Annotated in this window: 34 protein-coding genes, 11 pseudogenes and 1 riboswitch; of the genes and pseudogenes, 12 read left to right on the plus strand and 33 right to left on the minus strand. The window is 52.7% G+C overall.

All coding sequences use genetic code 11. The features are described from left to right. Nucleotides 1-222: 222 nt before the first annotated feature. From DO97_RS10775 to DO97_RS20985, 9 genes and pseudogenes are all read right to left on the minus strand, one after another. On the minus strand, nt 223-3,561 hold the full coding sequence (locus tag DO97_RS10775; RefSeq protein ID WP_052128629.1) for an efflux RND transporter permease subunit: 3,339 nt from the start codon (nt 3,559-3,561) through the stop codon (nt 223-225). Between the two features lie 12 nt (nt 3,562-3,573). Next, a complete protein-coding gene (locus DO97_RS10780) occupies nt 3,574-4,893 on the minus strand; it encodes an efflux RND transporter periplasmic adaptor subunit (protein ID WP_036533282.1) in 1,320 nt (439 codons plus the stop codon). Between the two features lie 100 nt (nt 4,894-4,993). After that, nucleotides 4,994-5,329: a rhodanese-like domain-containing protein gene (locus DO97_RS10785; RefSeq protein ID WP_036533284.1), complete on the minus strand. Its 336-nt coding sequence runs from the start codon at nt 5,327-5,329 to the stop codon at nt 4,994-4,996. 18 nt (nt 5,330-5,347) lie between these two features. Next, nucleotides 5,348-5,743 (minus strand): hypothetical protein, encoded by a 396-nt coding sequence (locus DO97_RS10790; protein ID WP_036533286.1) that lies wholly within the window; start codon nt 5,741-5,743, stop codon nt 5,348-5,350. A gap of 26 nt (nt 5,744-5,769) precedes the next feature. Beyond that, nucleotides 5,770-6,306 (minus strand): DUF3122 domain-containing protein, encoded by a 537-nt coding sequence (locus DO97_RS10795; RefSeq protein WP_036533288.1) that lies wholly within the window; start codon nt 6,304-6,306, stop codon nt 5,770-5,772. A 15-nt stretch (nt 6,307-6,321) separates the two neighbouring features. Continuing rightward, entirely contained in the window at nt 6,322-6,615 is a 294-nt protein-coding gene (locus tag DO97_RS10800; protein ID WP_036533291.1) for an ArsR/SmtB family transcription factor, read from the minus strand. Nucleotide 6,616: 1 nt separating this feature from the next. After that, the gene (locus tag DO97_RS27615) at nt 6,617-6,739 is read right to left on the minus strand and encodes a hypothetical protein (protein ID WP_275574996.1); all 123 of its coding nucleotides are present in this window, start codon (nt 6,737-6,739) and stop codon (nt 6,617-6,619) included. After that, nucleotides 6,736-8,031 carry an NAD(P)/FAD-dependent oxidoreductase gene (locus DO97_RS10805; protein WP_036533293.1) on the minus strand — a complete coding sequence of 432 codons (1,296 nt, stop codon included), beginning with the start codon at nt 8,029-8,031 and terminating at the stop codon, nt 6,736-6,738. The genes DO97_RS27615 and DO97_RS10805 overlap by 4 nt, the downstream gene beginning before the upstream one ends. 249 nt (nt 8,032-8,280) lie before the next feature. Beyond that, nucleotides 8,281-8,634: pseudogene (locus tag DO97_RS20985) on the minus strand (transposase); the annotation flags it as partial. A 173-nt stretch (nt 8,635-8,807) separates the two neighbouring features. On the opposite strand from DO97_RS20985, the gene DO97_RS10815 reads away from it, so the two are divergent. Next, a complete protein-coding gene (locus DO97_RS10815) occupies nt 8,808-9,377 on the plus strand; it encodes a Uma2 family endonuclease (protein ID WP_036533295.1) in 570 nt (189 codons plus the stop codon). An 82-nt stretch (nt 9,378-9,459) separates the two neighbouring features. Here the strand turns inward: DO97_RS10815 and DO97_RS10820 are convergent, their stop codons facing one another. After that, the gene (locus tag DO97_RS10820; protein ID WP_036533297.1) at nt 9,460-10,209 is read right to left on the minus strand and encodes a metal ABC transporter ATP-binding protein; all 750 of its coding nucleotides are present in this window, start codon (nt 10,207-10,209) and stop codon (nt 9,460-9,462) included. Nucleotides 10,210-10,288: 79 nt separating this feature from the next. Between DO97_RS10820 and DO97_RS10825 the strand changes: the two genes are divergently transcribed. Together DO97_RS10825 and DO97_RS26400 are read left to right on the plus strand one after the other, a co-directional pair. After that, complete coding sequence (locus DO97_RS10825) at nt 10,289-10,969, plus strand: metal ABC transporter solute-binding protein, Zn/Mn family (RefSeq protein WP_239651644.1); 681 nt, start codon at nt 10,289-10,291, stop codon at nt 10,967-10,969. Then, nucleotides 10,932-11,252 (plus strand): metal ABC transporter substrate-binding protein, encoded by a 321-nt coding sequence (locus DO97_RS26400; RefSeq protein WP_239651645.1) that lies wholly within the window; start codon nt 10,932-10,934, stop codon nt 11,250-11,252. Before DO97_RS10825 ends, DO97_RS26400 begins: the two co-directional genes overlap by 38 nt. Here DO97_RS26400 and DO97_RS10830 read toward each other — a convergent pair. Continuing rightward, nucleotides 11,249-11,932: a HupE/UreJ family protein gene (locus DO97_RS10830; RefSeq protein WP_036533299.1), complete on the minus strand. Its 684-nt coding sequence runs from the start codon at nt 11,930-11,932 to the stop codon at nt 11,249-11,251. The genes DO97_RS26400 and DO97_RS10830 overlap by 4 nt on opposite strands. A gap of 30 nt (nt 11,933-11,962) precedes the next feature. Next, nucleotides 11,963-12,103, minus strand: a riboswitch (cobalamin riboswitch). A 745-nt stretch (nt 12,104-12,848) separates the two neighbouring features. On the opposite strand from DO97_RS10830, the pseudogene DO97_RS27620 reads away from it, so the two are divergent. After that, nucleotides 12,849-12,905: pseudogene (locus DO97_RS27620) on the plus strand (hypothetical protein); the annotation flags it as partial. A 65-nt stretch (nt 12,906-12,970) separates the two neighbouring features. Then, complete coding sequence (locus DO97_RS27625) at nt 12,971-13,798, plus strand: LCP family protein (RefSeq protein ID WP_275574997.1); 828 nt, start codon at nt 12,971-12,973, stop codon at nt 13,796-13,798. Nucleotides 13,799-14,004: 206 nt separating this feature from the next. Here the strand turns inward: DO97_RS27625 and DO97_RS10840 are convergent. From DO97_RS10840 to purH, 7 genes and pseudogenes are all read right to left on the minus strand, one after another. Then, nucleotides 14,005-14,491: pseudogene (locus DO97_RS10840) on the minus strand (allophycocyanin). A 172-nt stretch (nt 14,492-14,663) separates the two neighbouring features. Then, the gene (locus tag DO97_RS10845) at nt 14,664-15,005 is read right to left on the minus strand and encodes a slr1659 superfamily regulator (protein WP_036533301.1); all 342 of its coding nucleotides are present in this window, start codon (nt 15,003-15,005) and stop codon (nt 14,664-14,666) included. A gap of 50 nt (nt 15,006-15,055) precedes the next feature. After that, the gene (locus tag DO97_RS26415; RefSeq protein WP_239651646.1) at nt 15,056-15,418 is read right to left on the minus strand and encodes a slr1658 superfamily regulator; all 363 of its coding nucleotides are present in this window, start codon (nt 15,416-15,418) and stop codon (nt 15,056-15,058) included. Next, on the minus strand, nt 15,415-15,645 hold the full coding sequence (locus DO97_RS26420) for a hypothetical protein (RefSeq protein WP_239651647.1): 231 nt from the start codon (nt 15,643-15,645) through the stop codon (nt 15,415-15,417). The genes DO97_RS26415 and DO97_RS26420 overlap by 4 nt, the downstream gene beginning before the upstream one ends. Nucleotides 15,646-15,734: 89 nt before the next feature. Beyond that, on the minus strand, nt 15,735-16,037 hold the full coding sequence (locus DO97_RS26425) for a diguanylate cyclase domain-containing protein (protein WP_338038566.1): 303 nt from the start codon (nt 16,035-16,037) through the stop codon (nt 15,735-15,737). Continuing rightward, complete coding sequence (locus DO97_RS10855; protein WP_239651649.1) at nt 15,940-16,614, minus strand: diguanylate cyclase domain-containing protein; 675 nt, start codon at nt 16,612-16,614, stop codon at nt 15,940-15,942. Before DO97_RS10855 ends, DO97_RS26425 begins: the two co-directional genes overlap by 98 nt. Before the next feature lie 329 nt (nt 16,615-16,943). Then, nucleotides 16,944-18,489 (minus strand): annotated as a pseudogene (gene purH / locus DO97_RS31090) (bifunctional phosphoribosylaminoimidazolecarboxamide formyltransferase/IMP cyclohydrolase). Between the two features lie 417 nt (nt 18,490-18,906). On the opposite strand from purH, the gene DO97_RS10865 reads away from it, so the two are divergent. Next, nucleotides 18,907-19,431 carry a hypothetical protein gene (locus DO97_RS10865; RefSeq protein WP_052128631.1) on the plus strand — a complete coding sequence of 175 codons (525 nt, stop codon included), beginning with the start codon at nt 18,907-18,909 and terminating at the stop codon, nt 19,429-19,431. Nucleotides 19,432-19,435: 4 nt separating this feature from the next. Here DO97_RS10865 and devC read toward each other — a convergent pair whose 3' ends face one another. The 3 genes and pseudogenes from devC to DO97_RS24395 all read right to left on the minus strand — a co-directional run bounded on the left by devC (nt 19,436) and on the right by DO97_RS24395 (nt 21,657). Continuing rightward, a complete protein-coding gene (gene devC, locus DO97_RS31095) occupies nt 19,436-20,593 on the minus strand; it encodes an ABC transporter permease DevC (protein ID WP_036533323.1) in 1,158 nt (385 codons plus the stop codon). A gap of 75 nt (nt 20,594-20,668) precedes the next feature. Next, nucleotides 20,669-21,508: pseudogene (locus DO97_RS31100) on the minus strand (ABC exporter membrane fusion protein); the annotation flags it as partial. Next, on the minus strand, nt 21,460-21,657 hold the full coding sequence (locus DO97_RS24395) for a hypothetical protein (protein ID WP_162182982.1): 198 nt from the start codon (nt 21,655-21,657) through the stop codon (nt 21,460-21,462). The pseudogene DO97_RS31100 and the gene DO97_RS24395, both read right to left, overlap by 49 nt. A 106-nt stretch (nt 21,658-21,763) precedes the next feature. On the opposite strand from DO97_RS24395, the pseudogene DO97_RS10875 reads away from it, so the two are divergent. Then, nucleotides 21,764-24,371: pseudogene (locus tag DO97_RS10875) on the plus strand (M1 family aminopeptidase). A gap of 232 nt (nt 24,372-24,603) precedes the next feature. Here the strand turns inward: DO97_RS10875 and DO97_RS10885 are convergent. The 4 genes and pseudogenes from DO97_RS10885 to DO97_RS10900 all read right to left on the minus strand — a co-directional run bounded on the left by DO97_RS10885 (nt 24,604) and on the right by DO97_RS10900 (nt 31,095). Further along, nucleotides 24,604-25,800: a WG repeat-containing protein gene (locus DO97_RS10885; RefSeq protein WP_052128632.1), complete on the minus strand. Its 1,197-nt coding sequence runs from the start codon at nt 25,798-25,800 to the stop codon at nt 24,604-24,606. 55 nt (nt 25,801-25,855) lie between these two features. After that, a pseudogene (locus DO97_RS31105) lies at nt 25,856-28,842 on the minus strand (FHA domain-containing protein). A 197-nt stretch (nt 28,843-29,039) separates the two neighbouring features. Next, nucleotides 29,040-29,417 (minus strand): hypothetical protein, encoded by a 378-nt coding sequence (locus DO97_RS25065; RefSeq protein WP_036533305.1) that lies wholly within the window; start codon nt 29,415-29,417, stop codon nt 29,040-29,042. A 369-nt stretch (nt 29,418-29,786) separates the two neighbouring features. Next, a pseudogene (locus DO97_RS10900) lies at nt 29,787-31,095 on the minus strand (Nramp family divalent metal transporter). Between the two features lie 183 nt (nt 31,096-31,278). Here DO97_RS10900 and DO97_RS10905 point away from each other — a divergent pair. Together DO97_RS10905 and fghA are read left to right on the plus strand one after the other, a co-directional pair. Then, nucleotides 31,279-32,389: pseudogene (locus DO97_RS10905) on the plus strand (S-(hydroxymethyl)glutathione dehydrogenase/class III alcohol dehydrogenase). 74 nt (nt 32,390-32,463) lie between these two features. Further along, complete coding sequence (gene fghA, locus DO97_RS10910) at nt 32,464-33,312, plus strand: S-formylglutathione hydrolase (RefSeq protein ID WP_036533307.1); 849 nt, start codon at nt 32,464-32,466, stop codon at nt 33,310-33,312. An 18-nt stretch (nt 33,313-33,330) separates the two neighbouring features. Here the strand turns inward: fghA and DO97_RS23150 are convergent, their stop codons facing one another. The 8 genes and pseudogenes from DO97_RS23150 to DO97_RS10945 form a co-directional block, all read right to left on the minus strand. After that, on the minus strand, nt 33,331-33,789 hold the full coding sequence (locus tag DO97_RS23150) for a hypothetical protein (protein WP_036533310.1): 459 nt from the start codon (nt 33,787-33,789) through the stop codon (nt 33,331-33,333). Further along, complete coding sequence (locus tag DO97_RS23155) at nt 33,780-34,619, minus strand: S-layer homology domain-containing protein (RefSeq protein WP_052128633.1); 840 nt, start codon at nt 34,617-34,619, stop codon at nt 33,780-33,782. The genes DO97_RS23150 and DO97_RS23155 overlap by 10 nt, the downstream gene beginning before the upstream one ends. A gap of 266 nt (nt 34,620-34,885) precedes the next feature. Further along, nucleotides 34,886-35,137 carry a hypothetical protein gene (locus tag DO97_RS10925; RefSeq protein ID WP_036533312.1) on the minus strand — a complete coding sequence of 84 codons (252 nt, stop codon included), beginning with the start codon at nt 35,135-35,137 and terminating at the stop codon, nt 34,886-34,888. 17 nt (nt 35,138-35,154) lie between these two features. Then, nucleotides 35,155-36,117 (minus strand): MFS transporter, encoded by a 963-nt coding sequence (locus tag DO97_RS10930; protein WP_036533314.1) that lies wholly within the window; start codon nt 36,115-36,117, stop codon nt 35,155-35,157. Between the two features lie 3 nt (nt 36,118-36,120). Next, nucleotides 36,121-37,539 (minus strand): 8-oxoguanine deaminase, encoded by a 1,419-nt coding sequence (locus tag DO97_RS10935; RefSeq protein WP_036533316.1) that lies wholly within the window; start codon nt 37,537-37,539, stop codon nt 36,121-36,123. Between the two features lie 162 nt (nt 37,540-37,701). After that, nucleotides 37,702-38,766, minus strand: a pseudogene (locus DO97_RS31110) (hypothetical protein). A 37-nt stretch (nt 38,767-38,803) separates the two neighbouring features. After that, nucleotides 38,804-38,977 (minus strand): hypothetical protein, encoded by a 174-nt coding sequence (locus tag DO97_RS23905; RefSeq protein WP_156120533.1) that lies wholly within the window; start codon nt 38,975-38,977, stop codon nt 38,804-38,806. Beyond that, nucleotides 38,944-39,510 carry a helix-turn-helix domain-containing protein gene (locus tag DO97_RS10945; RefSeq protein WP_052128634.1) on the minus strand — a complete coding sequence of 189 codons (567 nt, stop codon included), beginning with the start codon at nt 39,508-39,510 and terminating at the stop codon, nt 38,944-38,946. Before DO97_RS10945 ends, DO97_RS23905 begins: the two co-directional genes overlap by 34 nt. A gap of 108 nt (nt 39,511-39,618) precedes the next feature. On the opposite strand from DO97_RS10945, the gene DO97_RS10950 reads away from it, so the two are divergent. From DO97_RS10950 to DO97_RS10960, 3 genes and pseudogenes are all read left to right on the plus strand, one after another. After that, nucleotides 39,619-41,715 (plus strand): NAD(P)H-quinone oxidoreductase subunit 5, encoded by a 2,097-nt coding sequence (locus tag DO97_RS10950; protein ID WP_036533317.1) that lies wholly within the window; start codon nt 39,619-39,621, stop codon nt 41,713-41,715. Nucleotides 41,716-41,813: 98 nt separating this feature from the next. Then, a pseudogene (ndhD1, locus tag DO97_RS10955) lies at nt 41,814-43,372 on the plus strand (photosynthetic/respiratory NAD(P)H-quinone oxidoreductase subunit D1). Between the two features lie 296 nt (nt 43,373-43,668). Then, the coding region (locus DO97_RS10960; RefSeq protein WP_052128635.1) for an Rpn family recombination-promoting nuclease/putative transposase at nt 43,669-44,423 on the plus strand (755 nt) is incomplete at its 3' end.

Consider the following 44,423-nt stretch of genomic DNA (forward strand, 5'->3'; position numbering starts at 1 on the left):
TTCCGCTTTGCTCAGGCGTGGCGAACTGCTAAACCTCTGATGCCGTAAGGCGTTGAGCACCCAGAACACCTGGTTAATCTCTTGTTTCAGGCTGCTGCTAAACCTCTGATGCCGTAAGGCGTTGAGCACTCAGGATTTTTTGTTTTGCCAAAAGAGCCATGTCCAATTGTCCCCACACACGTGGGGGTGAACCGAAGGGCATGTGTAGCCACCCCACTGCCACTACCTCATTCGGTCACTCGTGATCTCGACAATTGGATGATCTCCACCAGCATTGGCATCCTTCTGAATTCCTTTGCGATCGCGCCAAAGTTTGTAATACAGAATCGGTACTGCCGATCGCGACAGTAACAAGGAGGCCACTTCACCAGCCATGAGCGAGATTGCTAATCCTTGGAAGATGGGGTCAGCGAGGATAATTGCCGATCCGACAAATACAGCGGCAGCAGTTAAAAGCATGGGACGGAACCGCACTGCTCCTGCATCGATGACCGCTTCCTCTAAGGGCATTCCTTCCTTGAGGCGTAACTCGATGAAATCCACCAAGATGATGGAGTTCCGCACCACAATTCCAGCTCCAGCAATGAATCCAATCATGGAAGTCGCAGTAAAAAATGATCCCATTAACCAGTGGGCTGGCATAATACCGATCAGCGAAAAGGGAATGGCGGCCATGATCACCAATGGCGTTGTAAATGACTGAAACCAACCAACAACCAGCGCATAAATCAGCAACAGTACCACCGCAAAGGCAATCCCAAGATCGCGGAAAACCTCATAGGTGACTTGCCATTCACCATCCCATTTGATCCCATAGGTTTCGGTGGTTGGGGGTTGTTCAGTCAGATAAGTCTGAATCTTTGTACCAGTGGTTGGAACAAGTTTGTCGATCTGAGGTTGCAGGTTGAGCATGGCATAGACGGCACTCTCAACTTTGCCAGACACATCGCCCAAGACATAGACAACAGGCTGTAGATTCTTGTGATAAATGCTGGTGTCTGCTGTCGTTGTTGTTGTATTTACCAGGGCACTCAGAGGTACCAAATTTCCATGAATCCCCTTAAGGCTAAGGGATGTTAGATCCTCTAAACTGCTGCGACTTGACTGACTGAACCGCAGATTGATTGACACATCCTCACGGGCATTTTCATCATGTAACAGCCCTACATTTTGACCAGACAGCGCCATTTGCAAGACTTCTGAAATTTGAGCCGGACTGATGCCATTCAACGCGGCTTTTTCGCGATCGATCACCAATCGATAATCCGTTTGAGGCGCTTCCACATACCAGTCCACATCGACGACACCATCAGTTGACTGATACAACTGGCGAATTTTAGTCGCTAGGTCAATTTGGCCATTGTAATCAGGGCCATAAATCTCAGTCACCAGAGTTTGTAAAACTGGAGGGCCAGGAGGAATTTCGGCAACCTGAATTCGGGCATGGTAGCGATCGCTAATTTCCTTGAGCTTGGGACGAATGGCTTTGGCAATCTCATGGCTCTGTCGGTTGCGTTCCCCCTTCGGCAAAAAGTTCACCTGAATATCCGCAACATTGGTTCCTGATCGCAGAAAGTAGTGCCGCACCAAACCATTAAAGTTATAGGGTGAAGAGGTACCCACATAACTTTGATAGTGAAGAACTTCAGGAACCGTAGCGAGATATTGTCCCATTTCCTTCGTCGCTCTGGCGGTCTGCTCCAGGGTCGTGCCCTCTGGCATATTCACTACCACCTGCAACTCACTCTTATTGTCAAAGGGCAGCATTTTCAGAATCACCAGCCGGGAACCGGCCAGTCCACCTACGATTAAGACCAGCGCCATCACCGTCGCCACCAGAAACGTCGTTCCTCGACGGGGGTAATGCACCAAGGGATACATAAAGCGACGATAAAGCTGGCTCAGGGCATCTTCCCCATGATCGTGGGCAGCATGACTAGAGCCGCTGAAAACTTGCACGGTTGCCCAAGGGACAACGATGAAGGCCACCATCGCTGAAAAGATCATGGCAGCAGAGGCACCGAGGGGAATTGGCAGCATATAAGGCCCCATCAATCCCCCGACAAATGCCATGGGGAGAATGGCAGCGATGACCGCCAAGGTTGCCAATATCGTGGGATTACCCACTTCATCCACCGCTTCCAGCACAATCTGTTGCAGGGTGCGACGGCGATTCGTGGATAATTGCAACCGGGTTTTATTGTCTGGCAATTGTAGATGCCGTCCGACGTTTTCCACCACCACGATCGCATCATCCACTAGGATTCCGATGGAGAAGATCAGGGCAAAGAAGGTGACTCGATTCAGCGTGAAGTGATAAAAGACAAAGCTAGCAAGGGTTAATGACAAGGTGACGGGAATTGAGATGGCAACGACCATTGCCTCCTTTTTACCCATCACAAACCACATCAGCAACGTCACAGAACCGACTGCGATCAGCATATGAAACAGTAGTTCGTTAGAACGTTCAGCCGCTATTTCACCGTAGTCTCGGGTCACGGTTAGATGAACATTTTGGGGAAGATAATGGTGTTGAATTTGCTCTAGCTTATGCAGAACCCGATGAGATACCTGAATTGCATTAGCTCCAGCACGTTTGGCGATCGCGATCGTCACCGCTTCGGTTTCCCCTTGCAGGGGTATAGCCTGCCGCGCCCCTTGATCGACGTTCCCTTGTCCAAAAAATACATAACTTGCAGGTTCCTCCGAGCCATCCGTAACGGTTGCGACATCTCGCAAATAAACAGGTTGATTGTTGGCAACTGCAACGACAAGTCCTTTAGCATCTTTCGCAGATCCAATGAAACTCTGGGTTCTCACTAAAAACGAGTGATTATTTTGACTGAAGGCACCACTGGCAAGTTCAGCATTTTGAGCCTGAATTGCTGTTGCTATCTCTAGGGGCGTTAAGCCAAAGGCATTTAATCGAACTGGATCAAGATCGACTCGCAGTTGTCGCTTCTGTCCACCGATCAGGGTCGTTTCGGAAACATCGGGAACTTGCTTAATTTGTTCGTCTAATTGAGCCGCAATCTGCCGTAATTCGGCTCCACTACTCTGCTCTCCCCACAATGTCAGGGTCAGAATCGGTACATCATCAATTGACCTTGACTTAATGAGTGGTTGGGAGACACCGGAAGGAATCTTGTCAAAGTTGGCGTAGAGTTTATTGTAAAGTTTAACCACAGAATCTTCTGTATTCTGCCCAACCAGAAATCGCACAATTACTAGCGATGAGCCGGGACGTGATGTGGAGTAAATATATTCCACGCCGGGCAGTTCTTTAATCAACTTCTCCAGAGGTGCCGTGACCCGCTGTTCCACATCCTTGGCAGAGGCTCCCGGCATTTGCACAAACACATCTGCCATTGGTACCGTGATTTGTGGTTCTTCTTCCCTTGGCAGGATTAGGATGGCACCAATCCCTAATAGCAGTGCCACCAGAATGATCAGTGGCGTTAGTTTTGAGTCAATGAATTTCTTGGCTAAGTTACCTACAAATCCCAATCTGGGGGCATTAGAAGATAGAGATGGATGTTCATGCGGTTGCTTCTGAATCATTTCTTGATCACCCTATTCCTGAATGGTGATCGGTTGTCCGTCGCTGAGTTGCCCAATGTTGGTGCGAATGATGCGATCGCCCGTGATCAATCCTGAAACAATTTCTACCTGTCCATGCTGTTGATGCCCTGTTTTCACCCACCGCAAAACAGCGATCGATTGAGAATTGTTTGTCTTGACGACATAAACCCCTTGTAACTGCCCTCGTTGAATCAGGGCATTCCTAGGAATGAGAATGGTTTCTTGTTGTTCACCTAAAGGCAGAGCAATGCGTCCAAACATTCCTGAAATCAGGTTCTCAGAATCATGGAGCGGAATCTTGATCAGAAAACTACGAGAATTGGGATTGGCTGCTGGAACAATTTGTTGAATGGTGGCGTTGAAAGTTTGACGGACGGCATCCACCCGTACCTTGACCTGTTGACCGACACGGACGAAGCGCAAGTCTGCTTCTGGGACTGAGATTTCTATCTGGAGTCGGTTGGGATTTTCAACTTTCAGCAGTGCCGTTCCAAGCGCTGCCATCTCTCCTTCATAGGCAAGTTTCTCCACTACAACCCCATCAAAGGGTGCGATCACTGTGCCGTAGCTCTCACTCACGGATGCCGAGGCCACCCCAGATTCTGCCCGCTGGACGGCAGCGCGGGACTGGGCGATCGCCGCCTGTGCCTGCCGAATGCCTGCTTCTGTTTGGGCAACTCTTGCCTTGGCTTCCTCCAGGGTGGTATTTGCCTCATCTAGTCGAGATTGGGCAACCGCTCCTTCGCCTTGCAGTTGAGCCATTCGAGACTGGTTGATCGTTGCCAATCGCAGGGCAGCTTGAGCCTCAATTTTTTGGGACTCTAATTGATTTAGGATTGCCTGGGAACGGATGACTTCTGATTGTGCTTGAGCCACCCCTGATTGTGCCTGACTGGTTTGAGCCGTCATATCCATGACATCAATGCGAACCAGACTCTCGCCTTTACGGAAGCGATCGCCAGATTCCAGCGCCAAGTGTGTGATCCGTCCCATCACCCGGGTTGACAGAGTGGCCTGATCAATGGGGCGAATCGTCCCAGAGAGTTCTAGGGTATTGGCAATGAACTGGGAGCGCAGCGTCAGGGTTTCAACCGCAATTGCTGGGGCTAATGGGGCTTCTGGTGCCTGGGGAGAACGGGTAAGTTGCAGCATTCCCCAGGTTCCTCCAGCCAGGATCAATGTTCCTCCCAGCAATAGTCCCCAACGCTTCAAAGAAAATGGTAGTGAGGGAGACTGCTTTTGTTCACCTAATCCATTAATTGTTTGATCGAAGGCTTCATGAAGCGGTTTATCTGAGGTGGTGTGAGTCATAGGATCAAGCCTTCCTTCCTAGAAATTGGAGGGGGATGAAGCGATGGGGGTATGATTGAGTAATAGGAAAAATAGGGTAGAGTTTTTAATCCCAAATCTCCTAAGGATGATTGCCCCGCTGCACAGAATAACCTGTGCTTTGCCATGCCAATAAGCCACCTTTCAGGTTGTAGACCTGACGGTAGCCCTGAGTTACTAACCATTGAGCTGCGATCGCGCTCCGATGACCTGAGAGACAGGTGAGGGCAATTTCCTGATCTTTGGAGATCTCCTTCAGAATGCGGTTACGACTTAACCGTTGTGCTCCGGGAATATGCCCCATCCAGTATTCCAACCAACCGCGCACATCAATGATTAAGAGCTGATTCTGAAGCGACTTCAGTTGAGTTGACGTGAGTAAGACTGGATTCATCGATTGTTTTTTAGTTGATGTCATTTTGATCTCCCGATATTTTTAAACTCTGCACATGACGGCAAATGATTTGATAAAAGGGCTTGCCATTCTGGGGTCTTTAATCATGGCAGTATAGTCTCCCAGTCGGAATTGTAATTTGCGGCTAATGTAGGCCATACTCAATCCCATCATGTTCAAACCTTTTATTTTCCATTGTTGCCAGTGTTCGCGATCAGCCCGTAAGTCCCAATTCATTTTTTGTCCGTCATAGGCTCCCGCAAAAACCACCCGTCCAGCTTCAACCGTGAGAACACCTGCGGGATTTACATCCGCTTCAAACCCATAACCAATCACTGAATTAAAATCGATTTTAGCCAGGGCGTCGGCTAGCTCTGGTTCGGCATTCCACTGTTCAGCAAATGCCTGCATCCATGCCGGTGAAAATATGTCTGTCATGGGTGGCTCCAAATCAATTTTGAAAATTAGTTGTAGCGGGAAACAGTTTGCCATTCTTGAACCAATGAGGGTGGTACCGATAACCGAATAGCCTCACCCTGAAGCGTTGGCAATGTTAACTGGAGGGGAATCTCTGCTTGTAACTGCGGTAGTAATGGCTCAAGGTCATACTGGCCGACGTTTGTTTCCGGGCGATCGCGATCGGTGAACATATTGTTGGAAGCGTCAGCAGCCACCAGGGTCTTCCCCAATGAACTTGTTAACGTCAGGGGTTGGGAGCGATCAATTTCAACCACGCCGGGAAAGCCCACCAGCCTGAGTTCAAAGCTGGTTTGCCCTTCGGGTCGGATGCGCTTGAAGGCAACAGCCTGCCAGCCATTACCATGCTGATCTTTAAGGGTTTGGCGAGACTGATGGACGATTTGTCCCGGTGCTTCTTCGAGTTCTCGAATGTCAGCTGCTGCAAGGGGAGGATTTAATAGTCCTAACCTCAGTAAAACCACCAACACGATCGCGCCTAACAACAATAACCACGATAAAAACTTGCGAATTCGACATCCCATAAATCACCCTCTCTACTAATCGATCAGAGATTGACGAAGATGAGCGCACAATTCCAGTAATTGCCTATCAATCACTCGGTAATAACGCCAAATTCCTTCCCGACGGCAGGTCACTACGCCAGCATCCTTCATCAAGCGCAAATGTCTGGAGACATTACCCTGGTGGAGTCCGGTATACTCGCAGATTTGCTGCACACTGCGTTCTTGATTGCACAGGGCTGCCAGAATTTGCAGGCGGGTGGGTTCTGCCAGAATCTTGAATCGGCCTGCGAGTACCTCCAGTTCCTCAGGGTTGAAGACAATTTCCATATCACTCGCTTCCCTCCGGTAAGTTGGGATGGCGATGGATGCTGATGAAGTGATGGAGCACTTCCTGTAAAGCAGGCCCATCAACGACCATGTGAGTTCCGGGAATGCCCAAGATGATCTTCATCCGTTGACCTGAATCAGTTCTGGACTGGGAGCAATCGGTTCCACCAGCGGCAGCCCGATCGCCCGAAAGCCCCAACGCTCAAACCAGGGAATCGTCCAGCCTAAGCGCATCTTCGTTAGAAAATATTTCTCGAATCCTGACTTCATCCACCCCACCCAAATGCCGTTATAGGTGAGCGCCCGGTGGCGATGTCCTGCCTCATCCGGTAGCAGTGGATCGGCTAAAAATAGCGCTCCCGTATCGCCGAAATCCGCGAAGCAAACCGCCTGTAGCGTGGGTCTAAGCTGAAGTCCAGAGATAACACCTAACTCCAGGGAAATATTATGGGCAACCGCCAGAGCCATTTCTTCGGTCATCAGTCCCACCTTGGGAGCCCCCGTGGGGATCGGGGTTGGCTCCACGGCTTTGAGTTGGGTGATCACTCCCACGGCGTAAATCGACTCAAAGTTAGGATGACGATAAGTGGGTAATATGGGTACAAAGCCCTTGGCATCAGTTAAGCCCGGTACTTCGCGCAAGAAGCGTGGTCCGCGAAAGGGCGGCAAGACCATTGTGTACTTTGATGGAATCCTCCGTCCATCCGCTAGATGTACCGCGCCTGCTTCAAAATGCGAAATCGCCGTATTTTCCATTAGTTCAATTTCCCGAGCCGCCATGAATTTGCGCATCAGCCAGCGGGAGTTAGCCATACCACCGATGCCGAGATGACCAGCGTAGGGTTCTGAAGTAATGAAGGTGATCGGGACGTGAGATCGCAGTCCCTTCTGCTGCAAAACGTGATGCATCAAGAAGGCAACCTCATAGGCGGGGCCAAAACAACTAGCTCCCGGTGCCGCACCCACCACAATTGGCCCTGGATCGGCTAAGAATTTTTCCCACGCGACCCCTGCCAACACAGCATGGTGAGGATTACACACCGATTGAGTGTAACCTCCCTCGGGCCCCAACCCTGGAATAGCATCTAGCGCCAGTTCTGGCCCTGTGGCAATGACGGCATAGTCGTAGTCCAGTATCTGACCCTGGAGCTGAATTTGTTTGGCCTTTGGATCAATTGCTGTCACGGCATCCAGAATCAACTCAATGCCGTGCCGAGGAACGATCGTAGCTAAATCTAACTGGATCTGATCGAGGGACTTTAACCCCAACCCGACCCAAGGTAATGAAGGCACAAACGTAAACTTCGGTTGATTTGAAATCAGCGTGATCCGATGTTCACGCGGCAATACATGCCTCAGTTCATAGGCAGTGGGCAATCCTCCCAGTCCCGCACCAATGACAATAATGTGAGCCATAATAGCGACTCCTAAACATCTTTTTTAAAACTTGAATTTGAGCCATGGATGAGCACCCACCATCCTGCCTGCAACCAAACATCGCTCAGGACACAGGGGGCAGGGCTACTGATGCATATAAACAGTCGTCGGCAATGCAGGCTCGAGAGAGCTAGTGATTATTATACTACTATACAGTTATATGGTAGAAAATCCGAAGTGTTGCCAAACCTTTACTTTTTGTTTGGTTGTAGAAGAGTCATCGTCTAATTAAGCCATGAGGTCACGGGATCTCAATTGGGCACCTGCGTTGAACAATTTATGGATATAAGTCTGGCGATATTGCCCCTGAGAACGCAGAATGCGCTCAAAGGTTTCTGTGTTATTCAGCCCCCGTGTCAATTGCGCCTTGAATCCGTGCGATCGCCTCTTCCGCTGATCGATTTGCGACTGTTGACTCTCGTTGGCTTGATTCGCCTCACTCCCCTTCTCAAATAAGCTGCTAGCTTCCTCCAGCACCTGTCGCTTCCAGTTGTTAATCATCGTCGGATGCACTTCGTACTGACTGGCCATCTCCGAGATGGTCTTTTTTCTCCGAACAGCTTCCAGTGCGACTTTGGCTTTGAATTGCGGACTCTATTGTTTGCGTTTGTTACTCATGAACTACTCCTATCATCTTTTGAGTGGTTCAGAGCTTATCCCCTTGTCCAGTTTTTCGGTTCCACTTCAATCAGCGATCGCACCAGAGGCTTTAGCCTACACTTAAACACAAGACCCATGCTCTAGGAGCATTGTTCATGGTTCCGACCCTAGCTCAACCTCTCACCCTACAAGAATTTCTTGCCCTGCCAGAAGGCGATGTCATCTACGAATTTGTTGACGGGCAAGCAGTTCCCAAGCTTTCAGACCCAGATATGTCTCCCAAATACTTTCATAGTTCCGTGACCGGCATCCTGTTTGTGTTGTTGCACCAGTGGAGCCAAGGACGGGGGCGAACTCGCATTGAATGGGCTGTTTCCTTAGTCCGTCAAGAGCAAGCTTGGGTACCTGTACCTGATCTGACCTATATCTCCTACGATCGCCTTCCCCTAACCTGGGGCGAAGATGCCCCCTGCCCCGTTCCCCCAGAACTCACGATCGAAATTATCTCTCCTGGGCAGACCTTTGGCGCAATGCTTGAGAAAGTAACCCATTATCTGTTGGCAGGTATCCTCAGGGCCTGGGTGGTAGATACCCAGGCTCACAGCATTACCGTCTTCTTTCCTGATCAGCTTCCCCGTACCTATACAGGCAATACTTCCCTTTCTGATCCTTTGCTGGAAGGGTTGAAACTTACAGCACGAGAGGTATTCCAAGATTTACAGTAACCTACTTGTTAAACTGGCTGAGAAAGCCCTCCCAGCAGGGATTTCAAGGATCGGCCTGCCAAACCTCTGATGCCGTAAGGCGTCAACAAAAAATCTGGGATTCTAAAGCTGGGGGGGGCTGACTCTGCCCCAGTCTGCTACCATAGGCTCTCTGAAGATTTTCCGCCGTCATTACCTCTTGGGGCGTACCATCCGCAATCAGAGAACGATTCAGTAAGAGTAATCGATCTAACTGGGTCAGGGTTTGTCCCCAATTGTGGCTACTGACCAGTAAAATCTTTCCCTCAGCCCTTAGCTCCGCATAGATCTCTAAAATCACGGCTTCGGTTGTTTGATCCACACCAGTAAAGGGTTCGTCAAATAGGAGTAAATCCGCTTTCTGGGTCAGTGCCCGCCCCAGAAATACGCGCTGCTGTTGCCCTCCAGACAACTCCCCAATGCGGCGATCGCGCAAGTCCCATATCCCCACCCGTTCCAGCGCTGATTGAACAATGGCGTGGGTTCCCTGACCCGGCGTGCCTAACCACCCTAAATGTCGAGTACGACCCATCATGGCAACATTGCGAACGGTGACTGGATAGTCCCAATCAATCTGCGATCGCTGGGGCACATAGGCTACCCGGTAGCGTTGCTGTTGCAGAGGTTGGGAGCGAAAATCAACTCCCCCACTCACGGTCGGCACCAATCCCAGCATGGCCTTAAGCAGGGTACTTTTCCCAGCACCATTGGGGCCAATCACCCCCACCAACTGCCCCGGCTGCACACTGAAATTCACGGCCTCCAGCCCACAAATCCCCCGATAATTGACAGCTAATTGCCGGACTTCTAGCATAAATCCTGGGTGGGCGAAATTTACGTAAGAATGATTATCATTCTAAGATAGCACCTTCCGTTTTTGGCATGAACATCCTATGTCTTCCCTCCGTTGGTTACCCTGGAAACCCTCCGTCCTTGTGATCATGGTGAGTTTTGTGGGTGGGTGTCATGCTCCTACCCCCCAGGCCACAGGCTCCCCCGCTGCCAGTCCCAGACTACAGGTGGTTGTCACCACTAGTGTGCTCTGCGGCCTCACACAAGAAATCGCCCAAGGAGCCGTTGCTCTCAACTGTTTGGTCAAGCCAGGAACTGACCCCCATGTCTATCAACCAACACCGGAAGACCGGAAGGCGATCGAAACCGCAGCCTTAATTCTCTACGGCGGTTACAATTTTGAGCCGAGTTTGATCAAATTGGTCAAAGCCACCTCTAATCCAGCTCCGAAGGTGGCCGTGGGTGAGGTGGCTGTACCTCAACCCTTGATGTTCAACGCAGCCGATCCTGATCCCCACGTCTGGCACAACGCCCAGAATGGGGTACGTATGGTGGCGGTGATTCAAACGCAGCTGACGCAGCTGGATCAGCGTCACAAAGATCGCTATCGCCACAACGCCCAGGTGCTCACCCACCATCTCACCCAGTTAGATACCTGGATTCGCTCCCAGATTGCGACCATTCCCGTCACCTCCCGTAAGTTAATCACCACCCACGATGCCTTGGGTTATTATGCCGCCGCCTATGGGATTCCGGTGGAGGGGGTCACTTCAGGGGATTAGCACCGACGAGAAGCCAACCGCCGCTCGGGTCAGGGAATTGGTTGAGGAGATTGAAGCTGCTAAAATTCCCACGATCTTCGCCGAGGTATCGGTCAACCCGAAGCTGTTGACAACCGTTGCTCAGGAGGCCAAGGTGCAAATTGCCAGCCGAGAACTGTTTGCCGATGGACTAGGAGAGCCAGGGAGTGAGGGGGATACCTACGCCAAAATGTTGGCGGCAAATACTCAGACCCTAGTGGAAGGCTTGGGGGGGAATTTTATCCCCTTCCAAGCTCAACCCTAAGCCAGGGCAGTAGCAAGAAAGGCAATCCCAACTAGAGCAAAGGCATAACCACTGATCCGTCTCAGCTGCATGAGGGATTGGGCTGCTTTCTCAGCAAGGAGCTGACCCACCCCTAAAGCCGAGAGGGCGATCGCGGCCTGAATCAGGGTAAAACCAACTAAATAGGCCACCAAGGGCGTTATTTCAGCACCCACAATCGACTCTCCATAGGCGTAGCCATGAAACACGCCTGCGATCGCAGCAATGCCCGTGATCAGGGCAAAATTGAGTTGTTGATTCCAGATTAAGATCAAGCCCAATAGCAACACACTCAGGGAAATTGCGATTTCGGCACCGGGGAGATCCAGGCTGCCCAAATGCAGTCCTGTTCCCACCATCGCGGCACCGACAAACGCTGCTGGAATCAACGCCCCCCAATGACGCCCAGCGGCGAGGAGCCCAATTGCCACGACAAAGGCGAGATGATCCAGGCCAATCACCGGATGGGCAAGTCCAGAGAGCAACCCCTCCCAGGCAGTTGCAGGGAGCCCCCCTCCCATGGCATGGTGAGCCTGGGCTTGGTGAGCGGCGTTCGATAGGGACAGGCTCACCCCGGCAATAATGGCGATCGCTCGGAGTTGTCGCTGTTTCCAGGATTGAGGTTCTCGCACCTGGGGGGAAATACTGGATATAGATTTCATGGTGTACCTCGCACACTCGATCAACCGATCACTTATCGGCAGGCATCCTGGCTGAGAGACCTCGGTCTCATGACAGTTGCGGGACAGCGTCGGACTTACACCGAACTTTCCCTGCTATTGCACCGCTGGTACAAAAACTCTGGTAGCTGCTCCCTACCAGAGCCGATAAATTTCTCTCACTGTACTGCACAACGACATCTTTGCCAGCATTCCCTGCAAGGGCGATGGCCAGAGGCCGGACGATCACCATCGCGGGTAAATTTGCCTGCAAAAGGTCTATTGGTATGCTGAAATCATCTTCACAATCTTGCTATACCGATAATTGGCTAATATATGACAGAAAATTAAGAAAGCTAGGGGATGCAACTTTAGGGAACTTGTGATTGATTCCCTGTGTCTGCCCTAAGCAAACTGGGGCAATTTTTGCTAATGAGCCGCTGCGTGTGTGAGGAAGTCAGTGCCAACTCGTCAGTATTCGCATCAACACTTGAGAAAAGCCCAATTGCGCCCTCGGAAATATAGCGCTCCCCCCCCCAAGAGATCGCAGCGACGGGGCCTTTCCTGGATATTGCCGCTGTTGGGGCTAACGGCCATTGCTGCTGCCAGTGCCAGTGCCGGAGCCTTCCTGGCGATGTCGATGGGCAAAACCCCCCTGATGCAGCGCCATCTCAGCCCTGCAGAGGCAGCTGTGTTTCATCAAGGCGATCGCATTTCGAGCAGCAACTTCCAGTTGCCCGCCCTCACGCGATCGGTGAATATCCTGGTGCTAGGAACAAAAGTATTGACCACCGAGGTGAATCACCTCCCCGCAGAACTGCGCAATTTACCCTATCAAGCCGTGGTCAATTCCTTTGACGGCTTGACTGATACCATGCTACTGCTACGGTTTAACCCCGAGACCCAGAAGTTGACGGTGATGTCAATTCCCCGCGATACCCGTACCTATGTCGAGGGGCATGGGGTGACCAAGATCAATGCTGCCAATGTCTACGGTGGGCCAGCTCTAAGCGCCCGTTCCATTAGCGAACTATTGGGGGGGTGGCGATTGATCGCTATGTCCGCATTAATGTTCAGGGGGTGGAAAAGCTGGTGGATGCCCTGGGAGGACTCACCATCTACGTCCCCAAAGATATGCATTACCAGGATGATAGTCAGCATCTGTACATCAACCTCAAGGCCGGGAAGCAACACCTCAGTGGCACCCAAGTACTGCAACTGCTGCGGTTCCGCTACGACAATTATGGGGATATCGGGCGGATTCAGCGGCAACAGATGGTGATGCGAGCCTTATTTGAGCAGGCATTTAACCCCACGACCTTGGCGCGATCGCCCCAAATTATTGCTGTGATCCAATCTCACATTGATACCAATCTCAGCGTTGAAGAATTGCTGGCGCTGGCTGGTTTTGCCACGGGCATCGATCGCTCTCGGGTGAATATGTTGATGCTGCCCGGAGATTTTAGTCGTCCCAGCGAATACGATGCCAGCTACTGGCTCCCCGATCGCGATCGCATTCAAACAATGGTCTCTCAATACTTTGATCTAGGGACTGTAACTAACTCCGGCGTTGATCCAGCCCGCTTGCGGGTTGCCATCCAGAACACGACTGGAGCGGATGGCATCACAGGGGAACTTGTCCGCAAGCTAGAGCAGGCAGGTTATGGCAACACCTACCTTGTTGACCCAATGCAAGAGTCCTTAAAGGTGACTCGAATTGTCGCTCAGCAGGGAGATCTCGCCAGTGCCGAAGCCCTGCGGCAGCAACTGGGCTTTGGCGAAGTCCGCATCGAAAGCACTGGCAGTTTGCAATCCGATATTACAATTCAAATCGGTCGGGATTGCTTGCAGCAACTTGCCACCCCTTAGTGTCGGCCACTGACCAGGGATCATCATTCACTCTTCCAAGGTGATCACCTGGCTGTAAGGGGGGCACGCCAGAATTTATGCATTTTAGATGCACAACAGCTTATCAGCATTCGAGCCAACTATCTGAGAGGCACGGCTCCCAGAGGGACTCGAATGCTGAGGGGTTGGATGTCAGGGAGCAGGAATAGGAACTAGACCCACCCGGTTTAGGACATTGCCTGGACAAGATAGTCAAAGTAGGGAGCAATTTCAGCTGCGTCCTCTTGGCTGAGTAAGTCTAGAGAGGCGTTTTTTCAGGCAGCGGATTGATTCCGCCATCCCCGGAACAGGAACCCCCAGAGAGTTGTACATTTCCCGTGCTCCAATGACTCCAATGGTTTCAATCGGCTCCTTATCGCCAGAGATAATACCGTAGGTAATGAGACGCAGATACCAACCATAATCTCGGAGACAGAGCGCCCGCTGCCGCTCACCGTAGGCATTCCCCCCCGGAGAGATGAAATCAGGTCGATTTTGCCAGAGTTGCTTACTGGCTTCTTGGACAATTTTTCGTTCGTTTTCAGTCAGGACGCTGGCAATTCGCATCCGCTGCTCACCTGTTTGAAAAAACTCTTCAATGCTCTTAAGCTCCCCGGTGCTGGGATAGCGCAGTTCGTCGTCGGCTTTAAGAATGACTTGGCTAACTACACTCATGGTATTGTCTTATTTCTGATTTACTCCCATCGTACCGAAGGATGCTTCAGTATTATCGACTGTCGGTGTTTTTTAAGATAGATTACAAATTTGCCAGTCTTCTAAGATGTCACCCGTTGGCACCAAGCAACCTAGATTTGGCACCTCTCCTAGAGAAGGGTGAGGCGTGACGTTAGCTGAAGTTGAGGGTGAGACTGGGTAACAAACGCTGGAGATTTTTTAAGGACTTCGTCTGCCAAAGCACTTTGTCTGACCCTTGTAACACCAGTTGCACATCCCCTCGCTGACGTACCTTGACAACAAACATTGACAGCATACTGATCCCAGAGCTGTTGAGAAACTCTAGTTCCTGTAGGTTTAGCGTACAGGAAGAGGATTGGTCAATTGCATGGAGTAGGAGATCCATAATGGGTTCATACTCCTTCATCCCATCTAAGCGGAGAAAGCCTCGGAAGAAGACCGTTGTCACTTCCGGTTCGTACCAAATACTGTAATCGTCTGTCTGAATCTCCACGTCCCATCACTCCCAGCCAAGTTTGTGGCAACCGTTCTCATTCGTTTGGTCTAAGCCTCTAGATAGGCCATAACGCTGACGCGAACTACCTCGGGGTTCGCTGCCATGGGCTGGAACCGCCAGCCAAATTTCGCGGAATAGTCGTTGATCATGGTGATGATCCCAATATTCGACGCTCCAGTTCCTAGGGCTGCATTCTCAAGCTGACGCGCATAGAATTCATCGGCATCTGACGAGAGAAAATCCTGAATAAATTGCTGGTATTTCTCAACATTTAGGGGATTGGCATAGTTAATGACCTGGAAAATAATGGCCTCTGCATAAAGATAGAGGGTGATGCTAATCGGCATCTTAGCTGAGATATCACTATATTTAACTGCATTCTCAATCAGTTCATTGGCAACATAGCTCACCGCTGCTTTGACGGTATTTTACGGTTAATCTTATTTTCAGGGGTTTCATCACCCGGAAAGAACGCTGCGAAGTAATCTCCTAAAAAATCAGCTGACAGTCCATAGTTACTCCAACGCTGCTGGCGAGCACTAGAACTGAGTGAGAAATTCAGGGTTAAAAACTCGTCACTAGCAGGAACCTCATCCAGAAAGGCTCCAAATGTTTGCGCGGTGAAGGATTGAGTCATGGCGGGGTTAGGCGGTGGGTGATATCTGGCATCTGGGAGCCACAGTGGATCCGCAGAGGGAAGGTGGGGATGACTTCAGGGGCAACGCTTCAGCCGACCGATTGCTCCTGTCCCATCAGAGAGCAGTGGACAATTTGATTTCGCCCTCGCTGCTTCGCCTGGTAGAGCATTTGATCCGCTGCCTCGACAAGATCCGTGGGCGATCGCTCGGGGGATGGCACGGTACAGACCACCCCAAGACTCAGGGTCAGATAGGGGCTGACTAAAGAGGTTTGATGGGGAATCCGGAGTTGGTCAATGGCGGATTGCATCTGTGTAGCAATATGAACCGCCCCTTCCTCGGACGTATGGGGCAAGATCGCGGTAAATTCTTCCCCCCCGATAGCGAGCAACTAAATCCAGGGAACGCTGAGAGACGGCAGAGAGAGACTTGGCTACGAGCTTGAGGCTGTCATCTCCCGCCAAATGTCCATAGGTATCATTGTACTGTTTAAAATGGTCAATATCACAGAGGATGATCGCGAGGGGAGTCTGACCTCGGAGTGCTTGTTGCCACTGTTGATCCAGATAGTCATTAAATCTTCGCCAATTGGGAATTTGGGTGAGGCCATCGATATTGGCCATGAGATTTGCCTGACGTAATTGCTGATCCCATTGCATATCCAGCACATCGCCGTGCTCCCGGATCGTCTCGACCATCACTTCCAGATCGTACCGCTCTTGGGAGGTAATCATCAGCAGCGTCTGCAACATGGCTTCGGTACGCTGATGTTTAGCAATCTCAACCTGAAGCTTGAGGGTGAGGTCGTGGAGATCTGCCTCAATGAGATCGCCATGCTCCGCAGTTGTCGCCAAGGCAACCTCTAGGTCATGGTTGCTACGTCGCAGTTCCTCAATTTCTTCCTGGAGCCGGGTAATTTCTGCTAGTAGTTGGATTTCGCGATCGGTGGATGGTTGACTCTTTGCCATCGGTAACCCTAATACAGATACAGACCTAGAACTGAAGCACAATTCCGATTTTTAGGACTTTTACACGGGAGGATCCCACTTTAGCGAAAAGAATAGCTAGGCGAGATCAAGATCAAGAGAGAGAGCGATCTGAGCGCCAGCATCTGATTAACCTTAACAGGATTTCATTGAGCACCGACTAACTGCAAGGGCGAATCAATCTGTTTAACCCCAGACCCCACGGCTCCAGAACCAATGGGGATCGGATAGAGCGTCATTTGAGAATCATAGGCAGTCATGTCAAGGTACGGTGGGGCCTCTGATTGCCACAACTTCAGTCCTCCCAGATTTTAGTGCAGGAAATGGCGCATATCAGTGAAGACCATTACCAAATTTAACTCGTTGGCGGCCTGAATCGAGTCTTGATCTTTGACGCTGCCCCCAGGTTGGGCGATCGCAATAATTCCCGCTGCCGCTGCCCTTCTCACGGAGTCATCAAAGGGGAAGAACCCGTCACTGGCAAGGGTGGCTCCCTTCGCTTTTTCCCCCGCCTGATCCAGTGCCAGCTTCACCGAACCGACTCGGTTCATTTGTCCGGCTCCCACCCCCAAGGTGGTGCGATCGCGGGTCACCACAATAGCATTGGACTTGACATGCTTCGCCACCTTCCAAGCAAACAGCAGTTCTTCCAGTTGGGCTGGGGTGGGTTGACGTTCCGTGACGACTCGCCATTCCGTCGGATCCGTCCTTTGATCATCCCTAGCCTGCACCAGCAATCCCCCCGCGATCGCCTTCACGGTGTGGGGGAAGCCCTGATTCAAATCCGGAAGAGATAGGACTCTGAGTTTAGATTTTCCCTGGAGAATCCTTTCTGCATCAGGGTTACAGCCAGGGGCAACCACGCATTCTAGAAACGTTTGGGTGAGAACGGTCGCCGTGGGGGCATCTATGGGACGATTGAGCGCCACAATGCCCCCAAACGCAGACACGGGATCGGCATGGAACGCCTTTTCATAGGCGGTAGCAATGCTATCGGCCAAGGCAACTCCACAGGGATTGGTGTGCTTGATAATCGCCGCAGCGGGGGGTTGCGGCAAACTCGGCAACAATGCAGCGGGCTGCTTCTAGATCCACCAGATTGTTATAACTGAGTTCTTTCCCTTGGAGCTGGATGGCAGCAGCCCAACCCGTGGCTGGGGTTCCGACCTGATACCAAACAGCGGGTTGGTGGGGATTTTCGCCGTAGCGCAACGCTTGAATTTGCTGACCGAAGAGGGTGAACTGTGACCGGAGGGCGACGGTGTCTTCTGGTTGACCTTGCAGGTAAGTGGCAATGGCTAAGTCATAACGGGCAGTATGGGCAAAGGCAGTCTGAGCACAGGCTTGGCGAAAAGCGAAGGAGATACTGCCCTGCTGTTGACGCTGTTCTTGTAGGTAGGCTGGGTACTGGTCTGGGCTACAGAGGACGGTTAAATGGGCAAAGTTTTTAGCCGCCGCTCGCAGCATCGCTGGCCCACCAATATCAATTTGTTCGACGGCGTCTGCCAGGGTGACATTGGGCTGGACAATGGTCTGTTCAAAGGGATAGAGATTGACCACCACCAAATCAATGGGTCGAATCTGGTTGTTTTCTAGATCGGTGAGATCCTGGGGGACATCCCGACGGGCAAGAATGCCCCCATGAATGCGAGGATGCAAGGTTTTGACCCGTCCCCCGAGAATTTCTGGAGAGCCGGTATAGTCGGCAACCTTGGTGACCGGTAGCCCAGCGGCTTTGAGGGTTTGGGCGGTACCCCCACTACTGATTAGATCAAAGCCAAATTCCTCAACCAAACTGTGGGCGAACTCAATCAGCCCTGTTTTATCCGATGTACTTAGCAGTGCCAGCCGTGCCATGAGATGTCTGTTGCCTATGAAATCAAGATCCCTTTATTAAGGTATCGCAGTCCCGCTCAGTCACAGGGCATTGTCCCAGCATCAATACTCATCGCTAGGGTGACGGATCTGCGGTTCGCTGCTCCTGAACATCTCCATGGCTGAAAACCTCAAGCTCTCCCTAGCCGCAATGTACTCCCCTGAGAACGGGATGCTCCTGCAACACCGCTCTCCCTCATCCTCAGAACCTTAACCTCAGTCGTTGTTGGATTTGAGACCTGACAACAGCGGGATAAATCGTGGCACCGGTCAACTCTTTACAGTGAACTCCCCAAACTTCACGGAATCCTTACGATCAGTAGGCATCAATTGAGACATTATATTCAGTAGTGCTGATCACACTTAAGTTCTACAGTTATCGCGAGGTGAGGTGGCGTTATGTTAGAAACATCATCATCCCTCCCACTCCAGCTCTTGGGTAGTGGGCAACTCTTGTCTCTGTCTCCTCACCATCAAGGTTGGTTGATCTTACAGAAGCCTTTTTATACTGAATTCGTCGGCCCGGGGGCTGCCATCGGTGGGAGTTTTGATGTGCAGTGCAAATCCATCTTCGCGATTGGAGATGTGCAATTTGTTGCCCCGACAACTCTTGCGGAAAAGAAGCAGGCATTTCAAGTCCGGATCAACTCGATCCAACTGCTTCATGAACTGATGCAAGAGATTTCTCCCCTGCAACGGGCGGTGTTGCTGGTTGAGCAACTTTGTTCCATGCTAGGCATCGGGCTAGCCCAAGAGATTCCCCATGAACTCGCAGCTCAGCTCATTGGGGTCATGCCCCACAATCTGGAGATTGCTTGGAATCACTACCTCAAATGCCAGTCCCTGAACATCCCTAGCGCCCTTGATCCCGTGCTTGCAGGAGAGTCAGCCTCAGTTAGCCCCCTGCGTCTAATCAAATCTTGATTGGCTAGAAAATATCGGCGGGGTCGGCAGCTTGGACTTTACGCACCGCGATCGCCCCAGAGATCAAACACATTAATACCGTCAGGCACATGACGGTAATGCTGCGATAGACGGTCATGGAAACAGGGAGAGAGGTGGCATTCCGGGTCAAGTCATAGAGACCCAAACAGAGGGCAAACCCAGGAATGTAGCCCAATATGGAGAGGATTAATGCCTCTTGAAAGACTACACTCAGCAAATAGAAACTGGTATAGCCCATGGCTTTGAGGGTGGCATATTCTGGGAGATGATCGGAGACATCGGTGTAGAGAATTTGATAGACAATCACCGTGCCGACAATGAAGCCCATCGCCGTGCCCAGACTAAAAATAAAGCCAATGGCGGTACTGGTTTCCCAATAGCTGCGCTCAAAGTTGATAAATTCCTGCCGTGACAAAATTCGCACATCCTGGGGGAGGGAACTGCGGAGGCGACTCAACACTTGGGTGACATCAGCACCGGGCTGTAGCCGCACCAGTCCCACATCAATCAACCCTTTGCGCCGCCGATCAAAGATGCGGAGAAAATTTAAATCACTGGTAATCAGGTTGCCGTCAGCCCCAAAGGAAGCACCGAGGGTAAAGGTGCCCCCCACCGTGACTCGGCGGCCACTAACCTCCGTGACCACGGAACCCCGGCGCTGGAGTAAGTCGGGAATGGGGCCAAACTCGGCTCTGGAGGCGGCATCAAAAAGAACGACATCCGAGAGTTTGATCTGGTCGAGATGGGCCTGAACCCCAGGAAGGTCAAATACCCGATCATCTGGGTCAATGCCAATCACCAATAACTGCCGAGGCCGACGATTTTCTGGATTGCGCCAGATGCCGAAGTCTAAATAGACGGGACTTACCGACTGCACCCCCGCAAACCCCAAGGCTTGGTATAACCGTCGCTGGGGGAAGCTCCGCATGGCGATGAGAGCGGTAGACTGGGGGCTGATGAAAAAGATATCTCCCTGAAGCTGTTCGTGGAGCCGCACGGCACTGATAAACAGGGCATCCCGGAACCCCAACTGCATAAACATCAGAATCACCGCAAAACCAATGCCTGCCAGGGCAATCAGCAATCGCATTTTTTCCCGGGTGAGCTGTAACCACGCTAAGGGAATTCCGAGAATGGTCATCGCAGGGGGGGTACGAATCACAACATCGACTTGGAGGTTGGTGAGGGCAGCAACCTTACGGCTATCCTGTAAGCGAATTCTGACTTCAACCACTCGGGTATCCGTATCGGCAGCCGGGTCGGTATTGAGAACATCATTCTTACGAATTTCGCGCCCAACTTCCGCCACAACGCCCTTGATCTCGCCGGAAAAGGCATGGCTGGTAATGGTGGCCTGCTGCCCCACCTGGACCCTGGCAATATCAGTCTCATAGACTTCAGCGACGACATACATCTGTTGAATGCTGCCAATTTCGGCAATGCCATCGTTGCCGACGATTTCTCCCGGTCGGGTGTGAATTTTCAGCACCTGCCCCACAATCGGCGATCGCACGTAGGCGGTGTCTAATTCAGCTTTGGCATGGTTGAGATTGGCGATCGCCACCTCAACCTCGGCCTCCGCCTGCTGCACATCCGTGGGTCGGACTTCGGCAACACTACTCAGGACTTTTTTGGCCTGTTCCAGTTGCTTCAGGGTCGTTTTCATGGCTAACTGTCGGCGATCGAGTTCGGAGGCAGAGGTGGCTCCATTTTCGTAGAGGCGTGCAAACCGTTCATATTCCCGTTGACTGGTTTGAAGTTCCGCTTCCCAGCGGGCAACCGCCGCTCGTTGGGCCAGGATATCCCCCTGCTTTGCCCCCGCCTGCACCTGGGCTAACCGACTTGCCGCTGCCTTCACTTGCGCCTTGGCTTGGAGCACCGCCGCTTGTAGGCGGTCTTCCGCATCCATGATCGCAATGATCTGATTGGCCTGGACATTACTACCTTCCTGGATCAGCAACCGGGTCATCCGGGCGGTGCCCAAGGTAGAGGGGGCTGCCACCCTAATTACTTTACTTTGGGGTTCAATCCGTCCCAAGGAGCTGATTGCATCCACAGGGGGTCGGGGGGGGATAACGTCGCCACCGTTGGGGTAGATGCCGCCTGGGGGCCCTGAAACCGTTGATAGACAACAAAACTCAAGGCCGCAGAACCTATACCTGCGGCGATCGCCAGTACGATGATCTGTAACCTTGAAGGTTTCATTCGGGTTCACTCGCTTAACAGGCTACAAATCCAAGAAAACCTAGGAGCCGGTGGGTGCAACCCCTCTGCTGCTATCTTAAAAGGTATCAAGCAGGTCAGGTGGTCTATGGGACACGCTCACTGGGATGAAAACAACGGTCATAAGTCATTTGTCCTTCCTGGGGCCCATCCCCACTACAATCCAGACCGTCCCGGTCAAGTGCAACATATCTATCTGGACTTAGCCCTCAATATTCCCCAACAGCGCTATCAGGGCAATTGCTCAATTCGCCTCAATCCAATTGTTAGTGGCCTCGATCGCCTGAGTTTGGATGCGGTCAATTTACAGATTGCGTCGGTACAGGTGGGGGAGACGCCCTGTGCTTTTGACTACGATGGGGAACGCCTGCAGGTGCATCTCCCCCAACCCACCCAGGTCGGCCAGGTGATCCAACTGGCGATCGCCTATGGGGCTGACCATCCCCAGCGGGGCCTCTACTTTATTGCCCCAGATCAGTATTACCCTGACAAACCGATTCAGGTGTGGACCCAGGGGGAAGATGAGGACTCCCGTTTCTGGTTCCCCTGCTTTGACTATCCTGGACAACTGGCAACCTCGGAACTGCGGGTGCGGGTGCCCAGCCAATTAACCGCGATTTCCAACGGCGAGTTAGTCAGGGTTGAAACCGATGGTGATGACAAGATCTACCACTGGTTACAGCAGCAGGTGCATCCCACCTATCTCATGACCCTGGCGGTGGGAGACTTTGCCGAAATCTGTGATCAGTGGCATGGTAAACCCATCACCTACTACGTTGAGAAGGGTCAGGAAGAAAAAGCCCGTCTCAGCTTTAGCAAAACCCCGCGAATGGTGGAATTTTTCAGCTACCTCTACGGCTACCCCTATCCCTACCCGAAGTACGCCCAGGTGTGTGTGGATGACTTTATCTTTGGGGGCATGGAGAATACCTCCACGACGCTGCTCACCGATCGCTGCCTCCTGGATCAACGAGCCACCCTAGATAACCGCACGACCGAAAGCCTAGTCGCCCACGAACTAGCCCATCAATGGTTTGGCGATCTGGTGGTGATTAAGCACTGGTCCCATGCCTGGATTAAGGAAGGCATGGCCTCCTATGCTGAGGTGCTGTGGACGGAACAGGAATATGGCCTGGAGGCCGCCGCTTACTACCGCCTCAACGAAGCCCGTCATTACTTTGCCGAAGACAGCGATCGCTACCGCCGCCCCATGGTCACCCACGTCTACCGGGCAGCGATTGAACTCTATGACCGCCATCTCTATGAAAAAGGTGCTTGTGTCTATCACATGATCCGGGCGGAATTGGGCGACCCATTGTTCTGGCAGGCGATCGCAGCCTTTGTTAACCACCATGCCCATCAAACCGTTGAAACGGTGGATCTGTTGCGGGCGATTGAACAAACCACGGGACGCAATCTGTTATTTTTATTCGATCAGTATGTCTATCGCGGCGGGCACCCCGATTTCAAAGTTGCCTATGAGTGGGATGGGGAGAGCAATCTAGCGAAAATCACCGTGACTCAGACCCAGGCCAAATCGGGGAAACCAGAGGATTTATTTGACCTCAAAGTAGCGATCGCCGTTGGGTATCTTCAACCCGAGGCCCCGCCTCAGTTCCAGACGGTTCGAGTGCGGGTTCATGAGCCAGAGCAAAGTTTCTATATCCCCCTGCTGACGAAGCCCCAGTTCATTAGCTTTGACTACGGCAATCCCCTGCTGAAAACCGTGACCTTGGAGTACCCACTCCCGGAACTGAAAAACCAGTTACAGTTTGACCCCGACCCGCTGTCCCGCATCTATGCCGCCGAGGCACTGGCAAAAAAAGGCGGACTGGAAGCCGTGCAAGCCCTCTCCACTGCCCTCCGTCAAGAACACTTTTGGGGGGTGCGGGTGGAGGTAGCCCAACAACTGGCGAAGATTCGGCTGGATCAAGCCTTTGAAGGCTTGGTGGCGGGTCTCCAGGATGGTGATGCGCGGGTACGGAAGTCAGTTGTTGAAGCCCTGGCAACCTTTAAAACCCATGATTGCTACAAAGTCCTCAAACCCATTGTGGAAGCTGGGGATGCCAGTTACTATGTGGAAGCCGCCGCCGTCCGAGCCTTGGGGGGCATCGTGGCAGCCAATCTCGGCGAAAAGCCCAAAGAAGAGCGGGTGTTGAAGCTGTTAAAAAATGGTGCTCACGGAACGCGCTGGCTGGAATGAGGTGGTGCGGTCGGGAGCGATCGCCTCCCTGAGTCAAATGCGAACCTCAGAAGCGGCGCTGCAACTGATTCTCGATTATACCCCTCGCGGCATTCCCCAAGCCCTGCGACTGGCGGCCATTCGTGCCCTCGGCCCCGTTTCTCTGGGACAGTCCAGTACCAATCTCGAACGTATCCTGCAATGTCTCGGTGCCCTGACCCGGGAGACCTTCTTTCTCACCCAGGTGGCCGTTGTGGTGGCTCTGGGACAGATGGAAACCCCTAAAGCTATTCCCCTGCTGCGATCGCTGATGGAGCAGACCTCCGATGGGCGGGTGCGTCGTTTGGCGGAAGAAGCGATTCAAGGAGTGCAACAACAGGTCGGCGGCGATCGCACCTGGAAACAACTCCGGGAGGATCTCGATCAACTCAAGCAAGAAAACCAGCAACTCAAAAGTCGGATTGAAACCCTAGAAGCCAAAGCAAAACCTGATCAGGCTGATGCCTCAGCCTGAAATCCTCCGATCGTTGACACCCGATTTTGGGCATAGCCCTGCAATCTTTCTGTTGGCACTTGCAATGCTTCTGTATGAGTCCGCAACTTTCTGAATTGCTCCCCATTGCTTCTGGCGGCGGGTGCAGAGTTCAGGAAGCAATCCATCGCTTCCAGGGGCAAGCATTGGCTAGATCGGTTTCCAGATCCCAGTCATGGCAGCAGCAAACGGATCGGCGATCGCCTCAGGAATGCTACTGAGAAAAATCCGCTGCACCATCAAATTGGGGGCTGATCACCACCTTACCGTCTCGATTGATATAGCCCCACTGTTTACCCAAACGAACCGCTGCCAACCCCTTAGAAAACACCAGCGCCTCATCAAACTGGGGATTGATCAAATAGCGCCCCTCTGGATTCACATAGCCAAAGCGGTTACCAATCCGCACCAGGGCCAGTCCATCCAGGAAATTAGAGGCATCATCAAATTGCAAATTCACCGCATACTGTCCCTTGCGGTCAATATAGCCCCAGCGCTTCCCCACTTTCACCCGTGCCAATTCTTCATGGAAGCTATCGGCCTGATTAAATTCCGGGCGAATGACAAAATTGCCCGTGCGATCAATAAAGCCATAGCCCCCCCCGAGTTTCACCAGGGCAACCCCTTCGATAAAGTCGGCAGCCCCATCAAATGCGGGTTTGACAATGTACTCCCCGGTCATGGCAATGAACCCGTATTGGGTCCCATTCTTGACCCGAGCCAAGCCTTCAACAAAGTCAGCGGCATCATCAAACTGAGGACTGATGATCGTCTTTCCTGCCTTGTTGATGTAGCCCCACTGGCGCTGCTGAAATCTGACTGCTGCCAACCCCCCCTGAAAGTTACGCACCTCAGCAAACTGAGGATTGACCACGTACTGCCCCTGGGGATTCACATAACCCCAGCGATTGGCAATGCGTACCCGTGCCAAGCCATCGTAGAAAGCCAAGGCTTCATCAAACTGGGGGTTAATGACAAAGTTGCCCTTGGGGTCAATATAACCGTAAAGGGTGCCGACCTTTACCGCTGCCAAGCCTTCGGAAAAGCGATCAGCGGCATCAAATTGTGGCGGGATCGCCATGCGTCCCTTGGCATCCAGATAGCCGTAGCGCGTACTCACTTTCACCGCTGCCAAGCCTTCGACAAATGGCCCAGCTTCCAGAAACCGGGGGCTGGCTACATATTGACCCAGGGGGTCAATGTAGCCGTACTGTTCCCCGACCTTGATCGGTGCCAATCCACCAGGTACCTGAGCGCTTGAGCTGCCCAAGGGCAACACCGGGGACGGGTTGGGAGCCGTGGGGGAGATGTTTCTGTCCACCACGACGGGTTGCAATTCCTGTGCCTGTGTGGGTTGCATCCCCAACAGGCCGATCAATACGGTCAGTGAAATGTAGTTTCTTACCTGCATACCCCATGGAATCCTCTAGCTTGAGCGGCGATCACCGTTGGTCTGTTATTGTCTGTCAATGAATATCCTTTCGAGCCTGCACTAGGAGCAGTAAGCCCAACATCCCGCCAATCAGCAGTCCGAGTTTGCCCCAGTGTCCCAGGACGTTGACGTTAAAGGCAGCCCCTTGGTTGCGTTGAAAGCGACTGATCAATGCTTCGGCGGAGGCGATCGCCGTGCCCCGCTTTTCCTTCCAAGTACTAAACGTCTGCTGCCAGGTTTGAATCGCGGTTTGATAGGCATTGACTTTATTGGTATAGGTTTTCAGGTCATCTCGGTAGGTGGTGTTGAAGGGATTATCGGGTTGGGGCGGCGGATCTCCCGGTTCGGCGGGCTTCTTGGGTTCGGGTTGATCCACCACGGGATCATATTTATCCCGCACCCCTGGGAAGTTGCACTGGCGAAATAAATTGGCTCCCAAACATTGACAGCTTTGCTTCTGAGCTTCCGTCAGGGCTTTGCGCTGGGCTTCTGTTTTTTGCCAGCAGGGATCATGGGCAATGTCCCGTCCCATGCCTGTGATCGTCACCATCGATTCAAAGGCCCACCGCGTCACCGTCAGTTGACTAATGGTTTGACCCACCGCACCTACATCCCGCAGCGGTAAAATTGCTCCGGCAAAGGTGATTTGGGGAACTAGCACCAGGATCGTCAGCAGGGGAGCCATATTTTGATTCGGAGACAGTGCGGACACCAGCAGTCCCATCACCATTCCCCCCCAAGGTTGCGAGGAACAAGGTGATATAAAGGGCAAGGGTCGTCTCTCCACCGCCGGGAATTGCCACCGCTAATTCTTTGGTCAGCAAGAAAATCGCTGCCTGATAAACCGCCAGAATCACGGCAATCCAGATTTTGGAGAGAATATACGCCCCAATTTTTAACCCCACCATCCGTTCCCGGCGGTAGATTTCCGTCTCTTTAACAATTTCCCGCATGGTGCCGAGGCTTCCCACCATCGTGGCGATCAGCACCGCCACAAACATCATGGTCAGAGACTGCCCCGCATCGCCGCTGGTATTGTCAAATAAATGACGTTTCCACATTGCCAGATCCAGCAATCCCAGAATCGGGGCTAAGGCCAGCATCAACGCTAGACTGGCGCGATCTTGCATCAAAATCGTCAGGTTGCGGCGAGACAGGATCAGCAGCTGCCGCCAACTGGAAATGCCCTTCACCCCCGTCGGCAGTTGTTGAGCCGGACGGGCATGGTGTCCTGAATTAGAGGTCAGTTGCAGATGCTGTTGGCGCTCTCCCACATACTGCTGATACTGCTGAGATTGCCAGTAGCGCTGCTGCCACTGTTCCGGTGAGAGATCGGCTTCCACCCGCAGATAGATCTCGTCAAAGTCCTTGACATTAAAGTAGGTCAGAGCCTGATCGGGAGGGCCAAAGTAGGCAATGCGGCCACCCATGGTGAGAAAGACCACTAGGTTGCACATCATCACATTTTTGGTGGCATGGGTAATCAACAGGATGGTGCGCCCCTGGTCAGCTAGTTTTCGCAGCAGTCGCATCATCTGGACTTCGGTGCCGGGATCTAAACCGGAGGTGGCTTCATCGAGAAAGAAGAGGCTGGGCTTTGTCAGCAGTTCCACCCCCATCGACACCCGCTTGCGTTGCCCACCACTGAGGGTTTTTCACCAAAACATGCTGACGTTGGGTGAGTTCCAAATCTTCCAGTACCGTTTGGACACGCAGGCGACGCTCGGCGGCGGTTGTATCGGCGGGCAGGCGCAACTGAGCAGCGTAGTCTAGGGCCTGCACCACCGTCAGATCGCGATGGATAATATCGTCCTGGGGAACATACCCCAATTCCGTGCGATAGGCATTGAAGTTTTTATACAGGTCATTGTTATTGACCAGCACCGTGCCGCGAGAGGCTGGACGCAGACCATTTAAGGCATCCAGTAGGGTAGATTTTCCCGCACCGCTGACCCCGACAATGGCTACAAACTCTCGGGGCAAAATCGAGAGAGAGATATCATCCAACAGCACCACGCCCTTGTTGGTGGTTTTGGTCAGGTGCAGGGCATCAAGGCGCAGATTGCCCGCATCATTTTGCTGCACCAGGGTTTCATCGATATTGAAAACCAGGTTACAGGGGCCGACGCGAATCGTGTCACCTGGCAACAGCAGGCGATCGCCGACAATGGGCTTGCCATTGACAAAGGTGCCATTGGAAGACTCCAGATCTGTGATCCGCCAAGAGCCGTCCTGCAATTCAATGCGGGCATGGAACCGCGACACCATGGGATGGTCGATGACGGTATCGTTCCGGGGATCGCGCCCTAGGGTGAGGCTGGTGCGATCGCGCAGGGGCAGTGGTTCGAGATGGTCAGCGGCGATCGTCGGTAACACCACCTGGTAGGAGAGGGTGAGGTCGGTGCCAATTTGCACCACATCCCCATCAAGGAGGAATCGCCGGGAAACATACTGTCCCTGGAACAACAGGCCATTGCGACTGCCAAGGTCAATGATTTCGTAGCCCCCGTCGCAACGTTGGAGTTGAGCATGGCGCAGGGAAACGACGGGCAAATCGACAATGATGTCACAGCCTGGATCTCGGCCAATGACAAGCACCTCCTGTCTGAGAGGGAACTCCTGCACCCACTGGGGGGTCGTTACCTGAAGGACACAGGCAATCGGCGTCCCCGTGACAACGGTGCCAGGAAGCAAGGGTGACGGGTCGGAGTGAGTGTGCTGTTGAAAGTGCAGTTCCAAGTTCCCCATGCGAATGATGTCTCCATCCCTTAATGGCTCAGGCCGACGCGGTGACAATCGGACTTGATTCAGCCAAGTGCCCGCTGCACTGCCTAGGTCGGCGATCGCGTAATGGTCAACGTCCCAGGTAATTTGGGCGTGGTACTGCGACAGGGTAGGGTCAGACAATACCAGCCCATTATCTGACTCTTGACCGAGGGTGACAGGATTCTGTTCCAGTGAGAATTCCTGAATCACCGTCTGGTGATGATAAATCTTGAGGGTAGCAGCAGAAACCGGCATGATGGGGTGACAGGCAAGGGAAGGTGACCTGACCTTTACTATAGAGCTACCACTATCGGTCGTAGACTTTGTTGTTGACCCAGGAATTGTATCGCACCTGAAGGAGAAACTGACTCACGGGGGGGCAGTTTGGTCATTTCTGGCAGGGTGCCCACGTACTCCCTCACCCTTGGGACTGTGGATGGGAACAGGGTGCATTAGGCATCATCAGGATCTTCCCTGTTGTCTTGATCAAAAAAACCGCCAAAGGGACGGGAGTTCAATCCAGCCACCTTCAAGGGTTGGCATTGGGGGGGGCTGCCGTTAAGGGCGATAGCCGGAGGATAAAGCGTTGGGGGGTAGCGTAGAGTTCCGTGAGATATTCGCCGGGGGGGTACATTTACCCATGCAAAGCCTTGATGCTGCTCCTGCTGCTGATTTAGAGTCTCCCTGAGATATTCATCATCGGCTTCACCGCCACAGAAGATCAGGAGTTGCCCACAGGGGATATTTAATTTCCAGTTGAATGCTTTGATCCCAACCCTGGCTTCCTCTGGTGTCAGGTCACCAACCAGAATCAGGGCATCGTCGAGCATACAATCCCCCCCGAAACCCTAGGGGCAAGTACACCCCCTGCTGCATCAAGGCTTTGCGATCGGCTGTGTTGCCCCGGTAATGACCCCGGCAAAAACTCCTCAAAACTACAGCCCCCCAAACTGTGAGACAGGATCAGGTAACTAGGGCCGTCACAAAAGAAGGAGCTTTGATCTAAATCAAAACACAGGCGACTCATTGACTCTTCCATGGCAGGATTGTCAGTTAGGAAAGATATAGCACTGGTGAGGCAGCTCAGGACAGGATTCCAACGGTCAAATGCTAATACTGGGAGGCTGCCTGTGGTGCCATTGCCACAATACTTTGGACGATGGCTATATCATATCGACTTATCTTTCTCCTTTGAGACGCTAACCCATGACCGTGCGCACCAAGAGCCAAAGATTCAGCCCCGCAATCAGCAGTGCCACAAACCATGACAGTCGCTTCAGCCATAAGGGATTGACAAACTCCCCCATCAAGCGGCGATCGCTGGTAAATATCACTAAGGGAATCACTGCAAAGGAGAGCTGCAAGCTCAAAATCACTTGACTGAAAACCAGCAAACTGCCCGTACTTTGCTCACCAAAATAAACAATGGTAATCAACGCAGGGATGATAGCCAGCAGTCGGGTCGCCAGCCGCCGGCACCAGGGGGGCAATCGCAGTTGCAAAAAACCTTCCATGACAATCTGGCCTGCTAGGGTGGCGGTCAGGGTTGAGCTTTGCCCGGAGGCCAATAGAGCCAAACCAAAGATGGCACTGGCAGCACCGACTCCCAACAGTGGGGAAAGGAGCCGGTAGGCATCTTGAATGTCTGCCACTCCTTGATAACCAGAAAAGTGAAAGGTGGCAGCAGAAACAATCAAAATCGCGGAGTTGATCAACAGTGCAAATGATAGCGCCACCGTGGAATCAATAGTGCCAAACTTAATGGCTTCCCAGCGTTTTTCGGCAGTGGGTTCCCAAGCCCGTGTTTGCACGATGGAGGAGTGCAAATATAGGTTGTGTGGCATCACCGTTGCCCCCAAAATGCCGATAGCAAGATAGAGCATCTCGGGGTTGGCAAGGATCTTGGGCTGGGGCAGATAGCCAAACAAAATCCCCCCCGACATCGGGTCGGGAGAAGATAATTTCCGCTGTAAAACAAATGCCAATGGTTGCGACCAGCATGATCACCAAGGCTTCTACATAGCGAAATCCTTTGCTTTGCAGCAACAACAATACCAGGACATCAAGGGTTGTAATGCAGACTCCCCAAATTAGCGGTAAGCCAAACAGCAGTTGTAGGGCGATCGCACTGCCTAATAGCTCTGCTAAATCACAGGCTGCGATCGCAATTTCACAGAGTACCCACAGCACCAAGTTCAGACGGGGACTAAAGTAGTCGCGACAAGTCTGGGCTAAATCCCGCCCCGTTGCCACCCCCAACCGCACACACAACGATTGCAGGAGAATTGCCATCAAATTTGAGAGCAAAATCACCGTCAACAGCGTGTAACCAAACCGAGCCCCTCCAGCAATGTCGGTGGCCCAGTTACCCGGATCCATATAGCCCACGGATACCAAATATCCTGGCCCTGCATAGGCCAACATTTTTCGCCAGAAATTGCTGTCCTTGGGGATTGGAATGGAGCGGTGGACTTCGGACAGGCTAGGTCTGCGGTTAGCGGGAGACATGATTGATTCTTTTCATAATCTTTTCACAATTTTAGCCCGTCCCTGGCAGCGAGTTGAGAACCCGTCCGACTCAAATCTCGGCTTTCTCCTCCTCTCTCGACCCTTAAAACAAGCTTGAGTGCAAACAAGGTCTCAGATTGCCCCATAGAATTGAGCTATGGTGCAGTTTACTGGAGTCAGGGTATGGAGGTGCGCGCAGCCGTTGCTTGGGAAGCAGGTCAGCCATTGAAGATTGAAATGGTGGAGCTAGAAGGCCCTAAGGCGGGAGAAGTGATGGTTGAACTCAAAGCCACGGGGGTTTGCCACACCGATGCCTACACCCTCTCCGGGGCTGATCCCGAAGGTCTATTTCCTACCATCCTGGGTCATGAGGGGGCTGGGGTGGTGGTTGAGGTGGGGCCTGAGGTCAGAAGTCTCAGACCTGGTGATCATGTCATTCCTCTCTACACCCCGGAATGTCGTCAGTGCAAATTTTGTCTCAGCGGCAAAACCAATTTGTGTCAAGCCATTCGCTCGACCCAAGGTCAGGGTGTCATGCCCGATGGCAGTAGCCGCTTCTCCCAATCTGGGCAGAAGATCCATCACTATATGGGAACCTCGACCTTTGCTCACTACACGGTTCTGCCTGAAATTGCCGTTGCCAAAATTCGTGAAGATGCTCCTTTTGATCAGGTTTGCTTGATCGGCTGCGGTGTCACCACCGGTATTGGTGCGGTCATCAACACTGCTAAGGTGGAGCCCGGTGCCAATGTCGTCGTTTTTGGTTTAGGGGGCATTGGATTAAATGTGATCCAGGCAGCCCGGATGGTTGGGGCCAGCCAGATTATTGGGGTGGATATGAACCCAGCCAAACGAGGGCTGGCCGAAAAATTTGGCATGACCCACTTTGTGAACCCTCAGGAGGTGGAAGGGGATCTGGTAGCCTATTTGGTGGCGCTGACCGATGGCGGTGCTGACTATAGTTTTGAATGCATTGGCAATGTCAACGTGATGCGGCAGGCCTTGGAGTGTTGTCACAAGGGTTCGGGGGGTGTCCGTCATCATTGGTGTTGCCGGAGCAGGGGAAGAGATTAGTACCCGCCCCTTTCAACTGGTAACCGGACGAGTTTGGAAAGGCTCTGCCTTTGGGGGGGCCAAGGGTCGTCGGGATGTGCCGAAAATCGTCGATTGGTATATGGAGGGCAAAATCCAGATCGATAGTCTGATCACCCATACGGTGCCCTTAGAGCGGATTAATGATGCCTTTGACTATATGCATCAGGGACTCTCGATTCGCACGGTGGTCACCTTTTAGTACCTTGCTCCACCCACTCCCCCTGCAAGCTTTCTGCACACCCTCTGGGTCTGTCAACTTTTAGTGAATAGAACATGACAATCCTGCCGACATGCACCAGCCAGAGCCGCTGTTTTGACGGCACCATCGGCTTTTACCGTCATTTCTCAGACGTTTGTCGAACCGAAATGCGGTTTTCAGTGTACCTGCCACCCCAAGCGACAGGGGCGACCTTACCGATCGTCTATTGGCTCTCGGGATTGACTTGTACGGAAGAGAATTTCATGATCAAGGCGGGGGCACAACAGTTTGCTGCCCAGTATGGGTTGATCCTGGTGGCTCCCGATACCAGTCCCCGCAATCTCGGCCTTCCCGGTGAGACCGAAACCTGGGATTTTGGTGCCGGAGCTGGCTTCTATGTAGATGCCACCACCGATCCCTGGAATGCCCACTATCGCATGTACACCTACGTCACGGAGGAACTGCCAGCACTGATGGCAGCCTTTTTCCCCGGCGATCGCCAGCGCCAGGGGATTATGGGTCACTCCATGGGCGGCCATGGTGCCTTGATCTGTGCCCTTCGTAATCCCGATCGCTACCGTTCGGTCTCGGCCTTTGCCCCGATTGCCGCACCCATGGGTTGCGCTTGGGGACAAAAAGCATTCCGGGGATATCTGGGCACTGACTCAACGGCTTGGCAAGCCTACGATGCCAGTCAAATCGTGATCCATTCTGCCTGGAACCAACCGATATTGATTGATCAAGGAACCGCAGACCCGTTTTTGCCCCAGGGGCAGCTGCTGCCCGAGGTGTTTGAGCAAGCCTGTGCTCAAGCTGGGAAGGAGTTAATCCTGCGCCGCCAAGAGGGATACGACCACAGTTATTCGTTCATTGCCACCTTCATTGCCGATCACCTACGTCACCATGCCATGGCGCTCCGTTAGCGATCGCCTGATTCGTGCTTATTTCTGGAGATTTTCAGATCGTACCCAATCCGTTGCCAAGGTCAACTGCAAATCTTCCGGATTGAAAATAATCAATCGATCAAGGGTTCCTGTCCTGGAATTTGTTGGTTCTCCTAAAATTCCTGCGAGGAGACTGCCCACGCGATCGCCAAATAAGCTCCTGAGCACCTGACGGGCTGTGGCTGTGGCTACGCCACCCCGAACAGTTTGCTGAGTAATTTCACGGGTGGCAGCTCTGACTTTGGAGACCGCTCGAATGGTAAACGTGCGATTGTCAATCACTACCCGATCAGCAATGTAGCGAGCACCGGGAGCCCCATTCCCCATCACGGCTTTGAATTGCCCCTTGAGGCGACTGCCCTTGGGAATGACCACCTGGCCCCTGTCATTACGGACAGGCTCACTGACCACCAAGGTGGCATTCACCGTGTCTCCGGGGGCCAGAATCAGACGCACACTGTTGTTGGCTTGATCCAGGTAGGAGGTGTTAATCTTGGTACCCTTGTCAAGCTGAAGCGGGGCACTCTGGGGATCATTGGGGTCATTGGCTGGGTTGTCGGGGGATGCCCCCCGGTAATTGCACTGCCAACAATATACTGGTTCACTGCCTCCTGACCGGGCAAGGCACTCAACTGCCCCTGACTGACCAGAGCCTGATATATAAAGGCCGCAACATCTCCACGGGTCGCGGTTTGCTGTGGTTCCAGGAACTGGCGATCCGGATAGTTGACGACAATGCGTTTCTGGGTTGCTGCGGCTACGCCATTGGTGGCATAGTCGGGAATTTGGGCAGCATCTTTATAGACCTGTAGAATCTTGGCTGCTGTGCCAGTGGGGGTGAGATCTAAGCCTGCTGCGAGGGAGACCAGCACCTGTACCTTGGGGATGGGTTGACTGGGACGAAATTCACCATCGGGATAGCCAGACATAAAGCCAGTGGTGTAAGCCTGCTCAATGGCTGGGGCTGCCCAGTAACTTCCAGGTACATCGGTGAAGTCTCGCCGGGAACGCACTTGAGACTTCGTAAATCCCTGCCGAATCATCGCGGCAAACTCAGCACGGGTCACTGGCTTATCGGGCTGAAACGTACCATCCGGGAAGCCTTTGATGATGCCTTTATCTGCCAAGCGTTCAATGAAGGGACGTGCCCAGTAGTTAAATGCCACATCTGAGAAATTGGCTGCAACCGCAGGTCTAGAAATGAGCAAGGGTGGCAGGACCGTTGCCGCCATACCAAAGATCACCAAGGCAGTTGGAGCTGACCGATGACGTAGACAATTGCTCATACTTCGATTCCATAAAAACATAGTTACAACGTCTCTGACGTTAGCTAAAAGGTTCCTTCAGTCAGGATGACAGAGAGGCGTTTGAAATCATGTCTAGGCCAATGTTCGACTTGTATCATTCAATTTGAGGGTGGAAAATTCCCAGTCTTGACTGCTACAAGATCCCGGCGATCGCAGCCGGAATAAATTCGGCTTGATCCGTTCCACAGCATTTAGCCCGCCGCTAGAGGCTCGCCGATGTAGTCATTAGCAGACATCAACAGTAATTACTTTGGGGAATTCTTGAAGAACAAACTGGCAATAGCCGCCGCCGCAACCGCACTGGCTAACCACAGCATCCCCCTTTGGTAAGCGGCAAAATCTGGATTATCTGAGAGCACCTTGGCAATTAAATCTGTGCCCCGGTGTGGAGCCCCGATCGCCGCCCCGATAAACGGTTGAATTAACCCACCAAACACACAGGATGCCGTTGCCACCAGGGACGTAGCCAGTGCCTTGGCTCCATTGGGTAGGTGCAATTGGATGGCAGAAAACCCTAGAATCGACCCCCCAGACCAAAGCCCAGGAGAAAAAACATCAGCGTTGCCAGTCCCTGGGAAAGGGAGATCGCCAGCATCACACCGAACAAAAACAGTGAAAAAAAGCCAAATGCACGAGCTGGGAAGACAAAACTCCCCGTTTTTCTGGCCCATGCCCCAGCCAATAATGACCCAACGGTAACACCCAGTGGAATCATCGCATTCATCAATCCGGCTTGCTGAGCAGCATGTTTGAAAAAGTCAATCTGGAATTGAATGTTCCAAAGGTCAGCAAACGCCAGTAAGGTGCCAAAGAGCCCCGTGTAATAGACGAGAGCTGCCCAGAATTGGAGGTTGCCCACGGCGATCGCCAGTGCGGCCCAGAGCGAGATTTTCGGTGGACTTTCGGCGGATGTTGCCTGAGAGGTCTTGCCGACAAAGGTCAGCAGGAGAATGGCACTGATTCCCAGGAGTACCCCCATAATCTGGAATGGCAGACGAAAACTCCCTAGCAAGGGAAATAATCCGCAGACAATCGCCAGCACCGCCCCCGTAACATTGGCAAGGCTCTGACCCAGGGAGGACATAAATGCGAAGTTGTCGGGATAAGTGCGTCCGACTAGGTACATCATGCCGACAAAGGTACTCGACAGTCCCACCCCCAAAAGAATGCGGCCAATCAAGGCTCCCGTCATCCCGGTGCTGACGCTAAACAGAAAAGCGCCTACCGCCGCCACCGTCGCCGTAGCTGCTAACAGCAGACGCGGCGGGAGGTAATCCAAAAGAATGCCAAACAGGAGTTGACTGATGGCATAGGTGATAAAGAATGCGCCACTGAGGAGCCCGAGTTGGGCGGTGTCCAGATGTAGCTCAGCGGCAATGCTCTCGGAGAGTAGGGCAAATAGAACGGCAATCAGAATGCTAACGACGAAAAAGGTTTCCGAGGCTGCCCAGCCAAAATGACGGTTGATCTTGCTCATAGCTTAGGTCTGGTTAGCGATGCGGAAGCACCACTGATTGTGTTGTCGCACCACAGGTTCCATATCGACGGTGGCGATCCGGCCTTGATCGACAATCACCCGACCGTTGATGACGGTGTAATTTGCTTTCTGCGGGGCACAGAACACGACCGCTGCAACGGGATCATGGAGGGCTCCGGCATAGTCAATGGTGTGGAGTTTGATGGTGAAGAAGTCTGCACACTTGCCCGGTTCGAGGGAACCGACATCATCGCGGCCCAGCACCTTTGGCCCCCCCAAGGTAGCAATTTCTAAGGACTCGCGGGCTGTCATCCATTCTCCGGCACGTTTCGGATGAGATTGGGAAAGGAAAAAGTATTTCTGCGGCCCCTCAGGCGGAAGTAATCCCATTTTTAACCGCGCCAGCAGCATCGCCTGACGCACCTCAAGCAACATGTTGGAGGAATCGTTGCTAGCCGAACCGTCCACACCCAGACCCACCTTCACCCCAGCCGCCATATATTTTTTGATCGGGGAGATTCCCGATGCCAACCGCATGTTCGAGTTCGGGCAGTGGGCAACACCGCAGCCTGTGTGGGAGAACTTCTGGATTTCGTCATCATCCACATGAATGGCGTGGGCAAACCAGACATCGTCCCCCAGCCAGTCTAAGGTTTCCATCCAATCCACTGGCCGGAGTTCAAAGCGGTCAAGGGTGAAGCGCTCTTCATCAAAGGTCTCGCACAGGTGGGTGTGGAGTCCAACTTTATAATGGCGAGCCAACTGAGCGGATTCCTTTAACAACCCTGGGGTGACCGAGAAGGGCGAGCAGGGGCCGATAACCATGCGGGTCATGGCACCTACGGAGGGGTCGTGATATCGCTCGATCGCCCGGATACTGTCCTTCATAATCAAGTCTTCATCCTCGACGCAATCATCCGGCGGCAACCCCCCTTTCGACTCTCCCAGGGACATGGAACCGCGACTGCAATGGAACCGCACCCCGATCTCTTTCGCAGCGTCGATCAGACAATCCACCGAATTACCATTTTTGAAAATATAGGAATGATCAAAGACCGTGGTGCAACCTGTCAATGCCAGTTCCCCTAAGCCGATGAGAACACTCAGTCGCGAGGCCTCCGGCGTGGTGTTTGCCCAAATGCGGTACTGCCCTTTTAGCCAAGGAAAGAGATTGTTATTCTGTGCTGCGGGTAGGTTCCGGGTCAGGGTTTGGTTCAGGTGATGGTGAGTATTGACAAACCCAGGGAGGACAATCTGACCCGAGCAATCGACCACGGTGTCCGCCGTCCCAGGCAACTCGGACATGGGGCCAACCTGCTTGATCATGCCATCTTCGGCGTAGATCCCGGCATCCTTCAGCTCCCGCCGTTCCCCATCCATGGTGACGAGAACTTCAGCGTTTTTAGCAAGCAGGGTACGCATGTTTTTGGGGTGATTTTCTGAACTCCCCTAATTATTCCCTATATTCGTCATATTCATCCTCAGATAGCTCCTGAGAACCAAGGCTGGTTGACTGCGTAAAACGATGCCACAACGGGGTGGGCGGGTGGGCTTGACCAGCTTCTTGGAAGTTTGACTCTCTTTTCAGGACTCCGCTGGCATTGTCAGAATTTGCAGTCGGATGGTTTGAGAACTTCCCAACTCTACTTCCAGGATCTCTCCCGATAACCGTTGTAAACAACTTAACAACACCCGCAACTGGGGGGTGCTGGCTCCGGTATCGACATAGAGGCGATCGCTGAGGTTATGGATGCGCTTCCAGGTGAGGTGGAGTTTGACCATGGTTTGCTCCAGTTGAGCCGCTTGACTCACCAATTCCGCCGCAGAATTCAGGCAACCAATCCGTAGGGCTTCTTCGAGGGCCGTTTCTAGATCTAGCGATCCGTGACTCAGGGCTTGCACTTGAGCGGCAGCATCTAAATATTTCGACAGGTAGCGAGCCTCACTGGTTGCTTGCTTCAGGGTGTCAATGTCTGGATTCTCTGCGATCGCCTGTTGGAGTTCCTGCTGATGAGCGGGGGGCAGTTTGGTCATTTCCCGCACCAAAGGTGCCAGATAGCCGGGGGGGGAGAACATTGGTAGCCGCCAATCCTCGCACGGTTTCGGGGAGCAGGTCAGAACTCATAGCCGTCCATTCATCGGACAACTGCCGAACTTCGCGCCGGGTAATTTTGGGACGGGGGTGCCCGGTTGCTTCTGATTCCTTGGCAAGATCGCAGACCATTTGTTGGACTTCCGGAGCCGCTTGGGCGGTTTCCACGAAGGCACGCTTGCTAAAACGATTGACGGAGCTGGGTTCCAGATAGCCCTCGGTTAACAGCGTATCGGCACTGTCCGCCAGTTCAATCAGCGAGTAGGCTTGGCTTTTGCTGATCTCCCGGTCTTTAAGCCAGTTGAGAAACGCCCGTTTCCCCGGCCATTGCCCACTCGTTTCTCGCGATCGCGCACGGCACGGACAATCCGCCCCCGCCAAATATCCGTTTGCAGATCAAAGCGATCGCACACCTGCCAGGCTGTTTCCAGCTGCTGCAAAAAAGTGCCCTCGGAGACTTGCTCATCTGCTGGATCGGGCAGTTGAAAGTTCAAGTCTAGGTCATTGGCGAGAACCGTCTGCACAGGGTCTGTCGGCGGTGAAGTCAGGGAAGGCATAGACAAAATCGCAGCATTGCCGACCCATTATCTCTTATCAGTCCCCTGAATCCATCGGTGAGCTGGGGGGCAGGGGCGAGTAGGTGGGCTTGACCTTGGCACGGAACAGTAAGCGATCGCCATGGTAATAACCAGCATGGCAAATGGTGACGCGATCGCCCGGTTGGGCAATGCCTTCTAGTAAGTCATGGTGGCGGGGATCGTAGTCCACCTCAGCGGCAACGGGGGTCGAGCGATCGCACCCCCCGAGTGGGCCAATAGCTTCTCCAGAGGCTGGAGCAGAGGCAGTAACTTGGTCGCGGCAAACTGCGGATCAGACCGAACCGCATGGGCAGCGGTCGGCCAATAAAGCATCCAGGTTTCCAAAATCTGAAGGGCTTCCCGCTGTAATTCCTGGGGGAGGGTTTGTTGCTGCTGGGCCAGTTGTTGCTGGAGATGGGCATACTCTTGCTGGAGGGCAAGAATTTGCCGTTGGAGGTTGGCAATGGTGTCCTCCGGTGAGTCTGAGAAGGACATCGACCCAGAGAAGCGGCTGAACAATTCTGGCAACCCTACCTGCAAGGCCAGACTCAACTTATGGAGAGGGTCCAGTCGCATCTGCCTGATCTCGCCTCGCCGCAGCTGTTGAATCTGCCACATCGACACCCCCGCCTGATGACTGAGTTCCCGGAAACTGGCGATTCCGGCCTGTTGCATCCAGTCCTGTAATTGTTGGGTTCTATTTAAATCAATTGGATGAGGCATGGATTCTTCAGGTGGATGTTCGCTAGTAACACGATTGACAGGCTAGGTCTGTGCCAGAATGTAAGGTGTTTTTGCAGGTCAGCAAAATAAAGAGAGTAAGCACAATCAATGGAAGCAATCTATCAATATGCCTGGCTGATTCCCGTTCTGCCGCTGGCAGGTGCCATGATCGTCGGCTTAGGTCTTATCTCTTTTAACCAGACTGTTAATCATCTGCGTCAAGGTAATTCTATTTTTATCGTCTCTCTTCTGGGAACCGCGATGGTGCTATCCTTCGGGTTGCTCTGGAGTCAGATTCAAGGCCATCCGCCCTACTACCAAAGCATTGATTGGGCGGCAGCCGGAGACTTCCATCTCACGATGGGTTATACCATTGACCATCTATCCGCCCTGATGCTGGTGATTGTCACCACGGTGGCTTTTCTGGTGATGGTTTATACCGATGGCTACATGGCCCATGACCCTGGCTATGTTCGCTTCTATGCTTACTTGAGTTTATTCAGCTCCTCCATGTTGGGCTTAGTAATCAGCCCCAACCTGGTACAAATCTATGTGTTTTGGGAACTGGTGGGGATGTGTTCCTACCTGCTGATTGGTTTCTGGTTTGACCGTCAAGCGGCTGCCGATGCCTGCCAAAAGGCATTTGTCACCAATCGCGTCGGTGACTTCGGCCTCCTCTTGGGCATCCTAGGTCTTTACTGGGCAACGGGGAGCTTTGACTTTGTCACCACGGGCGATCGCCTGCAAGAGCTGGTGAGCACCGGCGGTATTAGTAGTGGCTTAGCCCTATTATTTGCCATCATGATCTTTCTCGGCCCCGTAGCGAAGTCGGCTCAAGTTCCCCTCCATGTGTGGCTCCCCGATGCCATGGAAGGCCCGACACCGATTTCAGCCCTGATTCATGCGGCAACCATGGTGGCGGCAGGGGTGTTTCTGATTGCCCGCATGTTCCCGCTGTTTGAAGGTATTCCCGCCGTGATGAATGTGATTGCTTGGACGGGAGCCGTGACGGCCTTTGTCGGAGCCACCACTGCCATCACCCAAAATGACATCAAGAAAGGTCTTGCCTATTCCACCATGTCCCAGTTGGGCTACATGGTGATGGCAATGGGAGTGGGAGCCTATGGAGCTGGTTTATTTCACCTGATGACCCATGCGTTTTTTAAAGCGATGCTGTTCCTGGGATCAGGAGCGGTGATTCACGGCATGGAAGCCGTAGTGGGTCATGACGCCACCTATGCCCAGGACATGCGGATGATGGGGGGTTTGCGCAAGTTTATGCCCCTGACCGCCCTCACCTTCTTTGTGGGAACCTTGGCGATTTGTGGGATTCCCCCCTTCGCTGGGTTTTGGTCTAAAGATGAAATTCTAGGCTCCGTGTTTGCAGCCAATCCCCTGCTGTGGGTAATTGGCTGGGGTACAGCTGGGATTACGGCTTTTTATATGTTTCGGATGTATTTCACCACCTTTGAAGGTAGTTTCCGGGGTAATGAGTCCGCGATTCGTCACCAACTTCAGGCGGAGAAACTCCAAAGTTTAGGTTTAGCCTTTGGGCCGGGGGCGATGGATCCCCGAGAGCTAACCGTAGCCCCCGAAACCAGCCATGCTCATCAGGCTCACTCAGATCATGGTGACGATCATCATCCCCACAGTGAGTTCCCCCATGAAGCGCCGATCTCGATGACCTTACCGCTGCTGATTTTGGCAGTGCCCTCCGCTCTGATTGGACTGGTGGGGATGCCCTTCAATAACTACTTTGAGGCATTTATCCATCCCGAAACCATGGCGGCAGTTCACGAAGCAGCGGCGGCTGAATTTGACTGGACTGAGTTTTTAACCATGGCCGGAAGTTCTGTCGGCATTGGCCTGATTGGGATTAGTCTGGCCATCTTGATGTACCTGACCCACAAGATTGACCCAGGGGCGATCGCGGCCAAAATTCAACCCTTGTACCAGCTCTCGAAGAACAAGTGGTACTTTGATGAGGTCTATGAGGTGCTTTTCATTCGCGGGGTGCGGCGACTGGCACGGCAAGTCATGGAAGTTGACTACCGGGTGGTGGATGGGCTGGTCAACCTCACCGGCCTAGTGACCCTGATTACGGGGGAAGGTCTAAAATATTTGGAAAATGGTCGGGCACAATTCTACGCTCTGATAGTATTTGGAACAGTTCTGGGTCTGGTAATTCTCTCGACTGTGACCTGAATGCAAAAATTGGCGCTGATGACGAGGGGATGATTCCCCGTTTTGGCAAAGCTCACGTTGCAAAATTCCAGACTTTCAAACTCCCTATCTACCGGACGATGAACATCGCAGATTTTCCTTGGTTGACCACGTCCATTTTGTTTCCCATCGGGGCCTCCCTGCTGATCCCGATCATCCCGGACAAAGACGGCAAAACCATCCGCTGGTATGCGTTAATTATTGGCCTGCTCGATTTTGCGCTGCTGGTCTATGCCTTCTACACCCGTTACGACCTTTCCAGCTCTGAGATGCAGTTGGTGGAAAGCTATGCTTGGGTGCCCCAGCTCGATCTGAATTGGACGGTAGGGGCAGATGGTCTATCCATGCCCCTGATTTTGCTCACAGGTTTTATTACCACCCTGGCAACCTTAGCGGCATGGCCCGTGACCCTAAAGCCGCGGTTGTTTTATTTCCTGCTGCTGGCGATGTATGGCGGCCAGATCGCTGTGTTCGCCGTCCAGGATATGCTGCTGTTTTTCCTGGTTTGGGAACTGGAGTTGATTCCGGTCTATCTGCTGCTGGCTATCTGGGGGGGGTAAAAAGCGGCTTTACGCGGCCACTAAGTTTATTCTCTACACCGCAGGCGGTTCCCTGTTCATTCTGGTGGCGGCCTTAGCCATGGCATTCTATGGCGATACGGTCACCTTTGATATGCGATCGCTGATGACCAAGGACTTCCCCATCGCCTTTCAGATGTGGCTCTATGCTGCATTCATCATTGCCTACGGTGTCAAGCTACCGATTATTCCCCTGCACACTTGGCTCCCCGATGCCCACGGCGAAGCCACAGCCCCAGTTCATATGCTACTAGCAGGAATTCTCCTCAAAACTGGGGGGGTTATGCTCTGGTGCGCATGAATATGGAGATGCTCCCCGATGCCCATGCTTTGTTTGCCCCAGTGCTGGTAATTCTGGGGGTTGTGAACATCATCTATGCAGCTCTCACCTCCTTTGCCCAGCGTAATCTCAAACGCAAGATTGCCTATTCGTCGATCTCCCATATGGGCTTTGTCCTGATTGGGATTGCCTCCTTTACCGATCTGGGGCTGAGCGGTGCGGTGCTACAAATGGTATCCCATGGCTTAATTGGAGCCAGCCTCTTCTTCTTGGTGGGCGCTACCTACGATCGCACCCACACCCTGATGCTCGATGAGATCGGGGGGGGGTTGGGCAGAAGATGCCGAAGATTTTCTCCATGTTTACAGCCTGTTCCCTGGCTTCCCTGGCCTTACCCGGCATGAGCGGCTTTGTTGCCGAGCTTATGGTCTTTATTGGCTTTGCCACCAGTGACGCCTATAGTACCTTCTTCAAAATGCCAGTGGTGCTGCTGGCAGCTGTAGGCGTGATTCTGACGCCCATTTATCTGCTGTCGATGTTGCGGGAAATCTTCTACGGCCCCGAAAATCAGGAACTAATTTCCCACGAAGCCCTCGTGGATGCTGAACCCCGTGAAGTCTTTATTATTGGGTGTCTGCTGGTTCCCATTATCGGAATTGGGTTCTATCCCAAACTCCTGACTCAGATCTACGACAGCAAAACCATGCAATTAACCGCACGACTGCGGGCGTCTATCCCGGCAGTGGTTCAAAAACAACTTACCCCCCCCCTCCAGCCCTAGCCATGCACTCCCTGGGACTGGAAACCATGCCGATGCTGCACGCCCCAGTTATTGGCCAGTAAATCCTGGACAACCTCACTGGACAACATTAAAAGAGGCTACTGAATTCAGTAGCCTCGTTTTTTTATCCCGAAGGAAAATGGATTCTTTTTCCCTCCCCTTACCAAGGTGGGGGTTAGGGTGGGGTGCATGATCAAGGGATACCCAGCGTAGCCTGAACTACCTGGACTACTGAGAAACAGCTAGGAGAAAATCGGGGCTTTGGGAATTGCGATCATCAGTACAGGTTATTTGTGATGCTCGACCTGACCCTTTTAAAACATCCTCTGATGGTTCCCGGTGCAGAGAGAGATCAGGCTTCAGGGGTGTTCCTTGCTGGATATACAATTGAGCCATCTTCAGTCATCTCCCGATTGAAAACCGATTCTCTGTTTTATCGCTTATTCTCCACGGCTCCTCATTTGCTGTTTGAATTGCTGGGAGATTCTCCGCCGGTTCCCTATCAGTTCCAATCCGTGGAAGTTAAGCAAACCGCCTTCCGACTGGATGGGATTTTTTTGCCCCCGGCTTCTGATCCAGACTTGCCAATCTATTTTGTAGAAGTCCAGTTTCAGCTTGATCCAGATCTTTATCGGCGTTTGTTTGCGGAAATTTTTCTATTTCTGGCTCAAAATCCCAGGATTCGTCATTGGAAAGCAGTGGTAATTTTGGCACGGCGATCCATTGAACCGAAGCAGAAGCTGGCCTATGTCTCACTATTAGAGAGCGATCAAGTGGAGCGCATCTACTTAAATCAACTCCCCCCAGACTCGGGATTACCCGGCATTAATTTAGTGAGGTTAGTGGTGGCGTCTCGCAGGCAGGCGGCGAAGCAAGCCCGTAAACTCCTGACGCAGGTTGAGCAAGGTGAGCCGTGGCTGCCGCAGGGAGTACTATTGGAGTTAATTGAGACGATAATGGTCTACAAGTTTTCTGAGTCTAGCCGGGAGGAAATCGCCAAGATGCTGGGGTTAGCAGAATCCATTACCCAAACCAGGGTTTATCAGGAAGG

The organism is Neosynechococcus sphagnicola sy1, assembly GCF_000775285.1.
In the GTDB taxonomy this organism is placed as follows: Bacteria; Cyanobacteriota; Cyanobacteriia; order Neosynechococcales; family Neosynechococcaceae; genus Neosynechococcus; species Neosynechococcus sphagnicola.

Excerpts from the sequence above, each read along its gene's own strand:
- DO97_RS10775 (WP_052128629.1), bottom strand. The coding sequence starts at position 3,561 with ATGATTCAGAAGCAACCGCATGAACATCCATCTCTATCTTCTAATGCC.
- DO97_RS10795 (WP_036533288.1), bottom strand. The coding sequence starts at position 6,306 with ATGGGATGTCGAATTCGCAAGTTTTTATCGTGGTTATTGTTGTTAGGC.
- DO97_RS24395 (WP_162182982.1), bottom strand. The coding sequence starts at position 21,657 with ATGAAACCTTCAAGGTTACAGATCATCGTACTGGCGATCGCCGCAGGT.
- fghA (WP_036533307.1), top strand. The coding sequence starts at position 32,464 with ATGACAATCCTGCCGACATGCACCAGCCAGAGCCGCTGTTTTGACGGC.
- DO97_RS10865 (WP_052128631.1), top strand. The coding sequence starts at position 18,907 with ATGTTAGAAACATCATCATCCCTCCCACTCCAGCTCTTGGGTAGTGGG.
- DO97_RS10885 (WP_052128632.1), bottom strand. The coding sequence starts at position 25,800 with ATGCAGGTAAGAAACTACATTTCACTGACCGTATTGATCGGCCTGTTG.
- DO97_RS10820 (WP_036533297.1), bottom strand. The coding sequence starts at position 10,209 with ATGCTAGAAGTCCGGCAATTAGCTGTCAATTATCGGGGGATTTGTGGG.
- DO97_RS10945 (WP_052128634.1), bottom strand. The coding sequence starts at position 39,510 with ATGCCTCATCCAATTGATTTAAATAGAACCCAACAATTACAGGACTGG.
- DO97_RS10825 (WP_239651644.1), top strand. The coding sequence starts at position 10,289 with ATGTCTTCCCTCCGTTGGTTACCCTGGAAACCCTCCGTCCTTGTGATC.
- DO97_RS10935 (WP_036533316.1), bottom strand. The coding sequence starts at position 37,539 with ATGCGTACCCTGCTTGCTAAAAACGCTGAAGTTCTCGTCACCATGGAT.
- DO97_RS10785 (WP_036533284.1), bottom strand. The coding sequence starts at position 5,329 with ATGACATCAACTAAAAAACAATCGATGAATCCAGTCTTACTCACGTCA.
- DO97_RS23155 (WP_052128633.1), bottom strand. The coding sequence starts at position 34,619 with ATGAGCAATTGTCTACGTCATCGGTCAGCTCCAACTGCCTTGGTGATC.
- DO97_RS27615 (WP_275574996.1), bottom strand. The coding sequence starts at position 6,739 with ATGAAGATCATCTTGGGCATTCCCGGAACTCACATGGTCGTTGATGGG.
- DO97_RS25065 (WP_036533305.1), bottom strand. The coding sequence starts at position 29,417 with ATGCTCGACGATGCCCTGATTCTGGTTGGTGACCTGACACCAGAGGAA.
- DO97_RS10830 (WP_036533299.1), bottom strand. The coding sequence starts at position 11,932 with ATGAAATCTATATCCAGTATTTCCCCCCAGGTGCGAGAACCTCAATCC.
- DO97_RS26400 (WP_239651645.1), top strand. The coding sequence starts at position 10,932 with ATGGGATTCCGGTGGAGGGGGTCACTTCAGGGGATTAGCACCGACGAG.
- DO97_RS10780 (WP_036533282.1), bottom strand. The coding sequence starts at position 4,893 with ATGACTCACACCACCTCAGATAAACCGCTTCATGAAGCCTTCGATCAA.
- DO97_RS10790 (WP_036533286.1), bottom strand. The coding sequence starts at position 5,743 with ATGACAGACATATTTTCACCGGCATGGATGCAGGCATTTGCTGAACAG.
- DO97_RS10805 (WP_036533293.1), bottom strand. The coding sequence starts at position 8,031 with ATGGCTCACATTATTGTCATTGGTGCGGGACTGGGAGGATTGCCCACT.
- DO97_RS10815 (WP_036533295.1), top strand. The coding sequence starts at position 8,808 with ATGGTTCCGACCCTAGCTCAACCTCTCACCCTACAAGAATTTCTTGCC.
- DO97_RS10930 (WP_036533314.1), bottom strand. The coding sequence starts at position 36,117 with ATGAGCAAGATCAACCGTCATTTTGGCTGGGCAGCCTCGGAAACCTTT.
- DO97_RS10855 (WP_239651649.1), bottom strand. The coding sequence starts at position 16,614 with ATGGCAAAGAGTCAACCATCCACCGATCGCGAAATCCAACTACTAGCA.
- DO97_RS26420 (WP_239651647.1), bottom strand. The coding sequence starts at position 15,645 with ATGACTCAATCCTTCACCGCGCAAACATTTGGAGCCTTTCTGGATGAG.
- devC (WP_036533323.1), bottom strand. The coding sequence starts at position 20,593 with ATGACCATTCTCGGAATTCCCTTAGCGTGGTTACAGCTCACCCGGGAA.
- DO97_RS10950 (WP_036533317.1), top strand. The coding sequence starts at position 39,619 with ATGGAAGCAATCTATCAATATGCCTGGCTGATTCCCGTTCTGCCGCTG.
- DO97_RS10800 (WP_036533291.1), bottom strand. The coding sequence starts at position 6,615 with ATGGAAATTGTCTTCAACCCTGAGGAACTGGAGGTACTCGCAGGCCGA.